At 70.2% G+C, this 56,675-nt stretch carries 50 protein-coding genes and 7 pseudogenes (2 of these 57 only partly in view); 39 read left to right on the plus strand and 18 right to left on the minus strand.

The genetic code is table 11. From position 1 onward, the window contains the following. The 3 genes from ACZ6Z8_RS12685 to ACZ6Z8_RS12695 all read left to right on the plus strand — a co-directional run. On the plus strand, positions 1-318 hold the 3' portion of the coding sequence (locus ACZ6Z8_RS12685; protein WP_465608921.1) for an aegerolysin family protein. It extends 144 nt beyond the left edge of the window; 318 of the gene's 462 nt are visible here — the last part of the coding sequence; its start codon lies beyond the left edge, outside the window; it ends in the stop codon at positions 316-318. A 760-nt stretch (positions 319-1,078) separates the two neighbouring features. Then, a complete protein-coding gene (locus tag ACZ6Z8_RS12690) occupies positions 1,079-2,674 on the plus strand; it encodes a restriction endonuclease fold toxin-2 domain-containing protein (RefSeq protein WP_465608923.1) in 1,596 nt (531 codons plus the stop codon). A gap of 22 nt (positions 2,675-2,696) precedes the next feature. Further along, positions 2,697-3,086 carry a hypothetical protein gene (locus tag ACZ6Z8_RS12695; RefSeq protein ID WP_465608925.1) on the plus strand — a complete coding sequence of 130 codons (390 nt, stop codon included), beginning with the start codon at positions 2,697-2,699 and terminating at the stop codon, positions 3,084-3,086. Between the two features lie 136 nt (positions 3,087-3,222). On the opposite strand, the pseudogene ACZ6Z8_RS12700 reads toward ACZ6Z8_RS12695, so the two are convergent. From ACZ6Z8_RS12700 to ACZ6Z8_RS12710, 3 genes and pseudogenes are all read right to left on the minus strand, one after another. Continuing rightward, positions 3,223-3,705, minus strand: a pseudogene (locus tag ACZ6Z8_RS12700) (polyprenyl synthetase family protein); the annotation flags it as partial. 213 nt (positions 3,706-3,918) lie between these two features. After that, complete coding sequence (locus ACZ6Z8_RS12705; protein WP_465608926.1) at positions 3,919-4,323, minus strand: hypothetical protein; 405 nt, start codon at positions 4,321-4,323, stop codon at positions 3,919-3,921. 116 nt (positions 4,324-4,439) lie between these two features. After that, complete coding sequence (locus tag ACZ6Z8_RS12710) at positions 4,440-5,630, minus strand: barstar family protein (RefSeq protein ID WP_465608928.1); 1,191 nt, start codon at positions 5,628-5,630, stop codon at positions 4,440-4,442. A 171-nt stretch (positions 5,631-5,801) separates the two neighbouring features. Between ACZ6Z8_RS12710 and ACZ6Z8_RS12715 the strand changes: the two genes are divergently transcribed. From ACZ6Z8_RS12715 to ACZ6Z8_RS12735, 5 genes and pseudogenes are all read left to right on the plus strand, one after another. Next, positions 5,802-6,017 (plus strand): hypothetical protein, encoded by a 216-nt coding sequence (locus ACZ6Z8_RS12715; RefSeq protein ID WP_465608930.1) that lies wholly within the window; start codon positions 5,802-5,804, stop codon positions 6,015-6,017. Positions 6,018-6,389: 372 nt separating this feature from the next. Then, positions 6,390-6,743, plus strand: a complete 354-nt coding sequence (locus ACZ6Z8_RS12720) for a hypothetical protein (RefSeq protein ID WP_465608931.1) — start codon at positions 6,390-6,392, stop codon at positions 6,741-6,743. A 225-nt stretch (positions 6,744-6,968) separates the two neighbouring features. Continuing rightward, a pseudogene (locus ACZ6Z8_RS12725) lies at positions 6,969-7,091 on the plus strand (DUF5713 family protein); the annotation flags it as partial. A gap of 238 nt (positions 7,092-7,329) precedes the next feature. Beyond that, a pseudogene (locus ACZ6Z8_RS12730) lies at positions 7,330-7,431 on the plus strand (IS21-like element helper ATPase IstB); the annotation flags it as partial. Positions 7,432-7,462: 31 nt separating this feature from the next. Beyond that, positions 7,463-7,633, plus strand: coding sequence for a hypothetical protein (locus ACZ6Z8_RS12735; protein ID WP_465608933.1), 171 nt, complete (start codon positions 7,463-7,465; stop codon positions 7,631-7,633). A 241-nt stretch (positions 7,634-7,874) separates the two neighbouring features. Here ACZ6Z8_RS12735 and ACZ6Z8_RS12740 read toward each other — a convergent pair whose 3' ends face one another. Then, positions 7,875-8,783 (minus strand): alpha/beta hydrolase family protein, encoded by a 909-nt coding sequence (locus tag ACZ6Z8_RS12740; protein WP_465608935.1) that lies wholly within the window; start codon positions 8,781-8,783, stop codon positions 7,875-7,877. A 103-nt stretch (positions 8,784-8,886) separates the two neighbouring features. Between ACZ6Z8_RS12740 and ACZ6Z8_RS12745 the strand changes: the two genes are divergently transcribed. Beyond that, the gene (locus tag ACZ6Z8_RS12745) at positions 8,887-9,456 is read left to right on the plus strand and encodes a TetR/AcrR family transcriptional regulator (RefSeq protein WP_465608937.1); all 570 of its coding nucleotides are present in this window, start codon (positions 8,887-8,889) and stop codon (positions 9,454-9,456) included. Positions 9,457-9,517: 61 nt separating this feature from the next. On the opposite strand, the gene ACZ6Z8_RS12750 is transcribed toward ACZ6Z8_RS12745, so the two are convergent. Then, positions 9,518-9,727 (minus strand): hypothetical protein, encoded by a 210-nt coding sequence (locus tag ACZ6Z8_RS12750; RefSeq protein ID WP_465608939.1) that lies wholly within the window; start codon positions 9,725-9,727, stop codon positions 9,518-9,520. A 309-nt stretch (positions 9,728-10,036) separates the two neighbouring features. Here ACZ6Z8_RS12750 and ACZ6Z8_RS12755 point away from each other — a divergent pair, with 309 nt between their 5' ends. Further along, positions 10,037-10,204 carry a hypothetical protein gene (locus ACZ6Z8_RS12755; protein WP_465608941.1) on the plus strand — a complete coding sequence of 56 codons (168 nt, stop codon included), beginning with the start codon at positions 10,037-10,039 and terminating at the stop codon, positions 10,202-10,204. Positions 10,205-10,252: 48 nt separating this feature from the next. Here ACZ6Z8_RS12755 and ACZ6Z8_RS12760 read toward each other — a convergent pair whose 3' ends face one another. Beyond that, entirely contained in the window at positions 10,253-11,467 is a 1,215-nt protein-coding gene (locus tag ACZ6Z8_RS12760; RefSeq protein WP_465608943.1) for an MFS transporter, read from the minus strand. Between the two features lie 76 nt (positions 11,468-11,543). On the opposite strand from ACZ6Z8_RS12760, the gene ACZ6Z8_RS12765 reads away from it, so the two are divergent. Further along, complete coding sequence (locus ACZ6Z8_RS12765; protein WP_465608945.1) at positions 11,544-11,906, plus strand: MerR family transcriptional regulator; 363 nt, start codon at positions 11,544-11,546, stop codon at positions 11,904-11,906. Positions 11,907-11,977: 71 nt separating this feature from the next. Next, positions 11,978-12,778: an alpha/beta fold hydrolase gene (locus tag ACZ6Z8_RS12770; protein ID WP_465608947.1), complete on the plus strand. Its 801-nt coding sequence runs from the start codon at positions 11,978-11,980 to the stop codon at positions 12,776-12,778. A 280-nt stretch (positions 12,779-13,058) separates the two neighbouring features. On the opposite strand, the gene ACZ6Z8_RS12775 is transcribed toward ACZ6Z8_RS12770, so the two are convergent. Beyond that, a complete protein-coding gene (locus tag ACZ6Z8_RS12775; RefSeq protein WP_465608949.1) occupies positions 13,059-13,730 on the minus strand; it encodes a GNAT family N-acetyltransferase in 672 nt (223 codons plus the stop codon). A 235-nt stretch (positions 13,731-13,965) separates the two neighbouring features. Between ACZ6Z8_RS12775 and ACZ6Z8_RS12780 the strand changes: the two are divergent. Beyond that, positions 13,966-14,103 (plus strand): annotated as a pseudogene (locus tag ACZ6Z8_RS12780) (IS701 family transposase); the annotation flags it as partial. A gap of 62 nt (positions 14,104-14,165) precedes the next feature. Here ACZ6Z8_RS12780 and ACZ6Z8_RS12785 read toward each other — a convergent pair. Further along, positions 14,166-14,864, minus strand: a complete 699-nt coding sequence (locus tag ACZ6Z8_RS12785; RefSeq protein WP_465608950.1) for a DUF1062 domain-containing protein — start codon at positions 14,862-14,864, stop codon at positions 14,166-14,168. Between the two features lie 723 nt (positions 14,865-15,587). Between ACZ6Z8_RS12785 and ACZ6Z8_RS12790 the strand changes: the two genes are divergently transcribed. From ACZ6Z8_RS12790 to ACZ6Z8_RS12820, 7 genes and pseudogenes are all read left to right on the plus strand, one after another. Beyond that, positions 15,588-16,892, plus strand: a complete 1,305-nt coding sequence (locus ACZ6Z8_RS12790) for a tetratricopeptide repeat protein (protein WP_465608952.1) — start codon at positions 15,588-15,590, stop codon at positions 16,890-16,892. A 272-nt stretch (positions 16,893-17,164) separates the two neighbouring features. Further along, on the plus strand, positions 17,165-17,950 hold the full coding sequence (locus ACZ6Z8_RS12795; RefSeq protein ID WP_465608954.1) for a hypothetical protein: 786 nt from the start codon (positions 17,165-17,167) through the stop codon (positions 17,948-17,950). A gap of 94 nt (positions 17,951-18,044) precedes the next feature. Beyond that, positions 18,045-18,437 (plus strand): annotated as a pseudogene (locus ACZ6Z8_RS12800) (IS701 family transposase); the annotation flags it as partial. Between the two features lie 100 nt (positions 18,438-18,537). Continuing rightward, complete coding sequence (locus tag ACZ6Z8_RS12805; RefSeq protein ID WP_465608956.1) at positions 18,538-19,086, plus strand: hypothetical protein; 549 nt, start codon at positions 18,538-18,540, stop codon at positions 19,084-19,086. A 137-nt stretch (positions 19,087-19,223) separates the two neighbouring features. Next, positions 19,224-19,598 (plus strand): DUF6221 family protein, encoded by a 375-nt coding sequence (locus ACZ6Z8_RS12810; protein WP_465608957.1) that lies wholly within the window; start codon positions 19,224-19,226, stop codon positions 19,596-19,598. 25 nt (positions 19,599-19,623) lie between these two features. Beyond that, positions 19,624-19,863 carry a hypothetical protein gene (locus ACZ6Z8_RS12815; RefSeq protein WP_465608958.1) on the plus strand — a complete coding sequence of 80 codons (240 nt, stop codon included), beginning with the start codon at positions 19,624-19,626 and terminating at the stop codon, positions 19,861-19,863. Then, complete coding sequence (locus tag ACZ6Z8_RS12820; protein WP_465608959.1) at positions 19,860-20,069, plus strand: hypothetical protein; 210 nt, start codon at positions 19,860-19,862, stop codon at positions 20,067-20,069. The genes ACZ6Z8_RS12815 and ACZ6Z8_RS12820 overlap by 4 nt, the downstream gene beginning before the upstream one ends. Before the next feature lie 15 nt (positions 20,070-20,084). On the opposite strand, the gene ACZ6Z8_RS12825 is transcribed toward ACZ6Z8_RS12820, so the two are convergent. Beyond that, complete coding sequence (locus ACZ6Z8_RS12825) at positions 20,085-21,110, minus strand: ArsR/SmtB family transcription factor (RefSeq protein ID WP_465608961.1); 1,026 nt, start codon at positions 21,108-21,110, stop codon at positions 20,085-20,087. A 102-nt stretch (positions 21,111-21,212) separates the two neighbouring features. Here ACZ6Z8_RS12825 and ACZ6Z8_RS12830 point away from each other — a divergent pair, with 102 nt between their 5' ends. Further along, positions 21,213-22,505: an MFS transporter gene (locus ACZ6Z8_RS12830; RefSeq protein WP_465608963.1), complete on the plus strand. Its 1,293-nt coding sequence runs from the start codon at positions 21,213-21,215 to the stop codon at positions 22,503-22,505. Between the two features lie 309 nt (positions 22,506-22,814). On the opposite strand, the gene ACZ6Z8_RS12835 is transcribed toward ACZ6Z8_RS12830, so the two are convergent. Then, positions 22,815-26,375, minus strand: coding sequence for a hypothetical protein (locus ACZ6Z8_RS12835; RefSeq protein WP_465608964.1), 3,561 nt, complete (start codon positions 26,373-26,375; stop codon positions 22,815-22,817). Positions 26,376-26,386: 11 nt separating this feature from the next. Then, positions 26,387-27,943, minus strand: coding sequence for a hypothetical protein (locus tag ACZ6Z8_RS12840; RefSeq protein ID WP_465608966.1), 1,557 nt, complete (start codon positions 27,941-27,943; stop codon positions 26,387-26,389). 402 nt (positions 27,944-28,345) lie between these two features. Here ACZ6Z8_RS12840 and ACZ6Z8_RS12845 point away from each other — a divergent pair, with 402 nt between their 5' ends. Further along, the gene (locus ACZ6Z8_RS12845) at positions 28,346-29,083 is read left to right on the plus strand and encodes a VOC family protein (protein ID WP_465608967.1); all 738 of its coding nucleotides are present in this window, start codon (positions 28,346-28,348) and stop codon (positions 29,081-29,083) included. A gap of 445 nt (positions 29,084-29,528) precedes the next feature. Next, a complete protein-coding gene (locus ACZ6Z8_RS12850; protein ID WP_465608968.1) occupies positions 29,529-29,879 on the plus strand; it encodes a hypothetical protein in 351 nt (116 codons plus the stop codon). Positions 29,880-30,388: 509 nt separating this feature from the next. Here ACZ6Z8_RS12850 and ACZ6Z8_RS12855 read toward each other — a convergent pair. Next, the gene (locus ACZ6Z8_RS12855; protein ID WP_465608970.1) at positions 30,389-30,913 is read right to left on the minus strand and encodes a MepB family protein; all 525 of its coding nucleotides are present in this window, start codon (positions 30,911-30,913) and stop codon (positions 30,389-30,391) included. Positions 30,914-31,227: 314 nt separating this feature from the next. Here ACZ6Z8_RS12855 and ACZ6Z8_RS12860 point away from each other — a divergent pair, with 314 nt between their 5' ends. The 5 genes from ACZ6Z8_RS12860 (at position 31,228) to ACZ6Z8_RS12880 (ending at position 38,676) form a co-directional block, all read left to right on the plus strand. Continuing rightward, positions 31,228-31,557, plus strand: a complete 330-nt coding sequence (locus tag ACZ6Z8_RS12860; RefSeq protein ID WP_465608971.1) for a peptidase inhibitor family I36 protein — start codon at positions 31,228-31,230, stop codon at positions 31,555-31,557. Between the two features lie 820 nt (positions 31,558-32,377). Next, on the plus strand, positions 32,378-33,700 hold the full coding sequence (locus ACZ6Z8_RS12865) for a cation:proton antiporter (RefSeq protein WP_465608973.1): 1,323 nt from the start codon (positions 32,378-32,380) through the stop codon (positions 33,698-33,700). 549 nt (positions 33,701-34,249) lie between these two features. Next, complete coding sequence (locus tag ACZ6Z8_RS12870) at positions 34,250-35,917, plus strand: alkyl sulfatase dimerization domain-containing protein (protein WP_465608975.1); 1,668 nt, start codon at positions 34,250-34,252, stop codon at positions 35,915-35,917. 211 nt (positions 35,918-36,128) lie between these two features. After that, on the plus strand, positions 36,129-36,800 hold the full coding sequence (locus tag ACZ6Z8_RS12875; RefSeq protein ID WP_465608977.1) for a GAP family protein: 672 nt from the start codon (positions 36,129-36,131) through the stop codon (positions 36,798-36,800). A 196-nt stretch (positions 36,801-36,996) separates the two neighbouring features. Continuing rightward, a complete protein-coding gene (locus ACZ6Z8_RS12880) occupies positions 36,997-38,676 on the plus strand; it encodes a SulP family inorganic anion transporter (RefSeq protein ID WP_465608979.1) in 1,680 nt (559 codons plus the stop codon). A 426-nt stretch (positions 38,677-39,102) separates the two neighbouring features. On the opposite strand, the gene ACZ6Z8_RS12885 is transcribed toward ACZ6Z8_RS12880, so the two are convergent. Next, the gene (locus tag ACZ6Z8_RS12885) at positions 39,103-39,771 is read right to left on the minus strand and encodes a GAP family protein (protein WP_465608980.1); all 669 of its coding nucleotides are present in this window, start codon (positions 39,769-39,771) and stop codon (positions 39,103-39,105) included. Between the two features lie 328 nt (positions 39,772-40,099). Here ACZ6Z8_RS12885 and ACZ6Z8_RS12890 point away from each other — a divergent pair. Next, positions 40,100-40,228: pseudogene (locus tag ACZ6Z8_RS12890) on the plus strand (helix-turn-helix domain-containing protein); the annotation flags it as partial. A 9-nt stretch (positions 40,229-40,237) separates the two neighbouring features. Here ACZ6Z8_RS12890 and ACZ6Z8_RS12895 read toward each other — a convergent pair. Further along, entirely contained in the window at positions 40,238-40,501 is a 264-nt protein-coding gene (locus ACZ6Z8_RS12895; protein WP_465608982.1) for a hypothetical protein, read from the minus strand. Between ACZ6Z8_RS12895 and ACZ6Z8_RS12900 the strand changes: the two genes are divergently transcribed. The 6 genes from ACZ6Z8_RS12900 (at position 40,482) to ACZ6Z8_RS12925 (ending at position 45,143) form a co-directional block, all read left to right on the plus strand. Next, entirely contained in the window at positions 40,482-41,510 is a 1,029-nt protein-coding gene (locus tag ACZ6Z8_RS12900) for a MerR family transcriptional regulator (RefSeq protein ID WP_465608984.1), read from the plus strand. The genes ACZ6Z8_RS12895 and ACZ6Z8_RS12900 overlap by 20 nt on opposite strands. A 68-nt stretch (positions 41,511-41,578) precedes the next feature. Next, positions 41,579-42,031 (plus strand): alpha/beta fold hydrolase, encoded by a 453-nt coding sequence (locus tag ACZ6Z8_RS12905; protein ID WP_465608986.1) that lies wholly within the window; start codon positions 41,579-41,581, stop codon positions 42,029-42,031. 4 nt (positions 42,032-42,035) lie between these two features. After that, on the plus strand, positions 42,036-42,302 hold the full coding sequence (locus tag ACZ6Z8_RS12910) for a hypothetical protein (protein WP_465608987.1): 267 nt from the start codon (positions 42,036-42,038) through the stop codon (positions 42,300-42,302). Between the two features lie 49 nt (positions 42,303-42,351). Then, positions 42,352-43,179 carry a HEAT repeat domain-containing protein gene (locus ACZ6Z8_RS12915; protein ID WP_465608989.1) on the plus strand — a complete coding sequence of 276 codons (828 nt, stop codon included), beginning with the start codon at positions 42,352-42,354 and terminating at the stop codon, positions 43,177-43,179. A 291-nt stretch (positions 43,180-43,470) separates the two neighbouring features. Further along, positions 43,471-44,466 (plus strand): HEAT repeat domain-containing protein, encoded by a 996-nt coding sequence (locus tag ACZ6Z8_RS12920; RefSeq protein ID WP_465608991.1) that lies wholly within the window; start codon positions 43,471-43,473, stop codon positions 44,464-44,466. 350 nt (positions 44,467-44,816) lie between these two features. After that, complete coding sequence (locus ACZ6Z8_RS12925; RefSeq protein ID WP_465608993.1) at positions 44,817-45,143, plus strand: hypothetical protein; 327 nt, start codon at positions 44,817-44,819, stop codon at positions 45,141-45,143. 602 nt (positions 45,144-45,745) lie between these two features. On the opposite strand, the gene ACZ6Z8_RS12930 is transcribed toward ACZ6Z8_RS12925, so the two are convergent. Beyond that, positions 45,746-46,417 (minus strand): VC0807 family protein, encoded by a 672-nt coding sequence (locus ACZ6Z8_RS12930; protein ID WP_465608994.1) that lies wholly within the window; start codon positions 46,415-46,417, stop codon positions 45,746-45,748. 631 nt (positions 46,418-47,048) lie between these two features. Between ACZ6Z8_RS12930 and ACZ6Z8_RS12935 the strand changes: the two genes are divergently transcribed. The 4 genes from ACZ6Z8_RS12935 to ACZ6Z8_RS12950 all read left to right on the plus strand — a co-directional run bounded on the left by ACZ6Z8_RS12935 (position 47,049) and on the right by ACZ6Z8_RS12950 (position 54,696). After that, positions 47,049-49,418: an Orn/Lys/Arg family decarboxylase gene (locus ACZ6Z8_RS12935; protein ID WP_465608996.1), complete on the plus strand. Its 2,370-nt coding sequence runs from the start codon at positions 47,049-47,051 to the stop codon at positions 49,416-49,418. Positions 49,419-49,648: 230 nt separating this feature from the next. Further along, the gene (locus ACZ6Z8_RS12940; RefSeq protein ID WP_465608997.1) at positions 49,649-51,031 is read left to right on the plus strand and encodes a hypothetical protein; all 1,383 of its coding nucleotides are present in this window, start codon (positions 49,649-49,651) and stop codon (positions 51,029-51,031) included. 334 nt (positions 51,032-51,365) lie between these two features. Next, positions 51,366-52,949: an FMN-binding glutamate synthase family protein gene (locus ACZ6Z8_RS12945; protein ID WP_465608998.1), complete on the plus strand. Its 1,584-nt coding sequence runs from the start codon at positions 51,366-51,368 to the stop codon at positions 52,947-52,949. Between the two features lie 19 nt (positions 52,950-52,968). Next, positions 52,969-54,696 (plus strand): thiamine pyrophosphate-dependent enzyme, encoded by a 1,728-nt coding sequence (locus ACZ6Z8_RS12950; protein ID WP_465609000.1) that lies wholly within the window; start codon positions 52,969-52,971, stop codon positions 54,694-54,696. 384 nt (positions 54,697-55,080) lie between these two features. Here the strand turns inward: ACZ6Z8_RS12950 and ACZ6Z8_RS12955 are convergent, their stop codons facing one another. From ACZ6Z8_RS12955 to ACZ6Z8_RS12965, 3 genes and pseudogenes are all read right to left on the minus strand, one after another. After that, positions 55,081-55,956 carry an RNA polymerase sigma factor SigF gene (locus ACZ6Z8_RS12955; protein WP_465609002.1) on the minus strand — a complete coding sequence of 292 codons (876 nt, stop codon included), beginning with the start codon at positions 55,954-55,956 and terminating at the stop codon, positions 55,081-55,083. A gap of 114 nt (positions 55,957-56,070) precedes the next feature. Next, positions 56,071-56,263: pseudogene (locus tag ACZ6Z8_RS12960) on the minus strand (hypothetical protein); the annotation flags it as partial. 85 nt (positions 56,264-56,348) lie between these two features. After that, positions 56,349-56,675 carry the 3' portion of an STAS domain-containing protein gene (locus tag ACZ6Z8_RS12965; protein WP_465609004.1) on the minus strand. Its footprint extends 78 nt past the window's final position, so 327 of the gene's 405 nt are visible here — the last part of the coding sequence; its start codon lies off the right edge, out of view — the gene reads right to left on this strand; the stop codon is at positions 56,349-56,351.

Below are 56,675 nucleotides of genomic sequence, written 5' to 3' on the forward strand. Positions count from 1 at the left end.
CCGCAGGGAAGCTGGCAGTCCGAGTCGGACGGCTTCATGACCGGTACCGAGGGGCGGGTGACCTACCAGATCGAGGACGTCGACGGGAACCCGATCGGACAGATTCAGCTGCATTGGGACAACCCCTGGAGCGGCTCCAACTCCTATGACGAGAGCGTTGCCCCGGCGGCCACCGACCCCACCGTCACCGGCTACTCGGCGGGCCACTTCGGCGACCCGGACAACGCCGACAACGCCTCGATCACCTTCCTGCTGATCGATGGCGACTGCACAGTCGACCCGATGACAGGGGAGATCGCCTGTTCCCAGGCCGGTTAGGGCTCTGCTGCTGCATGTGGGGGCGCTGATCTACGGCTGGACGTGAAAGACGCCGTCCTCTGCGATCCATCGTGAAAGCTGCACGTCGCGAGCACCGCCAGGCCGGCGCCGAACCGGTCGGCGCGCGATACCTTCCGCCTCGCCGCAGCCGCTGTCCGCGCGGCGGCGAGCTCCTGGTCCTCCTCGATGCCGAGCGCCGACAGCAGGCGATCCTGCGGCTCCCGCTCGTCGCCTACAGCGCTCCTTCACCCGCACGCCCGTCCACCCTGCGCGCCGAGCGGGTGCCAGATGGGGGCGGCCGGTCCTCGACCGCGGCCTGGCGGGGATGGCCGGGCAGCCCCGGGTGCTGCCGGACCTGGTCGAGCGAGCACCTCACCCCGGGCAGGGTCGTCGTCCGGACCACCTGGCACGAGCCTGTTTGCCCGGCCTGGGCCCGGCGGTGACCACCCCCGTGGTGACCGAGCCGGTCCGGGTGCGGGTGTGCGGGGCGGGCGGGGAACGGGCTGATGCTGTGCTCTTTGCCGGATCCGGATCCGGATCCGGGTTCGGGGGCGGGAGGGGGCTGCCACGATGCGGCGGCCATGTCTGGGACCACCGCCCTTCAGCCGTCCCGCGCGGCCGCGATGGACGCTGCGGCTGGTGCGGGCGGCGGCGTTCGCGACGGCTCGGTGGTCCGCTCGAACTCCTCTGCGGAACCGGTCTCGGGTGATTGGCCGTGAGACGTTAGGCTGGATCACGAATCGGGGGAAAGGGGACGGGAGTGGCAGGGCCAGCGGCGGGGACCGGTTTCACTGTCGACCCCGACATCGTGTTCCGCGCCTCGCTGCAGTTTCTTGACACGAAGGACTTCGTCTACAACATCGCGGACGGCGTCGCCGGGGACCTGGCCTCAACGGCGGGCATGGCCGGTGACGACTCGATCGCTCACTCGTTCGCCAGCAAGTACGAACCCGCGGCGAAGACGGTCGTCCAGGCCATAGGCAAGGCCGGGCAGGGGATGGCGACCGTGTCCAGCCGGCTTCTGACGATGGCCTCCAACTACCTCGCCGTTCAGAACGCGGCGACGGCGGCGTTCACCGGGAAGATCGACACATCGTCCGGTCTCGCCAAGGGGGCGCAGCAGTGCGATCCGAACGAGGCCCATGCCAGCCTGCCGATGGTCACCGGCAGCAAACAGGTCCACGAGATTCCCGTCATCGGGAAGTTCTGGCCTCAGGGTGACCCCGGGCGTCTGCGCAGCGCCGCCCACGTGTGGGAGCACTGCGCGTCGCTCATCGACCAGGCGCAGCGCAACGCGGGCCTGCATGCGGCGGAGGTGACCGCCAAGTGCTCGGGCGAGGCGGTCGAGGGCTTCAAGACGTATGCCGCAAGCGTGTTCAACGCCTGCCCGGCCGGCGGCACCACGGCGTCCTCGAAGCTCTCCCTGATGGAGAACATCTCGGCTGCGTGCCGGGAGCTGCAGTCGATCTGCAACGACTACGCGAAGGCGATCGACGACTGCCAGGACACGTTGATCGAGCTCGGGGTGACGGCAGGGGTGGTGACCACGGCAGGTGTGCTGCTGACGGTCTTCACCCTGGGCGGCTCGGACGCGGCGGCCGCCGCTGCCGACGCTGCGCTCGCCGCTGATGCTGCTCTCGCGGCCGAGGCTCTGGCTACTGCCGAGGCGGAGATGGCCGCCGCTGCTGCGGTCGCCGAGGCCGAGGCCATCGTCTCCTCGCTGGCAGCGCGGCTCGTCGTCCTCGCGGGCACGGCGACCGCCGCCACGGCGATCGCCGGGACGGAGGCGGCCAACGCCGCGACACCTGGCACCCCGGCCGGCGGCGCTCAGACCCCGGCCGGGCAGAGCCCTATGGCCAACCCCGCGGTCGGTCCGATCCCGCCCCCGCCGGAGCCGCGTCCCTTCCCGCTGTATGACGCGGCGCAGCAGATGGCGGCGAAGACGTGGATCGAGAGCATGGACGAGCGGGGCCCGAACTACGGGACGGCTGACGACCGTGCCTACCAGTTGCGGGTGGCCGGCACCCCGGAGCGGCGGGTGCTGGGTGCGGACGGCGAGAAGGTGTGGGCGGATGGTTTCCGTCCCGCTGACGGGGCGCTGATCGACGCCAAGAACGTTCGCAAGAAGGGCTGCAGCCCGCGGTCCCTGGAGGGGCTGCAGGAGGGTAAGTTCAACGTGCAGTTCGTCCTCGGGGACGACGAGTCGGAGCTCGACCGCTACAAGGCCGCGATCGACAATCCGGCCAACCACGCCCAGTACCTTGAGGTCGACACCCCCGATAGCGCCACCGTCGGCTACTGGCAGTACCTCCTCGCCAAGCATCAGGTGAAGAGCAACGTTCGTGTGGTCCCCTAACCCGGCAAGGAACCTCCTCGCGATGGACACCATCTACCTCGGTGCCGCCCCCGGCACCACGTGGACGCTCACTCCGGAAGAAGCCGAAGAACACCTCCGCGGCCGCTTCCCCGGCATGGAGTCCTGGTTCAAGCACGCCCCGGTGAGCGACAAGGACTACGTCGACTTCGACGTCGAGGTCGACGGCGAGGAGCGGCAGGGCAGCTACTTCGAGGGCGGCCAGCTGATCCTGCGCGACGGAGACCCCACGGTCTGGGCGGACACGATCGCCTGGTTCCTCGCTCTCCTGCCACCCGACGCGAGAACGGTGGTGATGGTCGCGTCGAACCCGGACAACGTCCGGGTGGTCCCGCCCGGGTACGGCGTGCAGGAGATCGAGGAACTGCTGCAGTCGCTGTTCGACCTGGAATAGTCTCTGGGCCCGGAGCCGAACGCCCGGGGTGATGCCCGGGACAAGGCTTGTGCCGCGCAGGTGGGCAGACGCCGCAACCCGGGCCGAGCGTTACGACCTGACCACGACGCCGCTCTTCAACAGGTGCTGCGTCGAGGTACTCGCCCTCGATCAGCTGCTGGACCGCGGCCAGCAGGGTCGGGACCGTGACGTCTGCCCTCGGGGCGTCGGTGAGGACCTGGACCGCGGCGAAGAACAGGGCGTCACCGGCGAGGATCGCCGCAGGGGTCCCCTTGGCCGCCCACAGAGCCGGGAGACCGCGCCGCAGCCTGTCCTGGTCGATGATGTCGTCATGCAGCAGGCTGGCGTTGTGGACCAGCTCGACGGCCACCGCCGCGGCGATGGCCGTCTGTGGGTCGCTGCCGGCGGCCTGGCAGGCCAGCAGTGTCAGGGCCGGGCGCAGGAACTTGTGGGTACCGGGTGCTTGCGAGGCGCTCCCGTCGTCGGTCCACCAGCCGAAGTGGAGTCCGCACAGGTGCCGGATCTCGGTGGGCAGGGCGCTCACCCGCGAGCGTAGCAGTGGTCCTATGGCGGTCGCGGTCTGGGCCAGGAGTAACGGGACGTCGCGAGGTGCGGTCATGTGTTTCCCCCCTGCGGCAAGGGCCGCTGTCACATTCAGAGTGAGGTGGCCACGTCACCAAGAGGAGGGCGTGCTTGCCGGCGCGCGGAGCGCGCGTCAGTTGCGAGCACCAGTCATGCGCGCCCCTGTCGCGTGTCTCCACCCGTCGGACCGGGTGTTGGCCGACAACCCGGGTCGGCCGGCGCCGGGTCCGGCGTCAGGCGCGGCCGCAAGCTAGGCGTTCCAGCCGCGGCCGGCGCGTCGAGTCCATTGCAGGGCGCTGGTGAGGCTGATGCCGAGCAGAGAGCTGAGGACGGATGGGGGAAGGTCTGCGGCGAGGGTGATCAGGGCGGAGTTCCGCAGGGGGATGACCGGCAGGCCGTGGCGCCGCAGTTTCGAGGTGAGGTGGTGGGCGGTGACGGGCTGGTCTGCGAGCTGGCTGGGGAAGAGCCAGGGCGTGCTGGGTCTGGCCGAGGTGCGAGCGATGGCCGAGGCGGTGACGGCGTGTTCGGCCTGCTGGGCGAGCAGGTGGAACGCGGCTGGCGGCGGGGCGGCTGGGTGCTCGCCAATCTGGATCGTTGGCCGGGTGCCGCCGGTGAGGTGGCGGGTGGTCAGTTCGGTGATGCGCCGGCCAACCACCGCCGCCGGGCTGGATTGCCGACCACCCGCGCCGCTGGCTCTTCCCCTCGACCGAGCCCGGGTGTCACATCAGCGGGCGCCATCTTCTAGGGGCCCGAAATTGTCCGTTGCCTCTCTCACTGGAGTACGACGGTGACGCCTTTCTCGCGCAGGAGGTTCACGGTCTCCTCGAAGTAGGACAGGCCGCCGCGGTGGTCCAGGATGTGTCCGGCGAGGGCGCGGCGGGCGATGTCGGCGTGGTGCCACACGAGGGTGAACGGGGGGACGACGGAGGGCCCACCGCACAGGTGGTCCTGCACCGAGTCCAGGTCTCTGCCGTAGTTGGCGCCGGGGCCGAGCAGGGCTTCGCCGAGCGCCAGCAGCATGCTGGTTTTGTCGGTGACGTGCTGTCCGTCCAGGTCGTACGTCCCGCCGGAGAGGCCGTCCGGCCCGTACGGGCCGACGCGGGTCAGGTCCAGCCACTCGGACCGGCCTTGGGCGTCGAACCGGGCCCACTGGTTGGGTTGAGTGGGAATTCCGGAATACCAGACATCCCAGACCTGGCGGGCCGCCAGGGCGGGGCGGTCGGCGAGCCACGGAAGGCCACCACTGGGGTCGTGGATGGTGATGTCGACCAGGGTCCCGCCGAGGACGGACGGGCGGGCGTCGCCGGGGCGGAAGTGGAGGTCGTACCGGGTCATGCGGCGGCCGTTGCGGTCCAGCGCCCACAGCGCGAGGACCTGGCCGTCCTCCTGCCGTGGCGAGCGGAGTTCGGCCAGTAGGGGTTCGGCGGGTTCGCAGCCGATCAGATGCAGCGGCTGGAGCCGGCGCCGGGGACGTGGGCCGGACAGGCCATCGATCGACTGACAGCTGCCTTCCAAGTCAGTGGCCGACAGGTCGATCTGCGGAGCCGGTTCGAGCTGCGGGCCCCAGTCGTCCTCGACGCCGGCGCCGACGGTGATGTCCACGCGATCGGGATCGCCGGCCGTGGGCCGGTGGGCCAGGACGGCCACATTCTCCAGGTCCCAGAAGCGGGGGCTGTCGGTGCTGGGATCTTCGGGGTGGATGAAGAGGCTCACGTCGCCCAGCAGCCGTACGGGATCGGTCGACCGCGTGACCGCCTGGGCCAGCGCGCTATCGCGCGGGCAGCCGCGTAGCGTCAGGACCTCGCGCGGCAGCGGAGGCGGGTCGCAGAACAGCCCCTCAACCTCCGCGCACCTCCCCCACAGGTCGCCTGTCTTTTCGTCGTCATCGTCGTAGTACTCCCGCACCAGGAGGTACCGGACCGGGACGTCCCGCCCCCACGCCACGTGCTCCTCGAACCGCACACTTCTCCCCGCCAACCGACAGTCTTCGCTCGCACACGATACGAGTCACTGCCGCCGCAGGCCTCCGAATATCGCATGCCTGGAAGGACGCTCCCCGCCAGTCGGGGCCTCGGCCTGGTCGGCCGGCGAGCGGGACGCCTACGCCGACGATCTGGGCGACGACCGCTCCTGGTGGCGGTCTCAGCACGCAGCAACCGCGCGAAGGCGGACAAGGACATCTCCGAGTGGCTGCCGCCGCTGCAGTCCGACCGCTGCACCTGCCTGGCGGGCTGGACGGCGGTGAAGACCTGCTGGGCCCTGACGATCGATACCCGGGAGCGGGAGGCGATCGAGCAGCTGGCCACCGGCTGCCCCGATGAGCAGCTGACCGTCACCCCCGCCCGCTGACCCACCCGGACCCGCCAGCCCGCCAAGCAGGTGCTGCGCACGGCACCAGACCTGACGGCCGGGGGTATGGACGCAGCGGTCGCGGGAACCGCTCATGGATCCTCACTGTCAGGCGGCGCCCGTGTCCCGCGCCGGTGCTCCGCGTTCCCGGGCGTCCGGGCCCGCCACCACGGCTTGTTGACGGGAGAGGATCCACCTTGCATGCTGCGCCTGGGAGTTCGACGGCAGGGGGAGTGGGGCGAAGTGAAGGGGATCGATCTCCGGCGTGCGACCGGTGCCTTGGCGGGCGCATTACTCGGTGGGGGCTGGCTGCTCAGCGGATGCGCCGGCGATCCCGAACCCGCTCCTGACCCGCTGAGTCATCCCTGCCTCTTGCTGAGCGCCTCCCAGGCCGCGGACGTGCTGCACCGCTCGCCCGGCCCGGCCAAGGAGATCCTGCAGGAGCAGGTGAGCGAGTGCGCCTACCAGGAAGCGGAGCTCTACGTCAGCGTTGCCCATGCCTCCTACGGCAGGCAGTCCTTCCGCGACGTCGTCGACCGCACCAAGGGCCAACCAGTGGCGGAGGCGGGGCTCGCCGACGCGGCGTACAGCTTCCACGTGCAGGAGGAGTCCAGGGACTTCGTCCTGCTCGACGTCCTCAAGGGCAGCAGGCTCGTGCAGATCACGGCGCCCACGGCCGAGGACGCCCGGCAGACCGCCCACCTGGTACTGCCGCAGCTTCACTGACGGCGTCCCGCGCAGCGGAACCGGTGCCCTCCGACAGGCGAACCCGACCGGTGGACGAGTGACTGGGGCCTGTTGCGAAAGTCCTGGTCGCACGGGGTCTGGTGCCAAGGGGTGGCGTCGATGTCAGCGGTGCTGTGCATGATCGGCGAGTCAGCTCATCGTGGAGCGGGAAGTGCCGTGCCGATCACAAACCAGCAGGTACCGGGGCACGCGTTCCTGGGGGAGATGTTCGACGACTCCTATTTCCCTGATCGCATAGTCGAACGGGGCAGGACGATTCTGCTGAGTCTGTGCAAGCGCATCGAGGCCGAGCGGCCGCCGGATCCGGTGGCCCTGTATGCGCTCACCCAGGCAGCCACCGAGGAGTTCAACCTGCTGGACACTGAGTTCATGGCAGCCGGGAGCTCGCGGTATCGCTCCCTGCGTTCCCTGGCCGCAGCAGGCCCGCGACCGGCTCCCCGGAGCCTTCGCGTCCGTGGTCGACGAACGCGACCAGCGGATGGTGGCCGAAGGTCTCTTTGCCGCGGTGTTCGTGCATGAGCGAGCCCAAGGCTCGGACGTGGTCGACGGCGGCGTCGAGTGGCCCATCGTCGACCGCCTCACCTTCAACGGCACCATCCTCGAGACCGGCACCGACTCCTACCACCTCGCCACCACCCGAGCCCGCACCGGACAAGCCGCCAGCTGAACCGTCGAGCCCCGCCCTACCAGTCCCCGCCGTGCCGGCCGGGCCGCTGCCCATCCCCGCGCAGCCGACCGCCGGCACCGCCGCGGTGAACCCGCTGCCGCTGCACGGGTTCCAGAAGGACGCGGTGGCGGCCGCCGTACGGCAGGTGAAGAACGGCGGCCGCGCGACGGTGGTCGCCGCCACCGGCCCGGCAAGACCCTGATCGCGGCCGGCCGCGCCCGGCACCTGGCCGCGCGCGGTGTCGTCCTGGTCCTGGTGCCCACGATCGAACTCCTGGAGCAGACCGCCGAGGCCTGGTCGCTGAAGGGCGGGCGCCACCGCCTGGTTCTGCGTACCGGAGCGGGCCGAGGTGTGAGCAGAGACAGCGGCTCCCCCTCGCTGGTCAGACCGGGGCGTCTGCTCGACCGTTCGGCGCCGGGCATCCCCCGACTGCCGGGCTGGGCTTACTTGCTGGCGATACTCCACGTACCGTCGCCGTCCTCGGCGGTGCTGCAGAGCGCGGTCCACTCGGCGTCGTCGAGGCTGAGGGCCGCGCGGAGGTAGGCGGAGATCGCGTCGGCGAGGAGGACGACGCGGGCGGGGTCCTCATCGGTGGTCTCGGCGACCTTTTCGCCGGCGATGCCGCCCATGGTGTGCTCGGCCTCGGCGATGGTGAGCAGGCTCTTGGGGCCCGGGCTGAGGTGGTAGGCGTCGGTGAACCACTCCGGCCCCCGGGTGGAAAGCTGCGACTGGTCCTTGCCGCCCGCGATGACCAGGGCCGGGGTGGTCATGGTGGAGAAGTCCGGCCTCATGGACGGGAGGTTCTCGGCGGCGAACGGGGTGAGGGAGTCGCCGGTTCCGGGCGCGGCGATCAGCGCGCCGGCCGATACCGCGGAGTGGGAAAAATCCTCGCCGGGCACGCCGTCGGCGTCGAGTACGCGGGCACCGAGGATGGCGCCCGCGGTCTGGGCGCCCCAGGAGTGGCCGACCACGGCGATGTGCTCACGGTCGACGCGGGTCTCCAGGCCGGCCTGGGCCAGGATGTCACCAAGGTTGTCGAGGATCGCGTGGAGATCGGCTATCCGTACGCGCCAGATGGTGGCGAAGCGCGGGTCGTCCCAGTCGATGGCGTTGCGGCGGGAGTCCAGGTGGGTGGGCTGTACCACGACGAATCCGGCGGCGGCCCACCGGTCGACGAGGGGCTCGTACCCGTCCAGGGACCAGGCGTTGCCGTGGGAGAAGACGATCACGGGCAGGTTTTGGCCCGACCGGGGGGCGGTGACCTTCACCTGCAGGCCGATGCCGCGGTCAGGTGCGGGAACGGGGATGGGCTTGACCGAGACGATCTGCTGGCCGAGAGGGCGGGAAGACATGGGAGACCTGTGCTTTCTCTGCGGAGCGGCTCTGCCATACTTTGGCGGAGCGTTGTTCCGCCAAAGTTAGCGGAACATTGTTCCGCGAGTAAAGGGGTCATCCGTGCCGGAGTCGGTCGGGGTACGCCAAGCACAGGCTCAGCGCACCCGTAGCGGCGTACTGGAGGCTGCTGCGGCGGTCTTTGTCGAGCAGGGCGTCCAGGCGCCTGTTCGTGACATCGCCGAACGCGCCGGCGTCGGTGTCGGCACGGTCTACCGGAACTTCCCGACCCGCGCAGACCTCGTCACCGCCGTCTATCGGCACCAGATCGACGCCTGCGCCGCTCTCGCGCCCCGGCTCCTTGAGGAGTCCGCCTCGCCGTTCACCGCGCTGACCCTGTGGACGGACGCGTTCGTGGACTTCCTCGTGACCAAGCACGGCCTCGGCGCGGCGCTGGGGTCCGGAGATCCGGGGCTGGGGAACCTCCACGCCCTCATGCTCGACACCCTGCTCCCGGCCTGCACGACCCTGCTGGACGCCTGCGCCGCCGACGACGAACTCCGCCCCGGTGTCACCGCCTACAGGCTCATGCGCGCCATCGGAAACCTCTGCATCACCGGACCCGACTATGACCAGGCCGACGCCAAGTGCATGGTCGCCCTCCTTCTCGCCGGATGTCGCAACACGGCATGACAACAGGCCCGGCGCCCGTGCCGCCCCACCCGCCACGCCGGTCTTCGTCCACTGCGCAAAGTCACGTGGCGAGGGCGGCGATGGCCTCGCGCAGCGCGGCGAGCCGCTCGATCCTCGGCGGTGCCTGGTGAGTGTCGGCGGGGCCGATGGCGCCGTCCAGGGCGGTGGCAGTCTCCCGCACCAGGGCTGAGTCGCCGGCGACGAGATCCCAAGTCCCCTCCGTGAGTTGCTCTTCCGCCTCGCGGACGACCTGCTCGATGGCAGTGGACATGGTCGTCAAGGCAGCCTATCGGCGTGCCGAGGCGGCCATCTGCGTCCTGCTGCGCGCTGCCGTCCGACTTGGTGGCTGGGTGGCCGTCAGGCCGCTGCCCGATGGCTGTTCGTGGAGGGCGTCCGGGAGACCCTGCGGGTGCTGTCGCGCTCTCCTGTCTGTCGCGAGGCCTGTCGTGTGAGGCGGTGTCATGTGGTGTGACGTGGGCGGATACCCTCCAACCCCGTGTGTGGAGGGGCGCGACGGGCACGGCGGGGTGCGACGCGGAACACTGGGCTAGTGGGCGAGGCTCGGGGAAGACGGGATCAAGTGGCTGCTGAGGAAGAGCCTGGCGATGCCGAGGTGATCGACGTGCCGGCCGAAGACGCGCTGGACGCCGTGGCCGCCCGTCTGCAGACAGAGATGGCCGCGGTGATGGCGTCGTTCCGTGACCAGGCCGCTCGGCTGCGCCGGTTTCGCGAGCGGGATGACCTGTGATTGTGGCGTCGGCAACATGCCCGCTCCACGGTCGTCACGCGAACGAGGTCATCGGCGGATCGGGAAGCCGTGGCGGCGGGCAGTGGCCGTGACGGTCAGGGCGAGGGCCAGCAGCGCCAGGGCCGACCAGGGCAGCGAGCGCGGGCCGGTGTGGTCAAGGAGGAGGCCGCCGGCAGATGCGGCGGCGGCGATGCCGAGGTTCCAGCAGGTGACCAGGAGGGACTGGGCAAGATCGGCGGCCGTGCCCGCGGCGTCGGCGACGGCGGTCTGCAGCAGGGTGGCGGCGCCGCCGAAGCCGAGGCCCCAGACCGTGGCGGCGCCGTAGACGGGCCAGGGCGCCGAGGTGAGCAGGGCGGCGACGAGGACGGCGGTGGCGAATGCGAGGAGCCCGCAGGCAGCGAGGGTCAGGGTGCGCAGGTGCCGGTCGATCAGCGCCCCGGTGGCGAGGATGCTGACCAGCGAGGACAGGCCGAGAACCAGCAGTACGGTGTCGGTCCGCCCTTCGAGGTCCAGCGGTTGGAGCAGTGCGGCGACGTAGGTGTAGAGCAGGTTGTGGGCGAGGACGAAGGCCGCGGTGACGCCCAGGACGGCTGCCACGCCGGGGATCCGCAGCACATCCCGGAGCGGCGGGCGGTCGTGTTCGTCACTGCCGGGAACGGCCGGGACGCTGACGGCGATCCATCCCACCAGGGCCAGCGCGATCACGCTCATCAGCCCGAAGGCGACCCGCCACCCGGCAGCACCGGCGAGCAGGGTGCCAGTCGGCACCCCCACCGAGAGGGCAACGGTCGAGCCGCTCATCGCCACCGCCATCGCCCGTCCGCGCTGCTCCGGCGCGACGATGCTGCGGGCGTACCCGGCCAACAGAGCCCAGAGCAGCCCGGCGACCAGGCCCGCCGCGAAGCGCGCGGCCATGGTGAGCGGGTAGTTGCCGGAGACGGCGGTCACCGCGTTGGCCGCCGCGAAGCCGCCGACAGCCAGGAGCAGCAGCCGCTTGCGCGGCCAGCCGGCCGTGGCAGCGGTCAGCGGGATGGCGGCCGCGATGGAGCCAACCGCGTACAGCGTGACGGACTGTCCGGCATCTGACTGGCTGACGCCGAGGTCCGTGCTCATCGCGGGCAGGACACCGGCCGGCAGGGCCTCCGTCATCAGGGTGACGAACCCGGCGGTGCTCAGGGCCAGGAGCGCCGGCCAGGGCAGTCGGGGCGAGCTCGCGGGCAGCGCCATCTGACAGGTGGGGGAACGGAGTTCGTTCGTCGACATGGGCCGATCGTCTATCGTTGACATGGATGTCAAGGTCCAGCCCGGGGCGGCCCGGCGAGGACGTGAGGGCGGTCACATGCGAATCGGCGAACTGGCTCGGCTGACGGAGAGCACTCCGCGCCTGCTGCGCTACTACGAGAAGCAGGGCCTGATCACCCCCCGCCGCGAGGCGAACGGCTACCGGGACTACGACGACTACCTGGTGGACCGGGTGCTGCAGATCCGGGGGCTGCTGGACGCGGGGCTGCCGACCCGGATCATCAAGCAGATCCTGCCCTGTCTGGACACCCCGCAGACGATCCACTTCGCGGACGCCACCCCGGAGATGCTCGACACCCTGGAGCGCGAGACGGAGCGGATGACCCGCCGGATCCAGTGCCTGACCCGCAACCGGGACGCCATCGTCGAGTACCTCTCGGTGGTCAGAGAGCTCGCCTGACCCCCGGTCGGAGCCTGGCTCGAAACTGCCGCTTGACACTGACACGAGTGTCAAGGTCGGAGGCTGTGGCCATGACCGACTCCGCCATCCGGCACACCGCATTCGGCAACGGCACGCCGCTTGTCCTGATCCACGGCTACACCGTCGACCACCACGTCCTGCTCCCGCTCGAACCCGCCTTCACCGACCGCCCCGGCTGGCGGCGCCTCTACCTCGACCTCCCCGGCCACGGAGCCAGCCCTCGGCTGCCGGGCCCGACCTCGGCGACCGCCCTGGCCGAAGCCGTCTTCGAATGGATCGACGCCGAGCTCGGCGACCGGCCGTTCGCGGTGGTCGGGCAGTCCTTCGGCGGCCAGCTGGCCCGGGCGGTGACGGCACGGTACGGGGAGCAGGTGCTCGGCTCGGCGCTGCTGGTGCCGGTGGTCCGCTGGGGCAACGACCGGACCCTGCCCGGGGAAACAGTGCTGGAACTCGACGAGGAACTGCTCGACCGCCTCCCGGCCGCCGACCGCGAGCTCTTCGGCTACGTCATGGCCCGCCTGGACAAGCCCAGGTGGGAGCTCTTCGAGCGATACGTGCTGCCCGGCCGGCGGGCCCACGACAAGGCGGCCGCCGCCGAGCTGGAGACCGACTTCCTACTGCCACGCTGGCCGGAGCACCAGGCCCCCGCGCACCGCGGGCGCCATCTGCTGGTCACCACCCGGCAGGACGCCCTGGTGGGCTGGCGCGACCAGCTCGCCCTGCTCGACCACTACCCCCGGATGACGGCAACGGTGCTCGATGCCGCCGGGCACAACCCACAGGTGGAGTGCGCCGAGACCGTACAGGGCCTGGTCGGGCACTGGCTCGACGGGATCGCGCGCCCTTACTGATCGTTTCGGCATGCCGTCCGGAGCCGCCGGAGGCCAATGATGCTGCAGGCGAGTTCGAGCAGGCCCGGGTGGAGGTCGGCGCGTCGTTCCGACGCCCGCCGCCTGCGCCGGGCCCGCTGCGCTGGGCTTTTCTTCTTGGCGTCCGGCTGGTGCCGGCCGCCGTGTGGGTGGGTGGGGCCGGGGCGCTGTCCGGTCTGGGGCGCCCCGGTTCCGGCCCGTCACGCTCGTGTGCTCGGGCTGGCCGAGGGCGGGTCTGTTCGCCGTCCCTTGTTGTCAGCGCTCAGCCGACCGCTGATGAACCGCTCTGGTTCGGCAGTCCGAACATCGGCAGGCAGGGCAGCAGTTGGCTGATCGTGACGGGGATGTGCGCATGCGCCTCCCAGCGGTCACGCGTCAGTCTGAGCCGCCTGCTCGTCACAGGCCGGCCGCGGACCACGTGACGGTCGATGCCGTCGGACTCGTAGCCGTGCTTCTGGGACACGGCGAACGAGGAGGCGTTGTCCTCGAAGGCCCCGGATGTCGCTTCCAGTGCGTCCAGGCCCGCGAAGGCCAGGTGCAGGACGGCGGCGCGCATCTCGGTGCCGATGCCTTGCCGCTGATGCCGTGCGCCGAGCCAGGAGGCGGTGGTGACCTCCCGCAGGACGGCGAAGTCGCGGGCGGCGATGGTCTGCAGGCCGACGACCTGGCCGTTCTCGAAGACGGCCAGGTTCAGAGCCCAGTTGTCCGGCGACCAGTTCCCTTGGCGAAACCAGTGGTGCTGCACCACCGAGCGTGCCCGTTCCGTGGGAGGGAGGTCGGTCCAGGGCACGAGGAAGGGCATGCGGTCCGGCTCGTGGACACCCTCTGCCGCCAGGTCGGCCAGGCCGGCCAACTCATTGTCGGTGGGCAGCCGGAGTTCCAGGCGGGGAGTGGTCAGACGAAGGCCTAACAGCGGCCAGTGATCAATCAGCATGCGTCATTGTCGAAGACGAGGGCGGCTGCGGTCATCTGATTTCCAGGGCTCGAACCGGCTGAGGGCTCAGATCGCCCTCCGCTCCCGGGGCATGAAGCCGGGCCCCTCCGAGCTGTCCCCCTGGGTGTGACCTGTTGGCGGTCCCGTCGGTGTTTTTGGTGTGTTTGGGGGGGTTTCCCATGTTTGGATGGGGCCAATGTCGGCCGGTCGGGTGTCGGCTTCCACCTGTTTCGCGATCGCCCGGGCGCTGGAGGCGGGCACACCCGCCCACTGGGTCGCGGGCGACGAGGTCTACGGCGACAACCCACACCTACGGACCACACTCGAAGATCGCCGGATCGGCTACGTCCTCGCCGTCTCAAGCACCCACAAGCCCCGGGAGAGGCTGTCCCCAAGCGGGACAGCCTCTCCGTCGGCAAGATCTACATCAGACTTCTACGCGTGCGCCGTGGCCCGGTGCGGGAGCTCCTGGCCGGGTGCGGGCGGCAGCCCGATCCGAGCCAGGCCGGGGTGTTCGGCGTGGGGCGCATCGAGGGACTTCGCGTGGTTGGCCGCATCGACGAAACCGGGTCCGTGGATGGTGAGCTCGAAGTCCTGGTGCGCCTTGGCGTCCGGAGCGAACGGCAGACGGATCCGCTCGTCCGCGACCAGACGGCGCACCTCGGCCCGGCTCAGGGCGAGGCCGAGCTGGAGCAGCCGCTCCACCCGGACCGGCGCGGGCAGCTCGAAGCGCACCTGCACCGAAAGCGGGTTCGGGTCGTCGAGTGCGTACAGCGGCGTGCGGGTCTCCAGCTCCCACGTCCCGGTCCAGTCGAGCCGGTACCGGTTCTTCGCCGCGAGCGACGCGCTCATCACCAACTCCCGTACCGCCGACGGGTCGTTGTTCTCGTACGCCACCAGTCGGGCCGGCTCCAGCATCGAGACGTGGACGCGTTCGTGGACGGGCACCTTCGAGGTCCGGTCGCACGTCGCGCAGCTCAGCAGCAGCCAGACGTCGAGCAGCTTGCCGTTCGCGTTGGCGCGGATCTTCCCCGAGGCACGGTGCCGCATGCCGGGACAGTCCGGGCAGGACCGGACGACGGTGGGCAGGGCGGACTGACGCACGGCCCACAGGGCCTTGCGGTCGGTATTCATGTGTGTTGGACGCTTTCAGGACTCAGCGGGGAGGGCATGCCGAACTCACGCGGCGGCTCCCGCTCTCTGACGGATGCTCACGAGGGGCGCGAACCATCACCCCGGGGCCGGGTCTTCAGGCTCCGAGGTCGATCGCGCGACAGGTACGTACTACGTGGCAGTCATCAAAAGTCCATGCAGGCGATCATGATCGAGACGGCGGCCCGCGGCAACCGAATTTCGCCGTCCTCTCCGCCGGTGGTCGCGCACCGCTCACCTCATGGAACTCCAGCCCGCTGCCCGTCCATCCCGTCGGACTCCCAGACGCTCTGCCAGGATCTCGATTCGGGCGCTTGCCTGACGCAGGAGGGCCAGGACGCGACGGTCGAAGCTCCGGCTCACACCCTATGGATGATCGGCCGGACAATTCCTCCTGTAACCCGCTGGCTTTATGGGCCGTTCGGTTCGGCGCCCGGCCCTGGTCCCGCCTGCCCGGCTGTTTACGCTGGTCGGGCGCGCCGCGACAGCGTTCTCACCATGCCGACTTACCGTCCTTGGCCCCTGTCCGGTGGTGGTTCGGCTGGTCTCAGCGAAGTTTGACCGACAGGTGTTTGTCTCATCGAAGCTTGACCGCCGTTGTCCGGCATCTGTTGTCAGGGGAGGCGACTAGGGTGCGGGGCCATGGACGCTGCCGATCTTGATTTCCGGGCCCGGACCTTGTCGGGCTGCATTCCTTCATCGCTGGTGACCCGGCTTGTGGAGCTTGGCCACGAGCGGGAGGTGGAGTTCCAGGCCGGGCGCGGGGAGTGGTTCTGCGCGCTGGAGTGGGCACGCTTGCTCGGCGACCGGCAGCAGTACGAGCCCGCGCTTCAGGTGCTTGCCCCGTATATCGCGACGGGCTGGTGGCCGGCCGCTCGGGCCCGGGCCGAGTTGCTGGAAGGCTGGGGCAGAGCGCAGGAGGCGATCGAGCTGTCCCGCCCCTACGCGCAGGCCGGTGACCGGTTGGTCCTGGACTTCGTCGCGCGCCTGCTGGCCCGCCACGGCCGGGCCGCCGAGGCGCTCGCGCTGCTGCGGCCCGGGATCGAGGACTGGTTCATCGCCCAGGCACTGGTCGACGTCGCCGAAGCCGCAGGCCAGGACGAGGAGGTGGCGGTGCTGCTGGAGACCCGGATCGAGGCCGCGGTCCCGGCCTGCGACGACCCCGACTGCCACCGGCTCCGCCTGGAGCCGTCCAACGCCTTCGACCTGCTCGCCACCGTCCGGGAACGACAGGGCCGCGTCGACGAGGCGATCGCGCTGCTGCGCCGCCGGGAGGTCACGTCGGTCAACGGCCGGGACGCGCTGGCCGACCTGCTGGCCAGGCACGGACGGATCGGGGAACTGCGCGCGTACGCCGACTCCGAGCACCACGGGCACGCTGCACAGAGTCTGGCCGAATTGCTGGAGGAGCACGGCGACACGGAGGGAGCGATCGCCGTCTACCGGACCTTCGCCGAAAAGCCCCACGGCATGTGGCGCGTTGCCCCCCTGTTGTCACGGCTCCTGGTCCGGCACGGCCGCGTCGACGAGGCGATCGCGGTGCTGCGCGCTCTGACGGACGCCCCGGGCGGCGCGGACGACTGCGTCGTCGACGCGCTGTGCAGCCTGTACGCCGAGCACGGCCGCGCTCAGGAGGCACTGGCCTACCTCGACGCCCTCAAGGAGCGGCGTGACGGTGAGGAGGAGTGGGACTTCTTCCAGATACGGCTGCCGCTCATGGCCGACTGCGGCCTGCTCGACGAAGCGATCGAACAGGCCCGGACACACACCGAAGGTGGCACCTGGTACGCGGCCTGGTCCCTCTCGCACCTGCTCGCCGAGGCCGGCCGCACCGAGGAGGCCGTCACGGTCCTCGAGCAGCACCCCGGTTACAACAGCGCTGTCCTGGCCCACCATCTCATCGACCTCGGCCGCATAGAGGACGCCGTCCACCTCCTCCAAGCCCGGCCGAGCACCGCCCCGGATCCCGATCCCTGGGTCGGCACCTACTCCGACGAACCACCGTTCTGACACCGATCCGTACCCGCCCCTGCAGGTTGAGGCCGCAGTCAAAGTCCGATGAGACTGGTCAGACTTCGTTGAGACGGGTCAGGTAGCTCGCGTGTCCCCTGACGGGCGGTCTTGGCCGTTTGTCACTTGGTCTTGACCAGTGCCAGGTTGATGCCACTTGATCTTGACCGGTGGGAGCTGCCGAGTGAGCACGTCTCGGCGCCGTGCCGATGGGCGGTCCTGTTGGAAAACGTTGCAGGGCGAACCGGGTGGATGTGCCAGGATCCTCTGCCGTGAAGACTTGGGACGAACTGACCCTCATCGAGCAGGTGCTTGTCCGCCGCGCCGTCGGCGGGACCAGTCCGCGCGGCACCGTGCGGCACGTCGCGGCAGTGCTGCGCTGGGCGGGCTCGCCCGAGGCGCCGAGGTGGCGCGATGCCTCGCCCGAGGAGCAGGCGGCGCGGGTGCCGGAGTTGGCGTCGGCGGCGCTTCGTCTGGTCGCGGGCGGGTGGTTGACGCTGCGTCGGGCGGTCGGTACCGCGTTCGTCCAGGAGGACAGCCCGGAGGTGGTGGGCGCGGAGCTGGAGCGGGTGGTGGCCGACCCGGCGACGTGGGTCTGGAGGCCGGACGGCGGATCCAAGGTGCCGGCCCTGTCACTGCGGGCGACCGAGACGGGGGACCGGCGTTGGGAGGCCGCTGCGTACGCTCCGGGCGCCCCGCCCACCATCCACCAGCTGGACCTGCCGGAGGACGAGGCCCGGTTCCGGGTGTGTGCCATGGAGTTGAGCGGCTGGTTGACCGGACCGTTCGGGATCCTCGACGATCTGCCGCCCGGGCTGGCGGGCGAGGAGCTGCGGGCGTATGTGGCGGAGGACCTCGCTCCGCTGGTCCGGTTCGTCCGCGAGGGCTGGATCGAGGTGCTGCACGTCGCGGAGCCCGACGCCGAGGCGACCATCGTCCCGCTGGAGGACTTGCTGGACGCCTTCGGCGACCGGGAACTGCGCTGCGACGACCGCGACGACTGGGGCGTCGGGTTCACCTGCGTCCTGACCCAGTCGCCAGCGAACGCGCTCCGCTAGCGTCCTGGGCAGGAGACCCGACAGAAGCCAAAGAAGATCACCGAATTCGAGCGGTCAACGTCGCCTGGCAATTGGGGCGTGCAGCGCCAGTACTCACCGGGTCGGCGGCGACCTCGCCTTCTACAGGTGCTTTTCGCCCCACCCGGTGCCCCTGTCCGAGCTCGTGCGGGTAGCCGGACGGCGCTGGACGATCGAGGAGGCCTTCCAAGCCGGAAAGAGGCTGGCCGGCCTGGACGAGCACCAGGTCCGCCACTGGACGTCCTGGCACCGCTGGGTCACCCTCGCCATGCTCGCCCACGCCTTCCTCGCCGTCATCGCAGCCGCCGAACGCCGCGACCATCCCGCGCCAGCCGACCTGATCCCCGTGACCGGCAACGAGATCCGGCATCTGTTCGCTGCGCTGATCAACCCGGTCCACGAGCTCGCGCACCGACTCCGCTGGTCGCAGTGGCGACGCCGACACCAAGCCCGCGCCCGCGACTCCCATACCAGCGGCAAGCAGCCACCAGTCATGAACTGGACGTCACTGGTATCCGATCGGCCAACAACTATGACAGCGGCCGAAATTGCTGGTAGTTCATATGACCATGGATCCGGCAGTCGGAGTGGTTCTTGGTGCCCTGATCGGGGCAGGCGGCACGGTCATCACGACGGTTTCGGCGGCGCGAACCGCCCGTGCGACCATCAGGGCACAGGGGGACGTGCAAAAGAGTCAGTGGCTGGACGACAGCCGTCGTGAGGCCTATACCGAGTTCCTCAGCGCGGCCACCACCCTTCACGGAAGTTGGTGGACGCTGGCCGAAGCGATCAACGATAGTTCCTGTGGCGACGACGATCGCCAGGTCCTCATCGCTAAGAGCTACGAGCTCTGGAAGACGCTGCAGCGGGCATTCGCAGTCGTCCAGATCATGGGACCCGAGGACGTCACGGAGCAGGCGAAGGCCGTCTTCGAGACTCTGACCAGCATGGACAACTCGGGCGCGAGCTGGTACGACAAAGCGCGCAACGGTGACGAGGAGGCCGCTGAGAAGCGCCGCCAGGACTTCTTGACCGCGCACGCCGAGTACGACGTGACTGCCTTCGCTTCGGCGGCAAGTGGTGCACTCAGTGGCAGGCGCGGCAAGGCGAAGCCCTGAGGTCCTGCCCAGGCACTTCCCGGCGCGAGCCACACCACGCCGTTCCCGCCAGCTCAAGCGCACTTGCCAACTGAAGATCACGTTCTACGGCTGGAGTACTATCCGTGCGACCTCTGCAGACCCCAACCCGACGGACCGTGGAAGACTCAGACAAGACGGCGAACCTTGATGTGGTGGCCTTCCTCCGCGCGAGGCTGCAGGACGACTGGAACCACGCGCGTGATGCGATGGTCGGGAGCGGGCGGTGGAGGGCCGAACGGACTGTCATCGTCCTGGACACCGGCGCTGAGATCGCGGACGTCTTTCTCGGCCCCGCAGATCACATCGCGCGCTTCGACCCGGCGCGAGTCCTTGCCGAGGTCGAAGCCAAGCGCGCGATCGTGGACGCCTATACGGGCTCACAGGACATGACCGCACAATCGAGCCGCCATGGCGGACTCCGCACGGCTGTCCACCTGCTTGCGTCCGTCTACGCCGATCACGTCGACTACCGCGAAGAGTGGCGCCTCTGACCACCATCGGAAGATTGCGCGACAGGTGGGTGGGACAGGGGGCTGGCGGGCCCGCGGGTGCTGTTCGGGTGCGGCCGTCGTCCGGGCCTCCGACCGGTCCAAGGGCAACCAGGCCCCGGACCTGTGGAAGCCGCCGTCCCAGTCCGCCTGGTGCCACTGTGCCAAGGCCTGGACGGACGTGAAGAGCTACTACAAGCTGACGGTCACCGAGCCGGAGAAGACCGCCCTCTGCCAGACGCTCGACACCTGCCCGGCGGGATCATGACCACCCCCGGCCAGCCCACCGGCACTCCCGGGGCCGAGCCGCTCCTCACCACCGGCATCACCGCCGGCCCGGGCGGCGTCATGACCGTCGAAGTCGGCGGCATCACCGGCGACCTCACCCTGCGCACCACCTGGGACGGCCACCAGGCCCGCCGAGGGCTCTGGCGTGTCACCCTGCCAGCCAGTCTCGGGCAGGGTTCTCAGTGACGCTTTTGCTGATCTTCATCGAGGAGAACTTCGGGCCGAAGGCAGCACCTTCACATCGTCACGCCCTACGTCCGCAGCAGCCAGCAGGACTTCCGCAGCCTCGGTGCGGACGTACAGCACGTACCGGCCGCTGCGGTGCGCGTTGACCAGGCCGGCGGAGCGGAGGGCGGTCAGGTGCTGGGAGACTCCGCCGGAGGTGATCCCGGTGCGGCGGGCCAGGTCGGTCGTCGAGGTGGGTGTGTCGAGTTCGGCCAGCAGGCGCGCCCTGGAGCGGCCGATGACCGCTGCCAGGGCCTGTGAAATGGCGGACCGCCGTTCCCAGAGCCTGGCCACGCCGCGCGGCGGATAGCGCAAAGTGGGTTGCCAGTTCGGGCTGATGACGGAGAAGACCCGGGGCCAGACGAACACCGACGGAACGAGCAGCAGCCCGCGCCCGCCGAGTTGTCGAGTGCCACGAGCGTAGTGGTGCCCGACGTACAAGGTGTCGTCGTCCCAGGTGACGCCGGAAGCCAGGTCGCCCAGCAGTTGGTCCGCTCCGTGCTCGGCGAACAGTCTGGCCCGGTGCAGCACGTCGCCCTCCAGGAGGGAACGCATCCGGGGCCAGTAGGGCGCGAGCGCGATCTCCCAGTACGACTCCACGATGTCGGCGAGTTCGGCGAGACCGCGGCGCGGATCGCCGCGCAGCCAGTCGATCCGCTCGGAACGCGGCGCGCGTGGACCGCTGAGGCCGGAGCGGACCTGCTCGGGTGGCGTCGCGCGCAGAACGGCAAGCTCAAGTCCGAGATCGGCGACCGAGGTTGTCGGTGGCGGCGCGATGAAGACCGGTATGGCGCCGGGCGGTTCCGGGACCAGATCGGCGAGCAGGCGCCAGTCCAGCCCCGAGACGGCCAACCGGCGGCCGACCTCGTCGCTCCACGGGCGGTGCAACGGGTGCTCGGCCGGTCGCTTCAACACCCTGACACTGGCGACCACCTCCCACAGCGGCGACAGGGCGAACCGGGTGCGGGCCAGGTCGCGGACGGAGAACGCCAAGTCCAGCACGGTGCAGCCCTTCTGCGGAGGAAGGCCCCGCGGCCAACTGGTCAGGATTCAGTACAGCCTAAATTCCTCGCTCGCCAGCCAGTGCGGCGGGAACCTCACTCCATGACCAGCACTGATCTCGCCCACGACCCGGACACGGCCGCTCCGACGCCCGATCCGTATCCTTCGGCCCTGCGGAACCCGGGTTTCCGCCTGCTCATCGGCGCCGCCGCGGTGAGCAAGCTCGGCACCGCAGTGAGTTCCCTGGCGATACCGCTGACCGCCGTCCTGGCCCTGCACAGCTCCGCCGGACAGGTCGGCCTGCTGGCGATGCTGAGCACCCTCGCCTTCCTGCTGATCGGCCTGCCGGCCGGAGCCTGGGTGGACCGGATCCGCAAGCGGCCCGTGATGATCGCCGCCGACCTGGTCAGGGCCGCGCTCCTCGGGTCGGTGCCGGCCGCTTGGTCGCTCGGCTGCCTGACGATCCAACAGCTCTACCTGGTGGTCCTGCTGGCGGGCGCGGCCACGGTCTTCTTCGACGTGGCCACGCTGAGCCACCTGCCCGACCTGGTCGGGCGGGCCCAGCTCACCCAGGCCAACGCCCACCTGGTGACGGTGGACGCTCTCACCCAGATCGGCGGGCGCAGCACAGGCGGCTTCCTGGTGGCGCTGCTGTCCGCACCGACGGCGATCGTGGTCGACGCCGCCAGCTACCTGTGGTCGGCGATCCTCCTGCTGCGCATCCGCCGGTCGGAGCCGCGCCCGCAGTACCGGCGCGAAGCACGCCTCAGCGGCGAGATCCGCGAGGGCCTGCGCTTCGTGCTCGGCCACCCGACCCTGCGGGCGATCGCATTCGCCGGAGCACTGACGAACCTGTCCATCCAGCTGTGCCAGACCATGCTGCCCGTGTTGTTCGCCCGTGAACTCGGCCTCTCCAACGGCGTCATCGGCCTGTTCTTCGCAGTCGGTGGCCTCGGCGTGTTCATCGGCTCACAGTGGGCCCGATGGCTGGCCCGCCGGTTCGGCACCGGGCGGGTGCTGTGGCTGATGGGCCTGGCCGTCGCGCCGTTCGGCGCTCTGCTGGCGCTGGCCGATCGCGGACCGGCCCTCTGGCTCGCCGCGGTGGCCTGGCTGATCACCACGTGCAAGGTCGGCATCGACAACGTGCTCAAGGTCAGCTTCCGTCAGAGCGTGACACCGGACCGTCTCCTCGGCCGGATGAACGCCACCATGCGAGTCCTGCTGACCGGCTCACTCGCCATCGGAGCCGCCCTGGCCGGCCTGCTGGGCGAACTCGCCTCCGTCCGAACCGCCCTGTGGGTCGGCGCGGCCGGGCTGGCCACGGTCTGGGTACCGATCTTCTTCTCACCGCTGCGCACCCAACGCGAACTGCCCGGCCCCGGTGCTCCGCGGTGAACCGATGACCACGACGAAGAGCCGCCCCGAGGCCGATCGGGACGGCGCTCCGACTGTGGGCCGGTCCGTGACCGAGTTCTCGGACGGACTCCGAGGCATGTCTCAGAGACACGGCCGGCCGGATGCTCGGCGGTGAGCTCGGGCGTCCGCAGCTTCTCCGCCGCCGAGCCGGAGCCGCAGCTACGGCAGTCGGTGGCGCTGCGCGCTGGGCTCCTCGCCCATCCTGGGGCAGGGTCCACCGATCTCGAACCTCGTGGTCGCGCTCCAGCGGCGGGGCGGGGGCCGTATACCGCCCCGCCGCTGCTGCGCTCAGTAGTTGAAGTGCATCTTCTCGGCCGCGATGTTCGTCGCGGCGCGCTGGATGTTGATGGCGTCGGAGGCGCCGACCAGTGCAATCACGGAGGCGAGGGTGGCGAGGTTCTCCGTCTCGCTCAACTCCACGAAACACTGCACGCCTTCGCCGACCAGTCTGAGGAACTGCTGGATGATTTTGAGGGTGGCGTCGATCGTCTCGCCGTCCTCCACCTCGATGACGGTGATGGGGATCTCCAGGCCGAAGATGGCGAGCTCGGTGGCGGCTCTGAGCAGGACACCGACCTTGTCCAGCCGCTTGAGCCGCTCGAACGGGGTGCGGGGATCCTCCACGGTGGCAACGGAGTTGGCCGCGCCGACCTTGCAGCCGAGCATCGTGAGCTCCAGGAGCGGCTGCACCCCGATGACCACGAGGATGGCGTACTTGAGGCCCAGGCTCGCCCGCTTCTCGTGCAGGGGCAGGGCTGCCGGGACCATCAGGGCGAGTTCGCACAGCGCCTTGAAGCCGCCGTAGGCCACCGCGATTCCGGCGACGCCAGCCGGGTCGTCGTCGCCCTTGGCACGGACCGCCTTGATCTGGAAGGTGTCCAGGAGCACCCCGCTGACGGTGCCGATGGTGTACAGGATGACCGAGCACAGCGGCCAGGTCATGTCGTAGGTCTCGGCGGCCGCGGGCCCGTCGGAGGCGGATGCGGTGCCGGTCGGCGTCGGACCCGCGGTGATCTCGCTCAGGCCAGGCAAGGGGCCGGGAGCCTTCCCGGTGGCGATCTTGGCGATGAGGGTAAGCGGGATGGCCGCGACGAGTGCCACCAGGTCGAGGGGGGTCAGGTCGTCCCCGGCGACGGCCTTGTAGAGGGCCGAGACGACCGGGATGTCGATCGGCTGGTTACCGGCCTCCTTCAGAACGGGAACGAGCGCGCCGACCAGGTCCAGTGCGGCGTCGGCGAAGCGCCGCAGCACCTCCAGGACGCCTTCCACCGCGTCCGCCGCGAACTGCGCGGCCATCTTGTCGACCGTGAGGTTCTCGGCATCGGACAGCCGTCCGAGATCCCGCTGGATCTGGTCGATCGTCTCGGCGAACGCGTCCAGCGCGCCCGTGAACACCTTCTGGTCGAAGCGTTCGACGGCGCCGGCGAGACCGGCCGTCCAGGGCGGCGAGGCACCGAAGAGGTCCGTCAGGGCACTGGCGAGGTGCTGCTGGATCCAGCTGCCGACCGGGTTGTCGAAGAGGAAACCGGCCACGTCGAGGACGCCGTCGAGTGCGGGGACACTGGAACTGCCGCCTGCGGCCCCGGCGGCGCTCTTGTCCCCGATCTGCGAGCCGAAGGGCTGGGCGTTCCGCAGGTGCTGCTCCGCGCTCAGCAGGGCCTTGTCGAGGGTGGCCTTGAACTGCTGCGACTCGGCTTGGACGAAGTCGAGCGTGGTGGTGAAGAACGTCACCAGGTGATTCCTCGTCCGTAGGATGTCTTCCCACTCGAAGAGGAAGCCGAGCCAGGGGAGAAGCTTGGCGAGATCGATCCCCAGGGTGGCCTTGAGAACCTCGGCGAGGAGTTTGAGCGCCTGTTCGGCGGTCTCGATGAGGAAGTGCAGCACCTTCCCCTCGATGGTGAGCACCGCCCGGACGACGTCCTGTTCGAGCCGGACGAGCAGCCCGTCGACGGTGGTGACTCCTCGGGCGGCCTCGCTCTCCAGCCAGTCGCCGAGCAGTCCCACCAGCGGTACCGCCCGCTCGAGGTCGCGCAGCACCGCGTCGGCTTCGTCACCCTCGAAGTACCGCAGGCCGTCCGCACCGTCGCGGTAGCCCCAGGTGCCCGTCGGGCGCGGTGGCGGGGCGCCGTCGAGGGCCGCGGTGGGGCCGGCCGGGCGGCCGTTCTCGGTGATCAGCGCGAGTTCGTGCATCCGGCCCAGGACCTTGGCGACCGCGTCGGTGCGGGACCGGTCGGCGTGGTCGCCGGTGAGGACGGACCGCCCGGCGTTCGGGCCGCAGGAGAAGGTGGCCGCGCGCAGGTCGGCGCCGCTCATCCGGCCGAGCCTGGCGTGCAGCCCCGCAGCGGGGTGGATGTCGAGCGGGGTGGTGAGCCAGTCGGCGGTGAGGGTGAGGGTAGGGGCGGCCAGACTGCTGACGGGGGTCAGGACGGTGAGTGCGCCGCCGTCGTCGGCGACGACCGGAACCACCACCCCGGGTTCCAGGCGGTGGGTGCGGTGGTTGACGTGAACGGTGGTCCGTGCGGAGGAGGAGAGCCCGAACTGGGCGCTGGCGAGCGGACCGTGGTGGTCCTGGTGGAACCGCAGACGGGTGGCGTAACAGGTGAGGTGGATGTTGTGCCCGGTGTTCTCCAGGGTGATCGGTTCGGAGTTCCAAAGGGTGGTGGTGCGGTCCTGCCAGAAGTGGCGCAGCGTCTCGTCGTTGTCCACCACCAGGATCTCGGCGGCCTGTCGGGTGCGGTTGCGCATGGCGGCGACCTGGGAGGCGTTGAGCGCGAGGACGACCGGCGTCGACCAGGCGCCGTTGCCGTCGAGGGCGGGGCCGTTCCCGTTCACGGGGCGGTGGGTGTAGAGGAGGGTCTCCTGATCGGTCAGTGCCCACGCGGACACCGTGTTCGTGTCGGCGCTGACGAGGATCGTGTGGACCGCCGAGCCGTCCTGCGGGGCGATGACCTCGGTGGCGCTGTCGTTGCCGCCGGGGAAGAGGTGGACCCCGCTGCCGCCGACGTAGAGGTCCGGCCGTCCCGACCCCGTCAGCACGGCCAGGCACCTTGCGCCGGCCGGGGTCTTGTAGGGGATGTTGACGCTCTGCCCGGGGAACTCCCGGCTGGGGAAGCTGGTGAAGACCAGTTCGGTGGAGTCGCCGACCGTGTAGAGGGTCCAGCCGCCGGGCAGGCCCAGGGCGCCCAGCGCCACGTCGAGGACGTGGTCGGCGTCCTCGGGCAACGGGTAGGGCCCCCAGATCGCGTCCGGGGCGGTCATCAGCGGGTCGGTGGCCACCAGGTAGTGCTCGGCCGCGCCGTGGTACTCGGCCACGGCCAGCAGGGAGGGCTGCTGGCCGGCGGCGTTGACGCCGAGCAGCAGGCGGGTGATGCGGTACCCGCTGTGCGGTGCTGGGCGCTCGACCCAGCTGTCCGCCAGGGAGCTCCAGACCGGGGCGCCGGTGTCGTTGTCGAGGTCTCCGGTGATGAACAGTCGGCTGGCGCCGGTGTCGGCCGCGCTGTCGGTGGTGACGGCGACTGCCAGGCGGATCCGGCCGGTGAAGTCCTGGGAGACGGCGAACTGCTGGGCGCGGGCTCCCTGTACGGGGAGGGTCGCCCCGAGGTCCACCCTGGTCCAGCCGGTGGAGGTGCCGTCCTGGTGATGCATCAGGTAGAAGCCGTCGTCGGTGCCGATGGAGAACACCATGGGGTGACCGGCGGTGTCCTGCACGACGGTGAAGCGGCGCTGGGAGTCCACCGGCATTCCCGCGCGGTAGTCCTCCATGAGCTCGGTCGAGGCGGTGCAGGTCGCACCTGTGCGGGCGTCGCCCTGGCGTACGGGCAGGGCGAAGTTCAGTGATTCCCTGATCACGGTGGCCTCCGTTACGCGGTGGTCTTGTTGCGGTAGCTGAAGTCCACGCTGAGGTGGCCCTCGTCGGTGAGGCCGACGTTCTTGTAGAAGAAGACGGATGCCGCGGGGAGGATCACTTTCGACGACAGGCTCTGCAGAGCGGTCCTCAGCTCATCGACGAGACCGGTGAACTGGGTTTGCTGGAGGGTCTTCTGACTGGACTGCACTTCGTCCAGAGCGTTGCCGAATCCCTGGCCGATGGCATCGAAGATCCTTTCGAGGCCGGACTCGTCCCGATCCGTCTTCACAGACCCGTCCTGGGTGATCTCCTGTCGCAGCTGGATCGTCCCGTCGGTTCCGGCGACGATCTGGACGGCGATCGTGAACTTGAGGGTGTAGGCCTCCCAGCCCCAGCAGTGGATGTCTACCGGCCACTCGTCGAATCTCGTGCAGGCCCAGAAGTAGCCTGTGCCGTGGAAGCCGGGGTGGGTGGACTTGTCCGCGAACGTGACCTCCTTCTGGAGCCGCAGGTCGCAGTAGACCTGGTAGTCGTCGTCCTGGTAGATGTTCACCACACCGCCGTCGGCGTTCTCCCAGGTCTTCTTCCTCTCCGCCCTGGTGTCGAAGGTCCAGTGCCGGGGGTCGGTCTTGTCCACCGTCCAGGTGTCCTTGCTGCCCGCGCACTCCCCCTTGGCGATCAGGGCCGTCCTCACGGCGGGGAGTACCGTCGGCGTGACCCAGCGGTCGAGCAGCTGGTCCGCCGAGACGTAGCCGGTGCCCGACACCGTCATGTCGGTGACGAGGTTCGTGGTGAAGGCGCCGGCGGTCGAAGGGACTGGACGGTGTTCCGTCATCAGCAGGAAGTTGAGAGTGCTCAGGGCCAGGTGGGCGCCGTCGGTCTTCCCCTGGGCGTCGGTGTAGGGGTGCACCGAGAAGTCGCAGCCCGTCGGCTGGAAGGGGGACTTGTCGACGATCCTGGCCTCCGGCACGTAGCCGAAGACGTAGGGGTTCGAGGCCTTGACCTGGTCCGCGATCCACTGCGTGAACCTGTCACCGATCAGCGCCGACGGCGCGGTGTCGGGCGAGGCGATCCTCGACCGGGCGGCGTTGTAGGACACCAGGGCGGCGTCCTGCAGGTCGAGGAAGAGGTGCTGGATGGTGAACTGGTCCGCGCTGAAGTCCTGGAGGATCTTCCTGACGCTCTCCGGGACGGCGCCGCCGGGTTTGTCCAGCTCGTTGCGCTGCAGCTCCGACAGGTTGAGGTCGACATCCAGCGCGATCTCCCAGTCGGTGATGGGCACCGTCTCCTTGGTCGCCGACGTCCCCCATCCCTTCCAGTACGTCAGCGTGCCGTTTCCGAGCGAGACCAGCAGGGTGGCCGAGCGGATGCCCCGTGGCACCACGAGTTCGACCTGGGGAGCCTTCGCGAGCTTCGCCTTGACATGGAACCCCTCGCGACCCAGGTCCCCGAATGTGACGTCCTGGTGGAGCTGCCCCATGGTGTGGAGGTAGGAGAGCTGGAAGTTGATCGTGTTCTGGGTGACCGCCCACACCATGTCGCAGCCGGTCAGGGTGCTGTTGCTTGTCATGGCGGAACCGTATGCCCGGACGGTCCGTGCGCGAAGCATCAAGTGTCGTGTCCAGCGTGTCACATGGGCATCTCCGAACCGCGCGAACCGTCCAGGAAGTGCGCAAGCGACTGGGGTCCCCGCAGCCGCCAAACCGGTGGGCGGCCGGCCGCTACGGCTTCGCCAGTCCCTGACCCGCCGTCACACTTTCGGCCTCTGTCCGGGGGGCGGGGGTCGCTCGTGCCACGAAGGCGATCCGGTTGGCACCCGCCATGGCGCAGGTAAGCGGGGGAAGCTCAGGATTAGGGTGCTCATGGTCCAAGGCGGCTGGGCCTGGAACGTACCGCGAGCGTTTGGTGACGGCGTCTCGGCGAAGTTTGGCCGCGTACTTCTGGCTCTGGGCCCGGTTCTAGGATTTGCGGCATGGCAACAAGACTCGTGCAGATCAATATGAAGGCCCAGGACGACTCCGTGCTCGGCCGGTTCTGGGCGCAGGCACTCGGCTGGGGTGTCGACAGCGAGGGACCCGGCGTGACGAACCTCGAACCCGTGGGCTTCGACTACCCCGACCCCGCGGCCGTCTGCATCGACATCATCACCCGTCCCGAACCCAAGACGGTGAAGAACCGGGTGCACATCGACCTGGCCACCACCTCGACCGTCCACCAGGCGGAGTTGGTCGCGCGTCTGAAGGACCTCGGCGCGACCCTTGCTGATGTGGGCCAGGGCGATGTCCCCTGGACGGTCATGGCCGACCCGGAGGGCAACGAGTTCTGCGTGCTGGAACCCCGCCCCATCTACCGGGACACCGGGCCGATCGCCGCGGTGGTGGTTGACTGCGCCGACCCGCGCGCGATGGCCCGGTTCTGGGGCGAGGCGACGGACTGGACGGTGCACGAGGTCGCCGGCGACCACGCCTCCCTGCGCTCCACCCAAGGCGTCGGTCCCTACCTGGAGTTCGTGCGCACTCCCGATATCAAGAGCGGGTGGAACCGCGTCCACCTCGACGTCGCTCCCTACCTCGATGACGACCCGGCGGCAGAGGAATCCCGGCTGCGCGCCCTGGGCGCCACCGACCCCGGCATCGACCAGTCCTCGATCTCGTGGAGGATTCTGGTCGACCCGGAGGGCAACGAGTTCTGCCTCCTCAGCCCTCGCTGAGCCCGAGCGACGGCTCCGGCCGGCTCGGGTCAGCGGCGAAGACGGCGTGGGGTCAGCACAATTCCGCCAGGGACGGCGGTAGCGTCCCCGGTGACCCAACGCGCCTCGTCGGACGCCCGTCAAGATCACCTGCCGGGTCGCCCGGACGGTCAAACTTCGCTGAGACTCGTCAAAAAATGTTGAGATGGGTCAGCGCCGTCCGGGTGCGGTCGTTGTGCGCCTGGTCGATGTCCTGCTCGGTGCCGTGCTGCCCGGTGGCGCTGCCGTTCGCCGGCCTCCGGGTGGGGATGGCTCGCGCGAGTCATCAAGGGGCGCCCGGTGGCGTGGCCGCCGTCCTCGGCGCGGTCCCGGCCGCCGTCGTGCTGCGCCCTGCTGCACCCGTCCGGCCTGTGGTCCGGGTTGCCTTGGCGCCGTCCTGGTGGACGTCGTCGGGGATGCCTCGCGCGTGGCACGGAGCCGGGGGCGGCGGTTCTCCGCGACCGCCTCGGCGACCACCCCCGGACAGCCCACCGGCGCCCCCGGGGCCGGCCCGCTCGTCACCACGGGCATCACCGCCGGCCCGGGCGGCGTCATGACCGTCGAAGTCGGCGTCATCACCGGCGACCTCACCCTGCGCACCACCTGGGACGGCCACCAGGCCCTCCTGGACGTCCAGTACGACGGCGCCGACGAGTGGTACACGGTGGAGGGAAGCCCTCTGCCGGCTCCTGACAGGGCCTGCGTCCTGGCCGTCCACGAAGCTATGACCGCGGCCATGGAACGCGGCGGTGGAACCGGGGCGCCGGCCCAGCCCTGAGCGCGGCGCGCGGTGCCCGGCCGGCCGTTCCCAACTTGCCGCCGGGCACCCGCCGCGTTGAAGCCCAGCGCGTACCTGGCGGGGTCGACCGGGTGTCGGGGGCGGGGGCTGGGGTGCTGGCCCGTGGACGCTGACGATCTTGAGTACCGGGCCAGGACGCGGTCCGGGTGTGTTCCGCCGGAGCTGATTGCCGGTTGCTCGCGCGCGGGCATGCGGCCGTGGTGGGGGAGCTGGCCGGGGGCGGGGAGTGGTTCTGCGCGCGGGAATGGGCGCGGCTGCTGGGTGAGCAGTGGCAGCGCGCCTCGCCGAGGTATGCGCCGCACTGGCGGGCTGCCGGGCCTGCTGTTCTCTGGTGGGCTGCGGGGCCGGCCTCGCAGGCTGATCCGGCTGTGCTGCGCCTGTCCCTGGGTGAGGTCATGGGCGCCGCCCCCGCTACCCGTCCACTCGTTTCGGCGACTTCTGCATGACCCGTTCGTGCGGCGCACGGATGCCGGGACCGGAGCGGGCACTTACGGGCGGTACAGGGCGTGGGCGCGTGTCAGGTCGACAGGCCGGTCCTGGCCGATGTGGAGGAAGTAGTTCACTTGCCACGCCTGTGTGTTGCGGGCCTGCCGGTTGGTCGTGCTCACCCACGGCGGGTAGACACGGAATCCTCGTCTCCCGCCGGAGCCGTTGCGGGAGACGATGTCGTGCCCGCACAGCACCTTGCGCGGGAACACGAACTGCCCGAAGCCGTTCTCGTCGTGGCTGCTGATGACGAAGAGGTCCACCCCGTCAGTGGTGTCGAAGGGCCGGATCGGCCCCTCCTGGGACCGCTGCCACACGGTGACGAACTGGCCCGCCTTCGTCGGGGTGGTCCTGGCAACGCGGAACCGGACCGAGCGGCCGTCGAGCGTGAACCCGCAAGCCGCGTATTCGGCGCTCTCCGGTTCGGGCACCGGCGGTGAGCAGGTGAAACCGCTCGGGTCGTACACCAATTCCTTCGCCGCCAACAGGTCAGCGTGCAACCCCGGCCACGGCTGATTCGTCACCATGCCGTCATCCTGCCATCGCGACCGCCGACGCCCAGACCGCACGCATCACCCGCTAGCCTGACCACGGTGCACGTGCGGGGCGACCCGCCCGGGTTGGACTGGTGCACGTTCTGCAACTGGACCCACCGGAACCACCGGAAGAGGACTGACCATCGAGACGGAGCACCGGCGCACCGCGATGCTCCCAGACGGCCCCTGGTGGCGGATCCCGCGCCTTGACGCGCTGTCCGGCCGGGAGTGCGGCCCTGCGCCGCACACCTTGCAGTTACTTATAGTGTTTGCCAGGTAACACTATGAGAAGGGATGGTCTCCCTATGCCGGTGACCGTTTACGCCGACCACAACTACAAGGGCAAGAGCGCCACGCTCAACCAGGGACGCCACAAGCTCGACCCGTCCATGAACGACTGCATCTCCTCCGTTCGCGTGCCGTCCGGCTGGAAGGTGACGCTCTACGAGCACGCGGACTTCACCGGAGCGCAGGTCACCCTGGAAGCGGACACCCCGAAGGTGGACGGCGCCCTCCACGACAAGGCGTCCTCGATCGTCATCGCCGAGACGAAGAAGGAGGAGCCTGAGTTCATCTTCTCTGCGGAGAGCGGTGACGACTGGTTCTACTTCGAGGACCGCTCAACGGGCGCCTGACGCCGCGCACAGTGCAGGACCGGCTCCCCCGCCGTCCCGGGTCGGCGGGGGTCAAGCCCCGACGCTTCCCCCGGACCCCGGCGGTGCTCGTGCAACCGATCCCCACGGACGGCCCCCGACGTGGCGTCCACCGTGCGCTGACGCACACCGGCCCAGAGAGCAGGCCGCCGGGCCCCGCGCGGCCCTGGGGACGGCCCTTCCTGAACTCAGAACGTCGTCCAGGCCCTGGAGCGGGCGGGGTGGCCGCCTCTGATGAGGGCTGAGGAGATCCCGCCGGCGAGGCCTTGGCCGCGGGCATGCCGTGCCGCCGTCCTGGTGGTTCTCCCCGGCTCGGCCTGTGTGCTGGTGCCAGCGTTTTGGTGGTGGGCGGCGCACTGGGGGTCGGTGCGCCCACCGAGTTGGTCAGGCCTGCGATTTCAGGGTGTTGTTGACGCTGTCCAGGGCTTCGGGGATCGGTCGGTTGAGCTACAAGAGCTTCCTGGAAGCCGAACTGCCGTCGTCAACGGCACGTACCGAGGTCGCTGCTTCGCCCCCGAGCGACGCCCCGGACGTTCGAACGCGCTCGTCGGATGTTCCCCAGAAGTGGCAGGTCGTGTTGGTGCTGTCTTGACGTCGGCCCAGCCGCCAGACTGTTGCGGGCGGGCGACCACGTGTCCCACGCTCTGACGGACCGATTGTTTCGTCGGCACGGTACGGAGTCGTCAGACCCCCTGCAAGGGATCCACGAGCTCGAACTGGACGGAAAGATGACTCTGCCGCGGGGCCGTGTCTCCGAGCGCCGGGGTGGTGGCCCCCGTGACCTCGCGGGACAGGGCGCGGTGTGAGCGGCGGCAACGCCTGGACGGGAGTGGCGGTCGCCGCGGTGACCGCCGGCTACGCGCTGGTGTCCCGACGACTCTCCCGCACACCCGTTTCGTCGTCCATGGTCTTCGTCGGCTTCGGGATCCTCATCGGACCGGTGGGACTCGGGCTCCTCGACCTGAAACATGACGCAGGGCCCGTCCGGACGCTGGTCGAGGCCACGCTGACCCTGGTGCTGTTCACCGATGCGATGACGGTCCGCCGCTGGGACCTGCGCGTCGGCGGCTTCCTGCCGCTCCGTCTGCTGTGCATCGGACTGCCGTTGACCATCGGAGCGGGATGGCTGCTGGCCTGGCCGCTGCTGCCGGGGCTGTCGGCCTGGGAGCTCGCCCTGGTCGCGGTCATTCTCGCCCCCACCGACGCCGCCTTGGGCAAGAACGCCGTGTTCAATCCGCGCGTCCCGGCGGTCGTTCGCAAGGGACTGAACGTCGAGAGCGGCCTGAACGACGGTCTGGTGCTGCCGTTCTTCGGGATCTTCCTCGCCGCGCTTCCCGGTACGGTCACCTCCGAGGAGGGCGTGGACGGCATCGTGTGGCGGGTGCTTGTGGTCAGTACGGCACTGGGTCTGGCCGTCGGATGGCTCGGTGGGCGGCTGCTGGGGTGGTCGCGTGCCAGGGGCTGGGTCACGGCTGAATGGCGTCAGGTCTTCGTGCTCACGGTGGCCGTCGCCGCGTACGAGCTGGCGGTGGTCACGGGCGGGAGCGGGTTCCTCGCCGCCGGGGTCGCCGGTTTCGCCTTCTCGCTCGGCCTACGTGGCGTCGCTCCGGGCGGGGAGGCGGAAGGCGACGACCGGAGCGGCGAGTTCGCCGAGTACCTCGGGGGGCTGCTGGCGGCGCTGAGTTTCCTCGTCTTCGGTGCGGTACTGCTCGGTCCGACCCTGGAGCACATGACCTGGCGGATCGTCGTCTACGCGGTCCTCAGCCTGACGGTGGTCCGGATGGTGCCGGTCGCTCTCTCGCTGGTCAGGTCGGGCTTCCGGGCGCCGACCGTCGCCTACATCGGGTGGTTCGGCCCGCGCGGGCTTGCGTCGATCGTCCTCGGCCTGCTGGTGGTGGAGGAGCGCGTGGAGGGGGTGGCGCTCATCGGCAGGGTCGTGGCGGCCACGATCGCTCTCAGTGTGCTGCTTCACGGCCTGTCGGCCGCCTTCCTGGCCGACCGCTACGGTGCCTGGTACGAGGCGAGGTCGGCCACGCCCGGACTGCGCGAGGCCACCGTCGCCGCGATGGCCGGCTCCCAACGGGTCGGCCACCGCGGCGACGGGCTGTCCGACGTCGGTAGCTGACCGGGGTCCGCACCCAGGTGCCCGTGCCGAGGCCCGCACCTGGTTCTCTCCCGAGCACGGGCCGTACGGGGCGGAGGACAACGCCACGGCGTGTGGCAACCGTTCCCAGGCCACGTGAGCACCTGCTCGACGTACTGCTGCAAGTCGGAGATCGGAAAGATCGGCTTGGTCCGCGTGAGGTGCGGTGTCACGTCGCCAAGGCGAACACGGTGGCGCAGCCGCGAGCGGCTGAGCTCGACCGGTTCCACCGCCGTCCTGTGGCCGACGTCGACCAGCGTCGCGTCGCGGTCCTGGCCATCTTCTGCGGGGCGCCTGCTGACGTCAGGCTCGGAACAGTTGGGATTAACAGCTGGGATTAACTGGAATGCATTCGGATCCGTGAAACCGGCAGGGAGGGCGTGATCCGCATGCTGGATTATCGGCGGTGGAGATGCGGATAAGGGTGGGCAGAGTTATCCTGAAGGTATCCAATGGCGACCCATAAAAACGCAATATCCATGGAATTTCGGCCGTGATCTCTTGCGGGATTCGCATGGCGAGGAGAGCGGGATGGCAAACCCATACGATGTTGAACGCTCCTGGCCGGACTATTTCCTGGAGCATCGTCGACTGACCGTCGAGCAACAGGGCACCTACCGGTGCGGTGACCTTCCCGTATGGACGGTGTACTGCGCAGGGGGATTCGTCGGCAACGGCATCATCATCGATGCGCCCGAGGGTCTCATCGTTTACGACGTCGGTGCCAACCGCGAAGTGGGCGAGTTCATCGCTGCGGAGATCAAGAAGATCTCGGACAAGCCGATCAAGGCGGTTTTCTACTCCCACCACCACCCGGACCACTACAACGGAGCGGCTGCGATCGTGGATCCGGCCGCAGTGGCCGCCGGCGAGGTCGACATCTATGCCTGGTCGAACTTCGTCGAGGAGATGGCCAACGAGTTCGGCGAGTTGCTACAACGCCAGGCGATGGGCCTTGGATACTACGGTGGCGTTCTGCTCGGCCCGGAAGAACTGCATCACCACGGTCTCGGGCTGGTCCCTGCCGGAAGCACCCCCGCGTACATTCCGCCGACGAAGCTCCTTTCTGAGGACACCACGCTGACGATCGCCGGTCTTGAGCTGAACGCGTTCTACACGGGCGGTGAGGCGATCAGCGAGTTCGGCCTGCACATCCCAGAGTTCGACCTGATTGCGATCGCCGACGAGTTCTTCACCGGCATCCCGAACCTGCACAGCATCCGCGGTTCGAAGCCGCGCCTCCCTGACAACTACATCTCCGCGCTGAACAAGGTCCTGGAGGTGGAGCCCGAGTGGCTGGTCGGCTCTCACATCCGCCCCATTCAAGGCAAGGATGTGATCGCGGACCACGTGAGGAAATACGTCGACGCGACGAAGTATCTCTGGGATCAATCGATCCGGCTGATCAACAAGGGCTATACGCCGGTCGAGTTGCAGTACGCGTTGAAGGATTTCCCGGAGGAGTTGTGGGACCCGCCGTACACGGTGCCGTTGTACGGGACAGCGCTGACCGCCGTCCCGGAGTTCTACACCGGGTGGGTGAGCTGGTTCAGCGGTGACTCGACCGACTTGTTGCCGTCCCCGCCCGCACACAAGGCGGCCCGCCTTACCGAGCTGATGGGCGGCGTCGACAGGGTCCTGGACGCGGCGAAAGCCGACCACGCGGCGGGCGACCACCAGCTCGCGGCCGAGCTCGCCCAGATCGCCCTGCGCGCCGACCCGGACAACGAGGATGCACGCCTCGTGAAAGCCGCGGCGCTTCGAGCAAGGGGCTACCAGGAACTCAACCCGATCGCTCGATCGTGGTATCTCACCGGCGCGCTCGAACTCGAAGGGGACGTGGATCCCGCGCAGATCCTCGCCACGTTCAGACGGATGCTGTCGGTCGACCTGTCGGTCCCCGACACGGTTCGCCGCTGGCGGTACCAATTCGACGCGGAGAAGGCGAAGGGAGTCAACCTCACTGTCGGCATCCGTGCTGCCGAAAGTGGCGAGGAAGTCACCGTTCGCATCCGCAACCGCGTTCTGCACGTCGAGGACGGGCTGGCGCCCGATGCGGCCGTGACCGTCGAGGTCACGCCCGCACAGGTCACCGGCACAGAAGACCCGACCGTCGTCTCAGGAGACGTGGCGGCGTGGGCTGAGCTCCAAGATCTTCTGGACACCGAATGGACACCATTCCACATGCACATGCGGTGAATCCGCCCGGGAAGCCGCCCCTTTGGGTTCTGATCGAACCGGATCAGGGCACCGGAAGGAAGGCGCCCCGGGTGGCTCCCGCCTGAGCAGGGATCGGCCGCCCGGGTGACCGAGGCCCCGTCCGCCACCTGCACGCCCGAGTCGGCGCGGCGTCAACAAGTCCGCCGGTTACGGTGATCGCGCCGGAAGGGCCTACGGTCGGAGGGCGGAGATGGAGAACGCTGTCGGCCAGATGCTGGCCTCGGCGATCGGTGTGGCTGTCAGCCCGCTTCCACTGATCGCGATGGTGCTGATGCTTGCGACGCCGCGTGGTCGGACCAACGGCAGCGCGTTCACGCTCGGCTGGATCGCCGCGGTAGCGCTGGCGACCTCGCTGATCGTGGCCTTCGGCGGCAACATGCAGACCGGAGGTGAGCCCGCCGACTGGACGTTCTGGCTCAAGCTCGGCCTCGGCGCCCTCTTCCTGCTGCTGGCGGCCAGGCAGTGGCGGGGCCGCCCGCGCGAGGGCGACGAGGCCCAGATGCCGAAGTGGATGCAGGCCATCGACAGGTTCACCGCCGGCAGAGCCGCTGGACTCGCGGTCGTGCTGGTGCTGGCCAACCCGAAGAACCTGGTGCTGGTGGTCGCCGGCGCCGTGTCGATCGCTTCCAGCGGGGCGAGCGCGGGAGGCAAGACGCTCGCCGTGGTCCTGATGGTCGTGATCGCCTCGCTGTGCGTGCTGCTGCCACTGGGCGTCTTCTACTTCGGCGGTGACCGGGCCGAGGGCATCCTGGCCGGGTGGAAGGCGTGGGTGGCCACGCACAACAGCGCCATCATGACCGTGGTGCTGCTGATCCTGGGTGTGAAGTACGTCGGTGACGCGCTGACGGGGTTGGGCGGGTGAGTGCGCACGGCCGAGAGCGCACCGAGAGCGCACCCGCCGTGCTCATCCGCATCCCCACCCGCAAGGCCAGGATCAACGGCCAGGTGATCACGACCGACCGTCTGGTCCGCCTGGCCGGGGTGAGCACGATTCATGCCCCACCCGGCGCGAGCGCCGGGCCCCCTTGGCACTGCCGCGACGACCCCGCGAAGGGCCTATGGACATCCGGTGGCGAGTAAGCCGAGGCACACTGAGCAAGGACGCCGTGGCGGGCCTGGTACTCGGGGTGGAAAGCGTTCCCGACGGTCTGGCGGCCGGCCTGCTCGCCGGGGTCAGTCCGCTGTCGGGCCTCTACGCATACTTGTTCGGGATGCTCGGCGGCTCGTTCTTCACCGGTTCGGTCTTCATGGCGGTGCAGGCCACCGGCGCCATGGCCGTCATCATCTCCGACACCCGGGCGGTCCACGCGGACGCAGATCCGGCGCGTGCGTTGTTCACGCTGTCCGTGCTGACCGGTGTGGTGATGCTGGCGGCCGGGTTCCTGCGGTTCGGGTCGCTGCTGCGGTTCGTGTCGAACACCGTGATGGTGGGGTTCCTCAGCGCCGTCGGCGTCAATGTCGTGCTCGGCCAGCTCGCCAACCTCACCGGCTACAAGGCCGCCGGAGCCACCCGGATCATCCGCGCCGTCAACACCGTCGTCCGTCCCGACCGGTTCCACGTGCAGTCCCTGACCGTGGGGCTGGTGACGATCGCGCTGATCCTTCTGCTGGAGCGCACCAGGCTCGGCCCACTGGGGTTGGTGCTGGCGGTCATCCTCGCCTCCGCCGCGGTCGCTGCCCTGGGCTGGCACAGCGTCGCGACGGTGGGCGACTTCGGGGCCGTACCCCGTTCGCTCCCTATGCCTGCGGCGCCGCTGTTGCGGGTGGTCCCGTCGCTGCTGGTCCCAGCGCTGTCGCTGGCGCTTGTGGGCCTGGTCCAGGGGGCAGGCATTTCGGCCAGCTTCCCGAATCCGAACGGGCGTTACCCCGACGCCTCGCGCGACTTCATCGGGCAGGGCGCCGCGAACGTGATGGCCGGGGTGTTCCGCGGGATGCCGGTGGGCGGGTCGATGTCCGCCACGGTGCTGAACAAGACCGCAGGCGCGCGGTCACGTCTGGCCCTGATGATCGCCAGCCTGGTGATGGCGGTGACCATCGTGGCCTTCGCCGGCCTGGTGGGACACATCGCCATGCCTTCCCTGGCCGGCCTGCTCATCCTGGTCGGCTGGCGGACTATCAAGCCTGAGGAGCTGTCCTCGGTCTGGCGGACCGGCGCGTGGCAGCGGGCGGTGCTGGTGACCACTTTCGCGCTCACCATGGTGATCCCGTTGCAGTACGCGGTGCTGGCCGGTGCGGGCCTGTCGGTGGTCCTGCACGTGGTGCGGCAGTCGAACCAGGTGACCATCAAGCGATGGCTGCTGGACCCGGCCGGGCATCTCATCGAGACCGACCCACCGGCCAGCCTCCCGGCCGGCGAGGTGATCGTCCTCCAGCCCTACGGAAGCTTGTTCTTCGCTGCTACCCCGGCACTGGAGGCATCCCTGCCGACGCCCACCGACGCCTCGCACGACACCGTGGTGATCCTGCGGCTGCGTGGGCGCACAGAGCTGGGTACCACGGTCATGGGCGTGCTGCGCCACTACGCGGAGGCCCTCACCGCGGCCGGCGGCAAGCTCGTCATCGTCTCGGCCAGCGAGCGCATCCAGGACCAGCTCCGGGTGACGGGAGTCACCGACCTGATCGGCCCCCAGAACGTCTACCCCGGCGACGAGCGTGTGGGCGCCACCCTCAAGCGCGCCTACGCCGACGCGCAAAGCTGGATCCAAGACCAGCACGGCGATGGAACCGGACGAAAGTGAGCGGCGGCACCGGCCCGCAACGAGCCGGTTCGCCGCCCGCCCACGGGAAGTCGGCGCCGACCGGTACGACGCGATCCCGTTGCATGACAGCCGGATCGACGGGGTGGTCGCCGGTGCACTCCGGCGCTCCACACTCGGGACAAGCCCGGGTAGAAGCCCACGTTGCCGTCACCGGTGAGTGTCGGTCGAACCCCGCGGAGCACGACCTGGGGCACGCTGCAACAGGACGACGCGGTCGACGTGGCGGGGGCCTCGTCGAGTACGTCGTCGGGTTCTTCGTGCCCTTCGATCTGACCCCGCCACGGGTCCAGCTCCACGTGCGTCGAGGTGGGAGGCGGGTCCCGGCGTCATTCACCGACAACCGTCGCTGCCACCGCGCGGGCGCCTACGACGTCGCTCGCCCGGCGGGGCGATGCCGTGGGCGGCTCAGGTCAGGTTGACGATCGCCTCGATGACGAACTTGGCGGACATCACCACCAGCAGGCCGATCACGATTGTGGAGCTGTGTGTGCTCAGCCACGCCTTCCAACTCTCCAGAGTCGCCGCCCCGCCGGACCCGCCGAACACATAGACCCCCAGCGGGACCAGAACGCTCAAGGAAGCGACGACGACGAACACCACCAGCGCGAGGGCTTTCACTCCGACACGGGAGACCGCGCCGTCGACCGCGGCGATCGCTCCGACCGTCAACGCGAGGTTCGCGGGGTTCGCCCCGGACAGCGCGGCGGCCAGCCCCGCACATCGACCCGGGGAGAACCTGTCGACCCTCGCCATCCACTTCGGCAGCTCGGCCGCCTCACCGCGCCGTGGCCGGTCCCGCCACTGCTTGACGGCGAGCAGCGCGAACAGCACCCCCAGCGCGAGCGTGAGCCAGAGCGTCCACGTAGCGGGCTTCCCGCCCGCGTGGGCGTCGCGACCGATGATCAGCATGATCACGCCGATCGTGGCCAGCGTGGCCATCCAGGTGGTGACGAAGGCGATCCCGTTGGTCCGACCGTGCGGCGTGGCAAGCATCACGACCAGCGCGATCGTCGGCAGCGGGCTGATGGCCACACCGGCGGCAGAGCTCAGCAGCTGACCGATCGCGCTGCCCATGCGGCGATGTCCTCTCTCCTGGAACAGACCCTGACCGCTGCGCTTGCGTACAACGGAGACCCGGCCACCCGATCACGGCGGCTGGGGCAACCCCGCTTCCCGGGGCAGCGGCGACGCGGGGTGATCGCGCCGACCACCGGCAGGGCGAAACCGGCGGCGGTCACGGCGACCGTGAGCGACGCGTTCACCCGGACCACGCTGCTGAGTCTGCGTGGCCAGGCGCTGTTCTGGCTGGAAGACTCCCCGAGTCGACACAGAGCCTCACCCGGTCGCTGGGGCTCGGGGCGGAACCCGAGACAGCCGAAGCCGAGTGGCCACGTCGGGCGGGATGGCAACCGACGACGAGAGCACGGAGCGGCTCCGCTCGACGCTGCCGACGTTCCTCAGCGAGCAGGGCAGCTATCGCGCCGCCGCAGAGCGGATCCACCTCCACCGCAGTACCGTCAAGTACCGGGTCGACAAGGCGCTAGAAGCACGTGGCCGCAGGCTGGGCGATGACCGGCTCAACCTGGAGCTCGGAACGGGCTTGAGCCCCACGCTCACCATGGGCTGCCCGGCGAAGGCCGACCCAGACCATGGCGATGCCCACCACGCTGCCCAGCGCGCCGTCCTTGGCCACCGCCGGCCGGGCGTCCGCGGACACCAGCGACAGCCCGACCCCGGCCGCGTTGACCAGCAGCATCAGACCGGCCAGCCCGTTGACCGGCCGCATGGAGACAAGACCCGCCACCGTCCGCACCACCGGCAACACGCTGCTCAACGCGAGCGAGAGGGTCTGGCTCAGCCCGAGCACGACCAAGACCATCCGCCACTACCACCATCTGGGCCTGGTCGACGAACCGCGCCGCGACGGTTCCCGCTATCGCCGCTACGGGTCGCCCGACCTGCTGCGGCTGGTCCAGGTCAGGACGCCGGCCGAGTCCGGCGTACCGCTGTCCGAGATCCGGGCCCTGCTCGCCGCCGATCCGCAGCGGTTCGCCGCCGACCTGGCCGAGGTCAAACGGCGGCTGACCGAGAGGATCGAGGAGCTGACCGCGCGCCGCGACCTGCTGGACCGGCTCGCCAACGGCGACCGGGCCCTGCTGCCCGACCGGGCCTGGGCACTGTCGGACCGGGCCGCCGACCTCGGCTTCACCCCGGAGGAGGTGGCGACCCACCGCGAGGGCATGGTGCTGGCCAGGGCCCTGGTCCCCGACGGCTTCGACGACTTCCTCACCGAGGCCGAACACGCCCTCGACGACACCCGGTTCGTCGCCTTGAACAAGCAATGCTGGGCCGCCAAGGACTGGGACCCCGACGACCCCGGCCTTGAGGAACTCGCGACCGCAGTGGCCGACCGCTTCCTCGCCAACCCCGCGCTGCTCGCGATCCCGAACGGCCTCCAGGCCCGCACCGACGTCACCCGATACAGCCTGCTCAACCACCACGCCGAAGACCAGGCACCGGCCATGGCCCGGCTGACCAGGCTTGTCGAGACGAAGCTGCGCTCCGCCGGCGTAGACATCCCACACCAAGAGTCGCAACGCGGAGTCACCGGAGCCGGATTCGAACCGCAGCTCACGGTCCGGACTCTACTGGTGGGCTCGCGCATTCAACTGTCGTGGGTTCCCCGAGCCCGTGGCTGGCCCCGCCTTCCCCCACCCGTTCACCGCCCCCTGACCACGCCCACGGAGGCACCGCCGAAAACGGCGGCCTGCGGCTCCTCCGGCCGGGCCGACAGCCGGATGACAGCGGTATGAAAGCGGCGCCTGACACCGTCCAGGGGCAGGGGGAGAGCGTCATCCAACAGCCGAGGAGGGGGCCGTCGATGGCCGAGGAACAGCACGCCGCCGGCAGCCGCGAGGCGAAGGCCGGCGGGACGTCGCGGCGCAGCGCGCTCAGGGCGGCCGTGGCCGGGGCGGGGGCGGTCACCGTGCTGGGCGCGGGCGCCTCCGTCGCGCACGCGGACGGGCCTGGGCGCGGCGCGCCCACCTTCGTCCTCGTCCACGGCTCGGGGAGCAACTCCTTCGTCTGGCAGCCCGTGTTGCGCGAGCTGGGCCTGCGCGGACACCGCGCGATCGCGGTCGACCTGCCCGGGCACGGGCTCCATCGAGGTTCGGGTCATCGACTGCGAAATCACCATCGCCACGGCCACCGGTCGCCGCACCGGCCTCTACCGGCTGGTGACCACCTGACCGACCACCGGACCCATCCCGCCACCGAACTGATCACGCTGTACCACCAGCGCCATCGAAGAAGCCGCGGACGCCATCTTCAGTGATTACATGACCCAGTTGCCCGAACTCGCCGACGAACTCGCCGCCAGCGGTGCTCTTGACGGGGCCCGTACGATCCCGGCCCGAAAGGTCCACCTCAAGGAGTTCCTCCGCAAGCGCTCCGGAGGCCACATCCCGCCAGTCGACCTGATCACCGTGACGATGGAGCTGCCCCAGCTGCGCACCCCCTCCAGCGCCGCGGCTCTTCCCGCCGCTCGACAACCAAACGAGATGCTCTTCCCCATGGAGGTGGCCCTGACCGCCGTTCGGTGGTGACAGCACACGTGCATAGAGTGCGGATATGCCAGGGAGTGATGGATCCGCAGTGGCGGAGCGTGCGGAGCTGCTGCGTGCGCTGAGCGAGTTGGACGCAGGGTTGGCCGGCGGCATCGAGCGCGGGCCCGGTGGGCACCGCCGATTCGAACCCCTGGTGAAGCTGCTGCGGATACCAGCAGCCGCCTTCCTCCAGTCTGAGCTGGAGCGTCGACTCGCCGGCTACGTCGAGGCGAACGACCCGTTCGCCCGGGATCAGATTGCCCATGCCTTGGCAGGTGCCTGCGGGGAGGCGGCCCTGCCTGCCCTGTTGCGTGCGAGCGTGAGTGATCGCAACGATGACGGAGAGACCCTGCAGCTCGACCTCCTCGAACTGCTCTCCGCCTGGCCCGAGACGGCGCATCGTCTGCTGCTCGACTGCATCGCCTCGGATGACCCTGGGACAAGGCGAGTAGGCATCTGGGGCCTGAGCGTCACCGATTTCGGCGGGGCCAAGTACTTCGAACTCGTCGCCGATGCAGCGTCCGACCCGGCCCCCGGAGTGCGCGCCGACGTGATGAGCACCCTCGGCAGCATCTTCGGCGTGGGGGATCCTCCACGTGCCCGAGCCCTTCTGATCGCTGGCGCCGGCGATCCAGCCCCCGAGGTGCGGCGAGCCGCCGTGCAGGCCCTCGGCTCAGCACACGACCAGACGGTCACCGACCTGCTGGTGGCCCGCGCCGAGGACACCGACCACTGGGTCCGGTTCTGGGCCGCGTGGTCATTGGCCCGCCGGCCTGGCCCGGCGGTACGCACCGCCCTCGAACGGCTTGCTGCGGACGAGGACAGGGACGTTCGTGATGCCGCGCGCACGGTCCTGGACTACCCGACCATCACGTGAGCTCTCCCTGCGCCCCGTACTGCGCTCCTGGGAGCCGCGCGGTCAAGCTTCGCTCAGAACGGTCAAACTTCGTTGAGACGGGTCAGCGCTCGCTGTTCTGCAACAAATGATCTTGATAGGATGATCTTGATGGACGGTGGGTTTCTGCCACTTGATCTTGATCAATGGTGGGGGTCTCGACACCCCGCTCACCTACAGCGGCCTCAACACCTTCCTCACCCAACAGCGATCCGCCTCTTGATCGCCGGTCGTTAGACTCCCGGCGTTGCCGGCGGACGGGAATGCCGAGTCATGGACGACGACTTCTGGGCCGGCTGGCCAGAACGGTGGGCCGGCACGGACTGCGACGTGCGGACGGCCGTGGGCGCGATCCCGCCGGAGGTCAAGGACGGGTTCAGGTACGACAAGGTCCCCTGGCAGCGGTTCCCGCACTTCTACGGCCCGGGCGAGGAGACCCCCGGCCTGCTCGCCACGCTCGCGTCCGGCGACACCGAGGCCGCCGACAGGGCTCTGCTGCAGCTCTGGACGAATCTTCACCACCAGGGCACCACGATCGCGGCGGGAGCCCTGGCGGTGCCGTTCCTGATCCGGATCGCGACAACCGGGCGGCCCGAACTCTGTGCCCAAATCCTTCACCTGGTCGCCGAGATCGGCCGGTGCCAGCACATGGGTGACGGATCGCGCGAAGGCCTGCTCCAGGTCGCCGAGGAACCGCTGATGGTCGAGGGCAGCACGATGTGCCCGGTGGACTGGACGATCCAGGCCGCCCGCCGGGCGGTCACGGACGACCTGCCACTCCTGCTCCCGCTTCTCGACAGCCCCGACCCCGAGGTCCGCTCCCTGACCGCCTACGTCCTGGCGGCCGCGACCGACGAGACCCCACGCGTCTTCTCGGCCCTGCGGTCCAGGCTGGCGAACGAAGACGACGCGGTCGTCCGGGTGAGCCTGATCCTGGCCATCGCCCAACTCGCCCGCGAACACCACGACGACCACGCTCCCCGGTGGGCCCAGGACCTCTGGTCGGACCCGAGACGACCGCCCGAGATCCGCATCGGCGCCGGCCTGGCCTGGCTGTGCCTGGTCACCGACCCCGCCCCCGACGAACTCCGCACCCTCCTCACCGACCCCGGCATGAGCCGGTACGACGACCTGCTCCAGTCGGTGCCGTGGCTCACCTGGTGCGACGCCCCCGGTTTCGCGCTGCGCAGCTGCATCGACGAAATGCTCGCGGCGAAGGTCCCCGTAGCGGCGCTCGAGGATCCCTGGGGCGGCGGGCCGTCAAGCTGAGGCACGCAGCGGTCGGTCGGTCTTTGACCCCGGCTGTCCTGGCGCCGCCCTGGCAGTGGGGACGGTGGTGTGGGTGGCCGCCAGGCCGCCGTCCAGGAGATGGTGTGCCGCCCCGGACGGGTGTCCGGGGCTGTTGTGTCTGGCTGTCGCGTGTCCTGTCGTGTGGGGTGCTGTCGCGGCCTGTGACGTGGGTGGATACCCGTGATCGCCTCCAGTGTGGTGAGGGCGCGACAGCCGAGGGTGGGACAGGGCCCGGGCCGCCTCGGGAGAGGCCTTGGTGACCTGTGACAGCGAAGTCGGGAAGGACGGGGGCAGGCTGCTGGCGCTCGCAGAGCGTCATACTGCACGTCGTGGACCGCGAAGACCTGATTGGTGCCCTCGAACGGCATGCGACTGATGCCGCTGGCCATGCTGCCGTAGCCCTGCGCGCTGGAGCTTCGTTCCGGGTGTGGGCCGAATCGACGGTGCCGGCCAGTCGGCTTCTCGGCATCTGGGCATGGCGGGCCCAGTGCATGGCGGAGGACGGCGTCGTCACCTGCAAGGACTTCGAACGGGGCTTGCCCGACCTTCGGCGTGCGGGTGACGCCCCGGTCGCCTTGGGGCGAGTGGATATCGCCGGAGACTCGCGCTTGGTCTTCCTGGCCGCCGATCTGAGCTCATGCGTTGCTGTGCTGTAGCGCTTCGAGGCAGTTGACAGGGAGGCAACCCCGGCCCGGGCGCCGGCGTCGGGACCTGACGGATCGTCTCCGGCGAGTACAGGAACCAGCACCAGTCGAGCAGGTCCGGGCCGAAGCGCACCAGCGCCACCCACTGCGGGGAGTCCTGGTGCAAGGGGTGGGCAAGGCCTTGCCCGGGTGAGCCAGGGGCGCTCCAACACGCGGGCGGGATCGATTTTCCGGGCTGCCTGACGAGGGTGCTGGGTGTACTGACCACAGATGCGCCGCTCGGTGCGGGTCGGCAGGCGGCGCGGGCTGTGGGTACCACCGCGCTCGGCCCAGCGGTGCCCGAGGACGCGTGCGCGAGGAGCCGCTGCCGCAGCTCCGCCGGCAGCTCCAGACCCACACGCACGGCGGTTTGCCGGATCGGAAGATGACCTTGTCGTTGTTGTCCCAGACGTCGACCGGGTTGGTGATGCCGCCGGATCCGTTGTTCGCGAACTTGTAGATGGTCAGCACCCGGTAGGGCCGGCGTCGGCGGCGCGGCGCGAGGCGGCTTCGGCGTTCGGTGTGGCGGCCTGCGGCAGCCGCCCGGCGCGGCCGGACCACCAGCGGCCGCGCGCTCAGCCATCCGCCGAACGCGCGGCCGCCCCGGACGTCAGCCGCCACAGCCCCGCCACCTCGTAGTACACGCCGTTGACCAGTTGCAACAGCAACAGCGTGACCGGCCAGAGCAGCGCGCCGAGGCCGGGTACCAGGTCCACCGGCAGGCAGTAGGCCATGACGACCCGCACGGCGGCGTCCAGCAACATCGCCACGCCCCAGATCGCGGTCGAGACCCGCCAGATCCGCCGGAAGGCCGGCTCGCGTTCCCACAGCACGTCCCAGGAGGTGCCGTCGGAGCGCCACCGCCCCTCCAGAAAGGGCCGGCCGCCGTGGAAGAGCAGCGGGCGCCTGGCCCTGATCGAGATCAGGAACCAGAGCCCGGCCACACCGGTGAGCCAACCGTCCTTGGCCAGCAGGAACCGGGGGCTGCCACTGACCAGCGCCGTTGCGACGCCGAGCAGCATGATCCCGGCGACGAAGCCCGCCATGCCCTCCAGACTGCGGGTGCGCAGCCACTGCACCGCCGTGGTGAGCGCCGGCAGGAACGCGCCGGCGAGCAGCGCGACGAAGACGCTGACGCCGGCCGCGCGCAGGCCGTAGTACAACGCGATCGGGACCACGATGTCCCGGACGACACCGAGCAGCAGACGCCGGCCGCTCGGTCGCCGCGACGCCCCGAGAGCCGTCACCGCCGGCACCTTCGGGTGTTACGTGTTACCCGCACAGGTGATTCCTTCCGCGTCGGATGATGACCGGGCCCTGAGGCCGCGCCCAGCCGCTCACGGCGCGATGCACCGGGCTCATCGAGCCGCTCCGTCAGGGCCCTGCCCCGTCCGGCCGACGCCCAACCGTTGCGCACCGCCCCAAGCGCACCGGCGCCCATCTCCCCGGCGAGATGGGCGGCGAAGGTCCTCGGCCGGGACGGCGCCGGCGTCCCCTGCCTCCGCCGTGTCCGCGTTGGGCATCGGGGCGCCGAAGCAGTCCGAGCTGAAGCAGACGCCGGTGAGGTCGTCGAACGACCGGGCCGCCGCGCTGCGAAGGAAGCCGCAGGCGATGGAACGAGACTCCCGGTTCGATGCCCGCGCTGTCGGCCCTGTGCGGCTACGAACCGCGGGGGTTTCACATGCCTGTGCCCCGTTCGGATGAATCGCCGGGAAGGGGCACCGTCCGCCCCCCGACACCGGGCGAAGATGTCACCGCACTCGCACTCGCACCCGCACCCGAACCCGCACCCGTGCCTGGCAGCGGGCCCGCGTGCTCCTGCACACACCCATTGGTCCGCGCCTGCGCGGGCACTTACCCACGAGGCAAGGGACCACGATGGCGAACGGCACCGTCCTGCTGGCACTGCGCAACGACCCCCTCGCCGGCGGTGTGAGCGCCGAACAGATGCGCCGGATCGGCAAGGAACTGGAGGACCGCGGCCTGGAGTTGCGCTGGGCCGGTGACAGCAGGGACGCCACGGCGACGCTTCAGATCGAGGCCGGCCTGGCCGCCGCGGTCGTGGCGTGGGGCCTGCCGCGGCCGCCCGGTGACAGCGGGGACGCCGGTGCCTCGGAGAGCGGGGTCGAACCGCCCAGCGGTGGGGCCGAGGTGCTGGACCGCATCCGGCACCGGTTCAAGGACCTGCCGGTCTTCCTGCTCATGGCGGACGGCTCCGACAGTGACCTGGAGCACCTTCCGCTGTGGGTCGCCGAGGCGGTCATCGGCTACATCTGGCCGCTGGAGGACACGCCCGCCTTCATCGCCGGCCGGGTCGCGGCCGCTGCCGCCGCCTACCGGCGCGATGTCCTGCCGCCGTTCTTCAGCGCACTTCGGCACTTCGACGACGCCCATGAGTACTCCTGGCACACCCCGGCGCACTCCGGCGGCGTGGCCTTCCTCAAGTCGGCGGCCGGCCGCGCCTTCTTCGACTACTACGGCGAGCGGCTGTTGCGCACCGACCTCTCCATCTCGGTCGGTGAACTCGGGTCCCTCTACGAGCACTCCGGCCCGATCGGCGAGGCCGAACGCAACGCGGCCCGGGTCTTCGGCGCGGAGCGCACCTACTTCGTCCTGCACGGCGACTCCACGTGCAACCGCATGGTCGGCCACTACAGCGTCACCTCCGACGAGATCGCCCTGGTCGACCGCAACTGCCACAAGTCCGTCCTGCACGGCCTGGTCGTCACCGGCGCCCGGCCGGTCTACCTCGTGCCCACCCGCAACGGCTACGGCCTCGCCGGACCGCTGCCCCCCGCCGCCATCGGCGCCGAGGCCGTCGCGGCCCGGATCGCCGCCAATCCGCTGACCGCCGACGCCCTCTCACCGCAGCCGCAGTACGCCGTCATCACCAACTCCACCTACGACGGCCTGTGCTACGACACCCTCGCCACGGCCCGGGCCCTCGCGCCCAGCACGCCGCGCCTGCACTTCGACGAGGCGTGGATCGCCTACGCCCGCTTCCACCCGCTCTACCGGGGCCGGTACGGCATGGCCGTCGGCCCGGACACCTTCCCGGAGCCGCAGCGGCCGACCGTCTTTGCCACCCACTCCACGCACAAGCTGCTCGCCGCCCTCTCGCAGTGCGCCATGGTCCACGTCCGCCCCTCGCCCCGGGCGCCCGTCGAGCACCACCGCTTCAACGAGGCGTTCATGATGCACGGCACCACCTCGGCGTTCTACCCCGCCATCGCCTCCCTCGACGTGGCGACCGCCATGATGGACGGGCCCCAGGGCCGCTGGCTCATCGACGAGGTCGTCACCGAGGCCGTCCGGTTCCGCCAGGCCGTCGTGCGCACCGGGCGCCGGATCGCCACCGCCGGCGACCGGCCCGGCTGGTTCTTCGGCATCTGGCAGCCCGAGACGGTCACCGACCCCGACACCGGCACCGCCATGGCGTTCGCCGACGCACCGCTGTCCCTGCTCGTCACCGAGCCCTCCTGCTGGCAACTCGAACCCGGCGCCGCCTGGCACGGCTTCGACGGCCTGACCGACGGCTACAGCCTCCTCGATCCGATCAAGGTGACCATCACCTGCCCGGGCGTCACCGCCACCGGCCGGACCGAGCCCTGGGGAATCCCGGCGCGCATCCTGACCGAGTACCTGGCCAACCGCGGCATCGTCGTGGAGAAGACCGACAGCTACAGCACCCTCGTCCTCTTCTCCATGGGCATCACCAAAGGCAAGTGGGGCACGCTCATGGACGGCCTGATGGACTTCAAGGCCCTCTACGACGAGGACGCCCCGCTCCACCAGGTGCTGCCCGACCTCACCCGGAACCACCCCCGCCACTACCGGGACATCGGCCTGCGCGAGCTGTGCGCACGGATGCACCGCCACCTCACCGACGGCGCGTTCGTCCAGTCCCTCGACGAAGCCTTCCGGAACCTGCCCACCCCGGTCCACCCGCCCCGACACTGCTATCAGCAACTCGTCCGCGGGGGCACCGAACGCGTCCGCCTCGCCGACGCCGCCGGACGGACCGCCGCCGCGATGGTCACCGTCACCCCTCCCGGCATCCCGGTCCTCATGCCCGGGGAATCACTCGGCGCCTTCGACGGCCCGCTGCTGCGCTACCTCACCGCCCTCGAAGCCTTCGACCGTGCCTTCCCCGGCTTCGGCAGCGAGGCCCACGGCGTCGTCACCGACCCCGACACCGGCGACTACCTCATCGAATGCCTGATCCCCGCCACCCGACCGCAGCCCTGAAGAACCCCGGTCATGACGTCACCACCGTCCGTCGCCCGGCCCGACGAGCCTGGACCACCCACCGCTGGGACGCCCGCCCGACACGCCGCCGGGTGGCAGCTACGGCGAGGGCCCGGAGTGTTCCGTACCGGGAGTGTTCCGTACGAAGAGTGTCCCAGGCAGTGCAACCGGGCAGGGGTCGGTGGCGTCCCCGCACGGACGGGGGCGAACTGTTGAGTCAGGAGGGGACGATGGGACGCCACGAGCTGGAACCGGAGCTGGCAGCGTTGGTACGGACGGCGTTCGCGCAGGCGGGGACGCAGGTCACCCTCCACGGGGATGTCGCGCGGGACGACCAGGGGCGCGACTACGGCCTCGGCGGGCTGCCCGAACTGATGGCGGCCCGGCCGGAGGTGCCGCTGGGGGAACTGGTCCGCTCCCACGTCCTCGAACTGGTCGCCGCCGTCCAGGGACCGGGCGCCGGCCGGGCCGGTACGCCGGAGGAGACGGCCGCTCGGCTCTACCCGTTACTCCTGGACGCCGCGAGCCTGGCCGACTCCGCGCAGTACCCGCACGCGCTCGAAGTCGCCCCCGGGATACTGGAGTTCCTCGCACTGGAATCACCGGTCGGCTGGCAGGTGCTGACCTCCGAGGCCGTCGCCGAACTCGCGGACGCGGCCTGGCTGCGCCGGGCCGCTCGGGCACGGCTGGCGCGGCTGCCCGTCGAGGAGCACGAGCTCCGACCGACCGGCGGGGGCGGCGGCCTGCACGTCGTCACCGGAGAGTCGGCGCTGACCGGGAGCCGGGTGCTCGCCCTGGACACCCTCTACCGCGAGGTGGCGGGGCGGGAACTGCCGCCGGACGGCGCCGTGGTGGCCTTCCCCACGCCGTTCCGCCTGCTGTTCGCGCCGTTCGACGTCCGGGTACCGGAGGTGCTGCAGACGCTGATCGAAACGGCGGCCCACGAGTACGCGGCCTCCGGCGCGCCGCTGTCCGCCCACACCTACTGGTGGCGGGACGGCGAGCTGACGCCGCTCACCGCGGTGGGGGAGGGCGGGCTGCTGGACCTCGTCAACGCCGACGAGGTGATCGCCGCGGTCACCCGGCTGGCCGACCCGGGGGAGGCGCCGTCCGGACCGCGCCCGCACCACTACCGCTTCGCGCACCGCCTGCTGCCCTCGCTCACCCACCTGGACACGGTGCCGGGGGAGCGCATCGGCGGCGAACTGCTGCGGCTCTGGGGCGACTTCGGCGACACCCTGCCCGCGGACCAGCGGCTGGCACCGGACGGACTCCAGGGCGGTTTCGTCCAGGCCGGGCCGCACCGGCTGCTCCTCGTCGCGCTCCCGGTGCCGCGGGCGGCGACGGAGGCCTTCGCGGTCGTGCTGGCGTGGCCGGGCGACGGCTCGCCGCAACGGGCCTTCGCCCTGGAGTTCGCGGTGGACCCGATCACGGGCGAGCGCGGCGCGGTGCTGGGCGAGTGGGAGCAGCCGGGCCGTCACCGGCTGCACCGGACGGGCATGACCGCCGAGGCGCGCCCCTTCCTCCAGGCCGTCGTGGCCCTCCTCGACCCGCCGCCCCCGCCGCCGACGCCGCCCGCGAAGACGAAGCGGCGGGGGTTCTTCCGGCGCTGAACGGGGCCCGCCCCGGCCCGACCGCGACGCCGGGCCGGTGCGGGGCGACGGTCATCCCGCCACGGTGCTCTGGATGAAGTCCTTGAACGCGGTCAGGTTGGTACAGATCGACGGGTCGACCCAGCAGGTGGAGGAGGCGCCGCCGACCCGGCCGACGTCCGCCGCAAGGTCGTCCGGCTCACCGACCGGGGAGTGGACGGCCTGGTCCGCTCGGCGCGGGTCTTCGACGATCTCCAGGACGCCGAGGCCGACGATCCGCTGCGTGACCTGTAGGCCGACAGCTGCCCGAGCAACTCGCCTGATTACCCGCGTCGTCCGGGGTTAGACGGCTGCTGTGCTGAGATTCCTGTTGGTTGCCGGGCCGGTCGGTGGGGCGGCCGCCGCCACGGCCGCGGCCGTTCTCGGGTCCCCGTGGTGGTGGTGTGCGGCCGTCCCCTTGCTGGTGGTGACGGTGCTGGCGTCGAAGGACCTGCTGCAGACCCGGCATTCGATCCTGCGGAACTACCCGGTCATCGGGCGTCTGCGGTTCGCGCTGGAGGGCATTCGACCCGAGGTGCAGCAGTACTTCGTCGAACGCAACGTGGACGGGCGCCCCTACGACCGCGACACCCGCAGCATCGTCTACGAGCGGGCCAAGGGGACGGACGCGGAGGAGCCGTTCGGCACGGAGCTGGACCTGTACGAGAGCGGGCGCGAGTTCCTGGTGCCGTCGATGGCCCCCGTCGCGGTGCCGCAGCACCCGCCCAGGGTGCGGGTCGGCGGTCCCGACTGCTCCCAGCCGTACGCGATGGCACTGCTCAACGTGTCCGCGATGAGCTTCGGCTCGCTGTCGGCCAACGCGGTGCTGGCCCTGAACACCGGTGCTGCGCTGGGCGGTTTCGCCCATGACACCGGTGAGGGCGGGCTGTCCGAGTACCACCTGCGGCCCGGCGGAGACCTGGTGTGGGAGATCGGCACCGGCTACTTCGGCTGCCGCACCGAGGACGGAGACTTCGACCCCGGCCAGTTCGCCGAGAAGGCGGCGCACCCGCAGGTCAAGTGCGTCTCACTGAAACTCAGCCAGGGCGCCAAACCCGGCATCGGCGGCGTGCTGCCCGGTTCCAAGGTCGACGCCCGGATCGCGCGGGTGCGCGGTGTCCCGCAGGGAAGGACCGTGGTCTCCCCGCCCTACCACCGGGTGTTCTCCACGCCGCGTGAACTGGTCCGCTTCATCGGCCGGATGCGCGGGCTGGCGGGCGGCAAGCCGACCGGGTTCAAGCTCTGCGTCGGCTCGCGCCGCCAGTTCCTCGCGGTCTGCAAGGCCATGCTGGAGGAGGGGGTGACGCCCGACTTCGTCATCGTCGACGGAGCGGAGGGCGGGACCGGCGCCGCCCCGCTGGAGTTCGCCGACCACGTCGGAATGCCGCTCACCGAGGGACTGATGACGGTGCACAACGCGCTGGTCGGCACCGGTCTCCGGGACCGGATCCGGATCGGCGCCAGTGGCAAGGTGGCCACCGGCAGCGACCTGGTGAAGCGGTTGATCCAGGGAGCCGACTACACCAACGCCGCCCGGGCCATGATGTTCGCCGTCGGCTGCATCCAGGCCCAGCGCTGCCACACCAACACCTGCCCGGTCGGCGTGGCCACCCAGGACCCGCGCCGGGCCCGCGCCCTGCACGTGGGGGACAAGTCCCAGCGGGTGCGGCGCTACCAGGAGGCCACCGTCAGGAGCGCCCTGCAGATCATGGCCTCGATGGGAGTCGACGACCCCTCGCAGCTGCGCCCGCACATGCTCCAGCGCCGCATCGACCCGCAGACCATCCGCTCCTACGCGGACCTCCATCTCTGGCTGGAACCGGGGCAGCTGCTCCATGACCCTCCCGCTTCCTGGGCACGCGACTGGGAGGCCGCCCACCCCGACCGGTTCACCGTCTGACACTTCGAAGGGAAGCCCCGTGGCACGTACCGTCGCCCGCGTGATCGTCGACGCCCTGCAGGAGCTGGGGGTGCGCCATGTGTTCGGCGTCGTCGGCGACGCCCTGAACCCGCTGACCGAGGCCATCCGCACCACCGAGGGCCTGGACTGGATCGGCTGCCGCCACGAGGAGGCCGCGGCCTTCGCGGCCGGCGCCCAGTCCCAGCTGTCCGGAACCCTGGGCGTGTGCATGGGTACCGTCGGCCCCGGATCGGTGCACCTGCTCAACGGACTGTACGACGCGGCCAAGAGCCGGACCCCGCTGCTCGCCATCGCCGGACAGGTCCCGTCCGCCGAGCTGGGCAGCGACTACTTCCAGGAAGTCGACAACGACCTGCTGTTCCGGGGCGTCGCGGTCTTCCGGGCGACCGTGACCTCGCCGGACCAGCTGCCGAGGATGCTGGAGACCGCCGTCCGCTGCGCGATCAGCGAGCGCGGCGTGGCAGTGCTGACGGTCCCCGGCGACCTCGGCGACCGGGAGCTGACGGACGACCGCCCTGCCCGCTTCCCGCGTGTCCGCCCGGTCACCCGCGCCGACGACGCCGGCATCCGGGAAGCCGCCGACCTCGTCAACGCCGCCGGCCGGGTGACCCTCCTGGTCGGCCGGGGAGCCCGGGACGCCCGCGGGGAGGTGCTGGAACTCGCCGAGCGCCTGTCCGCACCCATGGTCCTCACCCTGAAGGCCAAGGAGGGCTTCGAAGCGGACAACCCCTACCAGGTCGGACAGACCGGCCTGATCGGCAACCCCGCCGCCGCCGGGGCGCTGGACGCCTGCGACACCCTGATCATGCTCGGCACGGACTTCCCCTACCGCGACTGGTACCCCACCGGCCGCAAGGTCGTCCAGATCGACCTCCTCGAACGCAACCTCGGCCGCCGGATACCCGTCGACGTGGGCCTGGCGGGCGACACCGCGGCCACCCTCCGTGCGCTCCTGCCGCACCTCAGGCCCACCGCGGACCGCGCCCACCTCGAAGCAGCCCGGGAACGCTTCGAGCAATGGACCGCCGGACAGCGGCGCCTGGCGGACCCCGAGCACGACCACCACCTGCTCGGCCGCCTGCGCAGCGCGCTGGACAACCGGGCCCACGACGTCCGCCCGGAAGCCCTGGCCGCCGCCGTGAACGACTGCGCGAGCGACGACGCCGTCTTCACCTCCGACACCGGCATGGCGACCGTCTGGCTGTCCCGGTTCGTGACCATGCACGGCCGCCGGCGGCTCCTGGGGTCGTACAACCTCGGCTCGATGGCCAACGCCATGCCCCAAGCCCTCGGCGCGCAGCTCTGGGCCCCCGACCGGCAGGTCGTGGCGTTCTGCGGCGACGGCGGCCTGAGCATGCTCCTCGGCGACCTGATGACGATCAGGACCCACCGGCTGCCGGTGAAGCTCGTGGTCTTCGACAACCGCCGCCTGGGCATGGTCAAGCTGGAGCAGGAGCAGGCAGGGCTCCCGGAGTTCGGCACGGAGCTGGACAACCCGGACTTTGCCGCGGTCGCCACCGCCCTCGGCCTCACCGGCATCCGGGTCGCCCGCCCCTCCGAACTGCTCGACGGCGTGCGACGGGCCTTCGAGACGCCGGGACCGGTGGTGCTCGACGTCCTGACCAACCCCCGGGAACTCGCGGTTCCGGGCAAGCCGACCGTCGAGCAGGGGTGGGGCTTCGCGATCGCCAAGGTCAAGGAGACGCTGCGCAGCCACGACGGCTGACGGTCCGCCCCCGGACGGTGTCGACGCAGACAAGACCCGCGCCACGCCCGGCCCTTCGGGCCCCCGCGGCCTGCCGCTCCCCGGCCACGGCGCCGGCTCGGCCGTCACGTCTGCGGCGGTGGTCCACCCGTCGTCCGGGTGGACGCGGCCGACCCACCCTCAGGGCCGCGAGCCGACAGCCGCGCTTCCCGGGGGCGTCGCGGGGCAGACGACGAACAGCGGTCAGCCCGACCGCTGACCGAACCAGCGACCGAGGAGCAGCCGTGGACGAGGCGCCCGCAGTCGCTGATGCCGATGAGGGTGCCGGGGATGTCGACGGGGTGGGGCCGGATCGCCCGGGCGCCATCCACCGCCCAGCAGAAGACCCTTTGCTCCGGGAGCCGTTCAGCCTGCGTTCAGGCCGTCCCGCAGTTTCTTCAGGGTGCGCGTGAGCAGCCGGGAGACGTGCATCTGTGACAGTCCGAGCCGGGCGCCGATCTGCGACTGGGTGAGTTCGTCGGTGAAGCGCAGGGACAGGAGGAGCCGTTCGCGTTCCGGCAGCTTCGCGATGAGGGGTTTGAGCGCGACGACGTTCTCGGCGAGGAGGATCGCGGCGTCCTCCTGGCCGAGCCGGTCGGCGAGGGGGCTGGGGCCTTCGTCGTCCTCGGCGCTGCCGTGGTCGAGGGATCCCGTGGTGTGGGCGTTGGCGGCCGTGAGGCCCTCGATCACCTCTTCCTCGGTCAGGCCGAGGTGGTGGGCGAGCTCGGCGACCGTTGGTGCGCGGTCGAGTTGCAGCGTGAGGTGGTCCTGGGCCTTGGCGAGGGTGATGCGCAATTCCTGGAGCCGGCGGGGGACGTGGACCGCCCAGGTGGTGTCCCGGAAATGGCGGCGGATCTCGCCGAGCACCGTCGGGATGGCGAAGGTGGAGAACTCCGCCTCGCGCTCGGGGTCGAACCGGTCGATCGCCTTGATCAGGCCGACGGCGCCGACCTGCAGCAGGTCTTCCTGGGGCTCGCGGTGCGAGTCGAAGCGGCGGATCACGTACCGGACGAGGGACAGGTTGAGCTCGACCAGGGTCGACCGGACGTAGGAGTACTCACGGGTCCCTTCCTCAAGGGTCGCGAGCCGGGCCAGCAGCACGCGTGTCAGCTCCCGCGCGTCCGCCGGGGCGATGTCCCGGGGGCTGTCGATGTCGAGCAGTTCCGGCGCGACGTGGCGGACGGCCTCCGCGCTGCCGACCGGCCGGGCGGCCAGCTCGGGCGCCTCGGTTCGCGTGGTCATGGTGCTCCTCTCCAAGCCGGGTCAAGCTCGTTCCCGGATGCCCGCGATCGCCGGCGTCATGCACGCAAGCCGCGTGAAGGAACTGTGTGAATTTCATGACGAGATTCCGCAGACCGCCGTCCGCCGCTCGCCCACGACGCACTCGGTGTCCTCGGTGACCACGCACAGCATGCCCACCACGGCACCCGTGTCGTCCTGCGGAGGGCTGTGCGAGAACCTGTGGTACGTCAACTCCGGGTAGCCCGGCCGCTCCAGGATCAGCATCAGTGGCCGCGTCCCAGGTCGCCCGGCCGGTCCCCAGCACCGTGGCCCCGCCGGTCCCCGTTCGCCTCGCCGCTACCCGCTCCCTTTCCGCGTGTGCGGCGTGGCCCGCCCGGGGACGGTCCCGCGCGTCACCGGGCCGGGACCGCGGTGGGGGCGGCCGCCGCCGCCAGGGCGGCTTCCACGCTCGGGTGCACGGGAAAGACCTGGTCCGTGCCGGTCACCCGGAGCAGCATTCGCACCCGCTCACCCGGCGCACACAGCCCGACCTCGATGCCCTGGTGGGCGGCCTCGGCCCGCAGCCGCAGCAGCGCGTTCAGGCCGCTGGAGTCGCAGAAGTCCAGTTCGGCGAGGTCGAACAACAAGTGGGTTGCCCCGGAGAGCACGGCCGGGTCCAGCCGGACGACGTCCACGCTGTCCAAATCGAGCTCGCCTGCCAGGCGGGCGACGACGACGCC

The sequence above is a fragment of the Kitasatospora sp. NPDC101108 genome (assembly GCF_055584725.1).

Bases quoted from the DNA above. Each gene is read 5' to 3' on its own strand.
- ACZ6Z8_RS12765 (WP_465608945.1), top strand. From the start codon at position 11,544: ATGCGAATCGGCGAACTGGCTCGGCTGACGGAGAGCACTCCGCGCCTG.
- ACZ6Z8_RS12875 (WP_465608977.1), top strand. From the start codon at position 36,129: ATGGAGAACGCTGTCGGCCAGATGCTGGCCTCGGCGATCGGTGTGGCT.
- ACZ6Z8_RS12805 (WP_465608956.1), top strand. From the start codon at position 18,538: ATGGATCCGGCAGTCGGAGTGGTTCTTGGTGCCCTGATCGGGGCAGGC.
- ACZ6Z8_RS12695 (WP_465608925.1), top strand. From the start codon at position 2,697: ATGGACACCATCTACCTCGGTGCCGCCCCCGGCACCACGTGGACGCTC.
- ACZ6Z8_RS12770 (WP_465608947.1), top strand. From the start codon at position 11,978: ATGACCGACTCCGCCATCCGGCACACCGCATTCGGCAACGGCACGCCG.
- ACZ6Z8_RS12845 (WP_465608967.1), top strand. From the start codon at position 28,346: ATGGCAACAAGACTCGTGCAGATCAATATGAAGGCCCAGGACGACTCC.
- ACZ6Z8_RS12775 (WP_465608949.1), bottom strand. From the start codon at position 13,730: ATGCTGATTGATCACTGGCCGCTGTTAGGCCTTCGTCTGACCACTCCC.
- ACZ6Z8_RS12760 (WP_465608943.1), bottom strand. From the start codon at position 11,467: ATGTCGACGAACGAACTCCGTTCCCCCACCTGTCAGATGGCGCTGCCC.
- ACZ6Z8_RS12880 (WP_465608979.1), top strand. From the start codon at position 36,997: ATGGACATCCGGTGGCGAGTAAGCCGAGGCACACTGAGCAAGGACGCC.
- ACZ6Z8_RS12830 (WP_465608963.1), top strand. From the start codon at position 21,213: ATGACCAGCACTGATCTCGCCCACGACCCGGACACGGCCGCTCCGACG.
- ACZ6Z8_RS12785 (WP_465608950.1), bottom strand. From the start codon at position 14,864: ATGAATACCGACCGCAAGGCCCTGTGGGCCGTGCGTCAGTCCGCCCTG.
- ACZ6Z8_RS12955 (WP_465609002.1), bottom strand. From the start codon at position 55,956: ATGACCACGCGAACCGAGGCGCCCGAGCTGGCCGCCCGGCCGGTCGGC.
- ACZ6Z8_RS12920 (WP_465608991.1), top strand. From the start codon at position 43,471: ATGGACGACGACTTCTGGGCCGGCTGGCCAGAACGGTGGGCCGGCACG.
- ACZ6Z8_RS12905 (WP_465608986.1), top strand. From the start codon at position 41,579: ATGGCCGAGGAACAGCACGCCGCCGGCAGCCGCGAGGCGAAGGCCGGC.
- ACZ6Z8_RS12855 (WP_465608970.1), bottom strand. From the start codon at position 30,913: ATGGTGACGAATCAGCCGTGGCCGGGGTTGCACGCTGACCTGTTGGCG.
- ACZ6Z8_RS12935 (WP_465608996.1), top strand. From the start codon at position 47,049: ATGGCGAACGGCACCGTCCTGCTGGCACTGCGCAACGACCCCCTCGCC.
- ACZ6Z8_RS12940 (WP_465608997.1), top strand. From the start codon at position 49,649: ATGGGACGCCACGAGCTGGAACCGGAGCTGGCAGCGTTGGTACGGACG.
- ACZ6Z8_RS12860 (WP_465608971.1), top strand. From the start codon at position 31,228: ATGCCGGTGACCGTTTACGCCGACCACAACTACAAGGGCAAGAGCGCC.
- ACZ6Z8_RS12900 (WP_465608984.1), top strand. From the start codon at position 40,482: ATGGAGACAAGACCCGCCACCGTCCGCACCACCGGCAACACGCTGCTC.
- ACZ6Z8_RS12750 (WP_465608939.1), bottom strand. From the start codon at position 9,727: ATGTCCACTGCCATCGAGCAGGTCGTCCGCGAGGCGGAAGAGCAACTC.
- ACZ6Z8_RS12740 (WP_465608935.1), bottom strand. From the start codon at position 8,783: ATGTCTTCCCGCCCTCTCGGCCAGCAGATCGTCTCGGTCAAGCCCATC.
- ACZ6Z8_RS12885 (WP_465608980.1), bottom strand. From the start codon at position 39,771: ATGGGCAGCGCGATCGGTCAGCTGCTGAGCTCTGCCGCCGGTGTGGCC.
- ACZ6Z8_RS12870 (WP_465608975.1), top strand. From the start codon at position 34,250: ATGGCAAACCCATACGATGTTGAACGCTCCTGGCCGGACTATTTCCTG.
- ACZ6Z8_RS12840 (WP_465608966.1), bottom strand. From the start codon at position 27,943: ATGACAAGCAACAGCACCCTGACCGGCTGCGACATGGTGTGGGCGGTC.
- ACZ6Z8_RS12910 (WP_465608987.1), top strand. From the start codon at position 42,036: ATGACCCAGTTGCCCGAACTCGCCGACGAACTCGCCGCCAGCGGTGCT.
- ACZ6Z8_RS12820 (WP_465608959.1), top strand. From the start codon at position 19,860: ATGACCACCCCCGGCCAGCCCACCGGCACTCCCGGGGCCGAGCCGCTC.